The organism is Phenylobacterium sp. T106, from assembly GCF_057219735.1.
The window spans coordinates 55,422-101,054 of record NZ_JBXVWA010000013.1; the positions used below are offsets into that span (position 1 = coordinate 55,422).

Below are 45,633 nucleotides of genomic sequence, written 5' to 3' on the forward strand. Positions count from 1 at the left end.
CATCAAGCCCATGAAGCGGGCCGGCGGGCGCCGGTTCTACCGCCCCTCGGACATCGCCGTGCTGCGCGGCGTGCGTCGGCTGCTGCACGACGAGGGCTACACCATCAAGGGCGTCCAGAAGCTCCAGCGCGAGCAGGGCCTGAAGCGGCTGGCGGCGATCGGCGAGGGCGAGGCGCCGGCGAGGACGGTCGAGGCGGCGGCAGAGACGCCCGGCCGGGGCCCGGCGACGCGGGACACCAGCGGCCTCGTGGAGGCCCTGCGCGACCTGGAGGCGATCAAGGCGCGGCTGGACGGCCTGCTGCGCAAGTAGCCGCGGAACCGGGGTTCCGCCCTCAATATCGGCAACCGCCGCGGCCGCCGCATCCCAGCGTTACTTCATAACACATATGGCCTTGCCAACCGGCCCCAACGGCGGGATGAACGGGGCCGGCGTGGGTTCGGGGCGTACATGAAGAAGCTTGTATTGGCCGCGGTGGCGGTCCTGGCCGGCGTGTTTTCCACGTCGATGGCGCTGGCCGATCCGGTGCAGCAGACCAAGGCGCCCTGGAAGGACGCCTTCCGGCAGCTCGAGGGCGAAGCGTGGCCGACGCCCACGGACTACCGCGCCGCCAGCGGCGCGCCCGGCCATCGCTACTGGCAGCAGAAGGTCGACTACAGGATCCAGGCCCGCCTGGACGAGCCGACGAAGACCGTGTTCGGCAAGGCCACGATCACCTACCGCAACAACTCGCCCGACCGGCTGACCTATCTCTGGCTCCTGCTGGACCAGAACATCTTCCGCCGGGATTCCATCGCCGAGCGCACGGCGACCGTCGGCGGCTCGGACGAGATCAGCCTGGCCACGCTGAAGCGCGTGCAGAAGTTCAAGGAGTGGGAGGGCGGCTTCAAGATCGCCGCGGTGCGCGACGGCTCGGGCCGCGCGCTGCCGCACAAGGTGGTCGATACCCTCATGCGCGTGGACCTGCCCCAGAGCCTGCCGTCCGGCGGCTCGGTCAGCTTCACGATCGAGTGGTCGTACGCCCTGAACGAGACCAAGGTCACCGGCGCCCGCGATGGCTACGAGTGCTTCACCAGGCCCGACGAGGACGGCAACTGCCTGTTCCTGGGCGCCCAGTGGTTCCCGCGCCTGGCGCGCTACACCGACTATGAGGGCTGGCACAACAAGGCCTTCCTGGGCTCGGGCGAGTTCACGCTGGAGTTCGGCGACTACGACGTCTCGCTGACGGTCCCGAACGATCACGTGGTGGCCGCGACCGGCGACCTGACCAACCCGGGCGCGGTCCTCACGCCGGCCCAGGCGGCGCGCCTGCAGCAGTCGCGCACGGCGAGGGAGCCCGTCTACATCGTGACGCCGGCCGAGGCGCTGGCGGCCGAAAAGGGCAAGCCCACCGGGACCAGGACGTGGACCTTCCGGGCCGAGAATGTCCGCGACTTCGCCTGGGCCTCCAGCCGCAAGTTCGTGTGGGACGCCATGGGCGTGCGCCAGGACAGCGCCGAGCAGCCGCTGGTCATGGCCATGAGCTTCTACCCCAAGGAGGCGCGGCCCCTGTGGGACGCCTGGTCGACCAAGGCGATCGCCCACACCATCCAGGTCTACAACGAGTTCGCCTTCCCCTATCCGTACCCCAAGGCCCAGTCGGTGAACGGGATCAACGGGGGGATGGAATACCCCATGATGACCTTCAACGGTCCGCGCCCGATCAAGGACCGCAAGACCGGGGACCTGACCTACACCGAGCGCACCAAGGCCGGCCTGATCGGCGTGATCATCCACGAAGTGGGCCACACCTACTTCCCGATGATCGTGAACTCGGACGAGCGGCAGTGGACCTGGATGGACGAGGGCCTGAACTCGTTCCTGCAGTTCCAGGCCGAGAAGCGCTGGTCGAAGGACTTCCCCAGCCGCCGCGGCGAGCCCAAGGACATCGTCGAGTACATGGTCAGCGAGAACCAGGTCCCGATCATGACCCAGTCGGACTCGCTGCTGCAGTTCGGCGCCAACAGCTACCACAAGCCGGCGACGGCGCTGGTGATCCTGCGCGAGACGATCCTGGGCCGGGAGCTGTTCGACAAGGCGTTCCGCGACTACGCCACGCGCTGGCGGTTCAAGGGCCCGACGCCCTACGACTTCTTCCGCACGATGGAGGAGTCGAGCGGCGTGGACCTCGACTGGTTCTGGCGCGGCTGGTTCTACTCGACCGACCACGTGGACATCGCGCTGGACCGGGTGGTCGCGGGCCAGCTGGAACCGGCCGACGCCGACGCCGCGGCCCGGCTGCGGGCGCAGCGCAGGGCCGAGGAGCCGGCCAGCCTGACCGAGAGCCGCAACACCGGCGGCTACGTCGCCGACCGCGACCCGAAGGTGCGCGACTACTACGACGCCATCGGCCGCGAGGACGCCACGGCGGCCAGCCGGAAGAAGGCCAAGGCCGCCGACGAGGAGCTGACCCCGGCCGAGCGGACCGCGCGCAACACCACCGACACCTTCTACCGCTTTCGCTTCAGGAACGTCGGCGGGGTGGTGATGCCGGTGATCCTGAAGCTGGACTACGCCGACGGCTCCACCGAGACGATCCGGATCCCGGCCGAGATCTGGCGGCGCAACAGCGCCGAGGTGACCTGGCAGCACGTGACGGCCAAGACGCTGAAGAAGGCCGAAATCGACCCGCTGTGGGAGACCGCCGACGCCGACCGCGGCAACAACGTCTACGAAGGCGCGGGCCAGGCGCGGACGCTGAAGGTGAGCGGGCCGGAGAAGGACGAGGGCGACAAGCTGAAGGACAACGACCTGCGGGTCACAACCGACGGCCTGAACCCGGTCCCGGCGACCAAGGCCGAGGAGAAGAAGTGAGGCGGGTCCTGACGGCGATCGGGGCGCTCCTGGCGCTCTCGACGCCGGCGGCGGCCCACCGCGGACACGAGGCGCTGACGGTCGTGGAGATCGACGCGGCCAACGGCGCCGTCACCGTAACGCACCGCGCCGCCGCCCACGATGTCGAGCCGGCGCTGTCGGTGATCGCGCCGAACGCCCAGCAGAGCCTCGACGACCCCGACGCCGTGAAGGCGCTGGAGGCCTATGGGGCGCGGGCCTTCCGGCTGTGGGACGCCGACGGCAAGCCGGTCGTGCTCGTCCACCGCCGGACGAACCTCGCCGGCGACGACGTCGAGCTGGTCTATGCGGGCCAGATGCCGAAGGCGGCCACCCGGGCCGTGACCGTCGACAGCGACCTCCTGGAAGACGCCCACGCCGACGAGGAGAACCTCGTCAACGTCCGCCGCGCCGGCGTGACCAAGTCGGCCGAGTTCTACCTGGGCCAGGGGCCGCAGAAGCTGGTCTTCGAGAAGTAGGCGTCCCGTCCCGGCGCCAGGGGGCGGAAGGATCGGGACCGATAAGGAACATCTCGCCGCCGGCCGCTGGTCGGAGCGACAAGAGCCTAAGGTCCGGGTCGACCTCGCGGCTCGGAAGGATAGGTCGATCGGCGAGATTTCACGCGCGGACGTACGCGCCGCAATGGACGCCAAGCACGCCACATCGCCCTTCAGTGCGAACCGGCTCCTAGCCTCAATCCGCCGCATTCTGCGCTGGGCCGTGGGCGAAGACCTCATCCCGGCCAACCCGCAGTCGACATCGAGCGTCCGCGCAGGAGGTGGAGCGGGATCGGATAGCCTCGCACACTTGCGGGACCTCACGCCGGCGTCTGCCACGCGGCCGCGCCGTTCCCAGTTCGGTTGCTGCTTCACGGCAGGCGCCTTCAGCCGGCCAGAAGACTGCGGTCAAGGACGTATCTCACGAGGAAGCCGCTGCTCGTCCCTTGCGGGTGTGGACTCTCTGGCGAAAGCGCTTCGGGCGCGGCATGGCATGTCAGCATGCGCGATGTCGATGTGGCTGTCATTGGAGGCGGTGTAGCGGGGGCGGGTCTCACTTGGAGGCTATCGAGTGCGGGCCTCAAGGTGCTCCTGCTCGAAACCGAGGCGGCCTTTGGCGCTCACGCCAGCGGACGCTCCGCGGCGGAATGGTCGTTGGTGCACGCGCGCGGCGCCATCCAGGCGCTGACGCGGCTCAGCGAGCCGTTTTACCTTGACCCTCCTGAAGGCTTCAGCCCGGCCCAGTTGCTGCGAGTGCGCGGCGACGTGGTCTACGCCCGCGCTGGCGCAACCGGGGCTCTTTCAGATCTCTACGAGCGCAGCATCGCCGCCGGGGTGGACGTCCGCGAGATCTCCGTCGCGGAGGCTTGCGAGCGGGCGCCGTTTCTGTCGCCGGGTGTCGTCCAGGCGGCCTTCTGGGATCCTCTCAACGGCGAGCTCGATGTCGACGCGCTCCTCTACGGATACCTAAGCGGCGCGAGGTCGGCCGGCGCCGAGACGCTGACGGGCGCCGCGCTGCTCGACGCGCGTCGTGAGGGCGATGTCTGGCGCCTGCTGACGGCTGCCGACGAGGTGCGAGCGCGGGTTGTCGTGAACGCCGCCGGGGCCTGGGCAGACCAGATCGCTGCGCTGTTCGGCGCAGCCCCTCTCGGGCTTGTCCCCAAGAGACGGACGGCGATCCTCATCGACGCCCCGGAGGGAATGGAGGTGCGTGGCGCTGCGTGCATCGACGATGTCGAGAGCGGGTTCTACATCAAGCCCCAGGGGGACCGGCTTATGGTCTGTCCAGGCGACGCGACGCCCTCTGAGCCCTGCGACGCCGCGCCGGAGGAGATCGACGTGGCGACGGCCGCCTGGATGGCCGAGGAGGTGATGAACCGCCCGGTTCGCCGCCTACTGGCCCGGTGGGCCGGCCTGCGGACATTCAGTCCCGATGCGCAGCCGGTCGCGGGGTGGTGCGAGACAACACCCGGGTTCTTCTGGGCCGCGGCCCTGGGCGGGTCGGGCATCCAAACGTCGCCGGCGTTCAGTCGCGCCGCGGCGGACATCCTGCTTCAGGGCGAGACGTCAGACGTTTTCCAGGCTCACGGCGTCTCCGCCGAGACGCTGTCGCCGCGTCGGTTCAAGTCGCAGCCGGCTCGGGCCGGGGCCGGTTGACGCCCTCCTGGAGCACATCCTTTGGCAGGACGCCAAAGTGGCGGCGGAACAGCTTCGCGAAGCCCCCCGGATCGGCGTAGCCCACGGTTTCCGCGGCCTGCGCGACCCCCATCCGCCCTTCCTTCAGCAGGGTGTAAGCCTGCTCCATCCGCTGCATCTGCAGGTACTGCGAGATCGTCAGCCCGAAGATGTGCTTGAAGCCGTACGCCAGCTTGTTGCGATTGAGACCCACGCGCCGCGCGAGGCGCGTCACCGGCGGGGGGTCCGCGTAGGTCTCGGCGAGTATCTCGCGCGCCTCGCGGAGGCGAGCGATATCGCGCTCGTACAGGCGCACGGGGAGGGCCCGCGCCTGGTCGCGGCGCGCCAGGGCGTCAAGGGCGAGGCAGAGCAGCTCGCCGCCCTTGGCTTCGGCGAACGCGCGCCGCAAGGGGCCCTGATATGCACAGTCGAGGAGATCGACGCAGGCCTGCCGCATGGCGGCGGAAAGCGGTAGACGAAGGCTAAAGAACTCGGCGGCTCCGCCGCCCAGATATGCGCGGGGCGTGTCCGGCAGCCAATCCGGAGCTGCGCCGAGCATGCGGCTGACGAACGAGGGCTTGAGCTTCACCGAGACTTGCCGAAAGCGCACTCCGCTCGGAATCCAAACGACCTTCTCCATGCCGGCGGGATGCAGATCGACGCCAAAGAAGCTCGTGTCGGGTTCCACCGGCTCCTCCTGATCGCCGGTCAGCTCCGCCGAGGCGCCTTCGAGCCGAAACTGGAAGGTGAGGAAATCCTCCTCGACGAACTTGAGCGTCCAGTCCAACGCCGCCACGGTGTCGACGAGGACGACGAAGAGGTCGTCCGAGGCCCGGATGAACTCACGATATCCGGTCCCTTCCAGACCATCGAGCTGGTATCGTGCGCCCACGCCGTCGGCGAGCGGCTGGGCCGTGTCGAGGCGGCCCGCCTGCGGGCGATCCGCCTGCCGCACGAATGCCGTGACGTCCGCAGCCGGCACGTCGTCGACGTCCCACGCGAACCGTCCCGTCAACGGCATGAAGCCAACCCCCGATGCGGCGCTGCGGCGCAGGCTGCCACGGGGCCAAGGTATCAGAGCAGCATCATGCGGCAAGGATCAGCCCCCCGGCAGTGATGCGGCAAGGGTCCGGCAGGTCATCGAAGCGGCAAGCCGGGAACTGAATGATCGGCGGAGCGGCAAAGTCGAGCTCCCGGGCCACCAGCGCGCCAAGCGCCGTGATGGCATCGGCTTCACCCAGAATCAGGGCGGCGGGCCCGATGCCGGCCGCGACGAGCTCAAGCAGGACGGAGCTTCCTGAACTGGATCCGATCAGGCTGGCGACGACGACGACTCGCCCCGCCAGGGCGACACCCGCCTGCGGATGGCGCGGGTCGGATATGCTGCCGCTGCGCGGGTCGACGCCACCCCAGAAACTGATGGGTCGGGTCAGACGCACCAGCGGCCCGGCTCCCGCGCCGGCGACAACCACCTCGCCCTTCAGGCCCATGCGGCCTCGTCGCGCAAGACGCGGCCTGCCACGGCGCTCTCGACGCAGTCGCGCAGGGAGCCAAAGACTGCCGCATACCCTGTATTGGCGGGGCCATAGTGGGCGAACTTCCCGGAATTGGTCATCAGCACGCCACCGGTCAGCCCCTTGAGCACCGGTGTGACCACCACGCAGGTGTCGACGATAACTTCGACGCCACGGGCCTCGAGTTCGGCCAGCCGCCCATCGGCGGCGAGCCTATCCGCCACGTGCCGGCCGGTGCAGAGATAGACCGGTCTGCGCAGCTTCCGGCCGTCGAGCAGCTTCTCGAAGGTCTCGACTTCGGCGAGCGAGAAGTGGGGGCTTCCCAGCGCCACCACGTCCAGCTGCCCTCCGGCGATCGTGGACAGCGAATCCCGGGCCTCGCGGATCATGTCGGAGGTCAGGGAGAGGGTGGTCCGGGGCGGCTCGCCCTGCAGCGCGGCGCTGACATCCGGCGCCTCAGGCGTGACGCCGGCCGCGTGGAACAGGGCGACGGCCCCGCTCGAAGCAGCCGCAGCGCCCAGCGCCTTCAGCCGATCCTCACAGACCGGGCCGACAAGACCGTCGATCACGGCCACTTCGGTTCCTGCCTCGCGGCCGAGCCAGGCCCCCAGAACGGGATAGAAGGCATCCAGGCCGCGCAGCCGGCGGCTGAGGCGTCCGGCGTCCACCACGATCCGGGCAGCGCGGTTCTCGGGGACATGCAAGCCGTAGCGCGGCGCCCGACCGGTGATTGCAGCGCAGATGTCGATGAAGTCGCCGTAGCGGTTTGTGCGAGCGCCCAGCACCGAGTTGGCGAACACGACGGCGTTGCTCTCGGCCCAGGCGATGTCCGAGCCCGCGGCTGGCCGGTGGCCCGCCTGGTACGGCGCACATGTCCAGGTGGGCGCGCATCCCAGGGCCTCGTAGGCGCGCATCTGCCGGAGGGCGAGCGCGTGGGCGTTCGGATCAAGCCGCACCCGGTCCGGGCGGCGCAGGTCCAGCGCCCCGACGTTCAGGGTCGCCGGCACGGCTGCCTGGGCGCGACCCGCGACCAACCGCTCGACGAAATCCACGCCCGCCGGGCCATGATACAGACAGCCGTCAATGTGCGCCGAGCTGATCGGGATGAGCCGGTCCGCACCGAGGATCCGTCCCATCTGGGTGAGAATGCGCATGGCCATGGCGACGCCGGGTCCGCAGGCGCCATCCAGCCAACTGCGTTCTTCGGCCGTCAACTGCATGCGCCCAGAGGTAGCACGCGCGTGCGCGGGGTCACGCGGCGGCGGCCTGAAAGTGACGATCCCCCGACCCCCGGGGATGCGGGGCTTGACGGGGTCGGCGCGGGTTGCGGCAGGTTGCGCCTCGGAGGGGCCATGACTGAACCTGAGGACGCCGCGGCGGTCGTCGCGAAGCTCACGGAGCCGGGAGGACCGGGGGGCGTCGCCGGTGTGGCCAGGGGCGGGCGAACGGTGTGGAGCCGCGCCTTCGGGTTGGCGAACGCCCAGTCGGAAGCGCCAATGACGCCCCATACGCGCCTGCACATCTGCTCGATCACCAAGACGTTCACGGGGCTCCTTCTCGGCCTGCTCGAAGCCGACGGCGTGCTGTCTATGGATGAGCCGCTGAGTTCACTGGCGCCGGCTGCCGCGCACTACCCGTCGACGCTGACGCTGCGAACGCTGGTGACCAACACGAGCGGACTGCGCGACTACTTTCCACTGATGGCTCTCGAAGCGAGCGGGGCGCCTACCGCCTTCGGCCGGAGCGACATGGAGCGCCATGCCCTCCTGCAACCTAGCCTCATGTTCGAGCCGGGCGCGCGCTTCAGCTATTCCAACAGCAGCTTCGTCGCGCTCTGCCGCGCGATCGAGGCGCGCACAGGCCGCGCGTACGGCGATCTTCTCCAGGCGCATGTCTTCGGCCCGGCCGGGCTCTCCCAGACGGTCTTTCGCACGCAGACCGTGCCCGAGCCCGCCGGGGCGGCGCTCGGCCACAGCCGGGAGGAGGGGGCATGGCGCCCGGTGCGGCTCGATGTCCACGAGGCCGGTGACGGGGGCGTCTGGAGCACTCTCGAGGATATGCTGACGTATGGCGCGGCTCTGGTGTCCGGGACGCTAGGACCGCCGGGGCTGATCGCGAGGCTCACCACCCCGCCCGTCTTTCCTGACGGACGACAGGGCTGGTATGCGTGTGGCTTCGGAACGGGGGAACTCGGCGTCGAACGGTGGTTCGGACACGCTGGTGGCCTCGCCGGCATGTCCACGAATCTCGCCTGCTTTCCGGACCTGGACGCTGTGGTCTTCGTGGCGCTGAACGGCCCCTCCGGAGACGCCGAGGCGGTGAGCTTCCGGCTGGCGCAGGCATTGCTCGGCGTGAACGCCACGCCGCCTCGTCCCCCCCTGTCGGCCGGCGACCTGTCGGACTGGGCTGGCTGGTGGCAGGACGAAGGGGGCGGGGTGACACTGCAGCTTTGTCCTGAAGGCCAGCATGTCCGGGAATGGCGGCTGGGCGCGGAGACGCTGCTGTCGCAAGGCGGTTCCGATTGCCTTGTCGATTCCGCGTCGGGGTCGGAAATCCGGCGCCTGTCGCCGTCCTCGATCGAACTGCGTCCGCGCGGCAACGCAGCCCTTCGCCTGGCGCGGCTGGAGCCGGTCCATCAACCGCCGCCAGACGGCCTCTACCGGGGCGTGGAGATCAGGGCGGACGTGCGGATCGACAACGGCGCCCTGGCGATCAACGGCGGCCCGCCGGTGTGGCGACTGGAGCCGGCTGCCGAAGGGGTGTGGCGTGTGCACCGCATGGGCCCGAACGGCGCGGCGATCGCCGTCCTCACCCGCACGAAGGACGGCGACGTCCTCCTGTCGATGGCCAAGGCCGAGCGGATACAGTTGCAGAGGCAGAGATGATCGAAACCGGTTCCCTTCCAGCGGCGGCCTATGCGCGCGCGGAGGCGCTGCTCTCCTGGAACGCCGTCAAACTGTTCCGGAACGCGTCGGTGTCCCCGGTCTGGAGCGCGGATGGCCGCAGCTTCCGCTATCGCCGGCGCGACGCCGACGGAGGCGAGTCCTGGGTGCAGGTCGACGTGGAAACCGGGGCGCGCGTTCCGGCGGAGGAGCCCGCCGCGCCGCCACAGACCTGGGCCGATGGCGAACTTCCCTCACCGGATCGTCGCTGGGCGCTGAAGCGTCAGGGCGACAACCTGCAGATCCGCAGCCTGCCCTCCGGCGAAGTGCGCCAGCTGACGGACGATGGTGAAGCCTATAACGGCTGGGGGGGCTCCCCAGGCACGAACCTCGAGCCGGTCACCCAGACTCGCAGCGGACGGGAGGCGCTTCCGGTCGCGGCCTGGTCGCCCGACGGCGCGAGATTCGTGGCGCACCGGATCGACGAGCGGAGCCTGGCGGACTTCCATTTCCTGGAATCCTGCCCCAGCGATGGCTCGGCGCTGCCGAAGCTGCACTCGGTCAAGTTCTCGACGCCGAAGGACGACGCCCTGGCGACTGCGTCCCTGTATCTCTTCGACGCGGAAAGCGGAGCGCGGCGCGCGATCGCCCTGCCGCCACTGCAGATCACGCGAGAATCTCCCATCGAGCGGTCGCAGGTGTGGTGGTCGTCGAGCGGCGCAGCGCTCTTCGTGCTGGATGTCGAGCGGGGCGACAAGGCTTTCCACCTGTACCGGGTAGATCCAAAGAGCGGCGAGGCGCAGCGGCTCTGGACCGAGACCAGCGCGACGTACGTCGAGGCGAACGTCGGCTGGAACGAGCCGATCGGCCAGGTCTTGGCCGACGGCGACCGCGTCCTGCTGATGTCGGAGCGGGACGGATGGATGCACCTCTGGATGCACGACGGGCGTACGGGCGAGGTGCTGGGGCAACTCACTCAAGGCGCCTGGGTCGTGCGCAGCGTCCTGCGGGTGGACGAGACCCTGGGCAGGGTCTTCTTCATGGGCAGCGGTCGCGAGCCGGACCGCGACCCGTACCTGCAGCACCTCTACTCCGTTCGTCTGGACGGTTCGGACCTTCGGCTTCTGTCGCCGGAAGCGGCCGAACATCGGGTCGCGACGCTGTCGCAGCCACCGTTCCTGACGTGGCGGGGCTACCCGTCATTCAATGCGCCGCGTGTCGAAGGGCTTTCCCCGGATAGCCGCTACGTCGTCGACACCTATTCCACTGTGACGACGCCGCCCACGACCGTACTGCGGCGCACGGAGGACGGCGCGGTGATCGCCGCCCTCGAGACTGTCGACACGGTGCAGCTCGAGGCGGCCGGATGGATCTGGCCGGAGCCGTTCTGCGTGAAGGCGGCCGACGGCGAGACCGACATCTACGGCGCGCTCTGGCTCCCGCGAGACTACGCCCCGGACGGATCGACGCCGCTGATCGACAGCATCTACCCCGGTCCGCAGACGATCCGGACGCCGAAGGCCTCGCTTTCCGACGACCTCTGGGGCCTCGGCGCCATGGCCGGGGGCGCGGCGATGGCGGCGCTGGGCTTCGCCGTCTTCACGGTCGACGGTACGGGCGGGCCCTTCCGTTCCAAGGCGTTCCACGACGTCTCCTACGGCCGCATGGAGCGCGCCGGCGGGTTGGAGGACCACGTCGCCGCGATCCGTGAACTGGGGCGCCGCTATCCGGGGCTGGACCTCGATCGGGTCGGCATCTTCGGCTTCTCGGGGGGCGGCACCGCCACGTGCCGGGCGCTCTTCGAGTACCCCGAAACGTTCAAGGTCGGCGTCGCGGCCGCCGGGAGCCACGATCTGCTCGGCTACACCGCGTACTGGGGCGAGAAGTACGGCGGCCGATACGACCCTGAAGCTTACGCGCGGGTCCGCAACGGCGACCTCGCGGCCGGCCTGAAGGGCAGGCTGCTGCTCGTGGCGGGCGAGCTTGATGACAACTGTCACCCGGCGATGACGCTGCAGGTGGTCCGCGCGCTCATCAAGGCCCACAAGGATTTCGACCTCCTCATTCTCCCGGGGCACAATCACATGACGCCAGGAGGATCGGGGTACTTTGTCCGTCGGCTGTGGGACTACTTCGTGCGCCACCTCCTGGGCCGCGAGCCGCCCCCCCACTACAGGCTCGTAGGCCCCCTGGACGACAAGGTGTGACGATGCAGCTGGAGTGGATCCGGGCGTTGCCTGTGGACGGGCTCACGAAGGGCGTGCCTGCGCGGGCGCACTCGCTTCGACAGGACGAGATCGGGCGACAGGGCTGGAATGTCCTGCACGAGGATCTCCCGTTCCCGGTGGCTGTCCTGCGGCGCAGTGCAATCGAGAGCAATCGCGCCTGGATGCGCGCCTTCACGTCCATGGCGGGCGTGTCTCTAGCGCCGCACGGCAAGACCACGATGGCGCCGGAGATTTTCGCGCTGCAGATGGCTGACGGCGCCTTCGGTCTCACGTGCGCCACGGCCAGCCATCTCGAAGTCTACCGCGCCGTCGGCGTGTCCCGAGTGATCATGGCCAACCAGCTCGTGGGGCGCGAGAACGTCCGCATGGCGCTGGCGCACCTCCGGGATCCCGCGTTCGAACTCTACTGCCTGGCGGATTCCGTACCAGGACTGGATGCTCTCGCGGCCGCCGCGACGGAACTCGGTCTCGACCGCCCGGTGCAGGTGCTCGTCGAGATCGGAGCCGTAGGAGCGCGCACCGGCGTGCGCACGAACGCGGAGGCGATAGAGCTGGCCCGCGCCGTCAGCGAGCGTCCGCCGTTGCGGCTGGCCGGTGTCGAGACCTACGAGGGCGTGTTCCCGGACGACGGCGCAACGCCGCAGATCCAGCTCGTCCAGAGCCTGCTCGAGACCACTGCCGAGGCCGTGGAGGCGATCATGGCTGCCGCCCCGCACGACGGCGCGCCGTTTCTCGTAACGGCGGGCGGGTCCGACTACTTCGATCTGGTCGCCGAGCGGTTCGGCCGCCTGGCGGGTCCACGTCCGATAGAGGTGGTGCTGCGCAGCGGGTGCTATATCACCCACGACAGTCTCCACTACGCGCGCTGCGCCGAGCGGCTATTGGAGCGCTCGCCGGCCGCTGCGCGCCTCCCGGGCGCGCTGGCGCCTGCGCTCGAGGTCTGGGGGGTCGTGCAGTCGCGCCCAGAACCGAGCCGCGCCTACGTCAGCCTGGGGAAACGAGACATCTCATACGATTGGGAACTGCCGGTTCCGACAAAGTGGTGCCGGCCTGGCCGGCACGCCGCTCCGGTTCCCCCACCCGCGGGATGGCGCACACTCAAGCTAAACGATCAGCACCTCCACCTTGAGGTGGATGGCGGTGACGGGCCGGCGGTCGGTGACCTCGTGGCCTTCGGGGTCTCCCACCCATGCACCACCTTCGACAAGTGGCGGCTGATCCTGGTCGTCGACGACGACTATCGGGTCGTGGACGCCATCCGCACCTTCTTCTGAGACTCATAGACGAGGATCGCAGCGGCGAGGTCCTCCAGGGCCCAGCCGACAGACTTGAAGAGCGTGATCTCATCGGCGGTCTCCCGGCCCGGCCGCCGCCCGTTGCAGAGTTCAGCAAGGTCGGTGACGGCCCCGGGATCGAGGATCCCGGCCGCGATCGGGCTCGCCAGGTCGCCGGCCTCGCGCAACGCGCTCTCGGGGACGTCGCAGAACACCCGGGCCCGACCGACGGCGTCATCGTCCGCTTCGCGCATCTGGGGCGTGAATCCACCTACGAGGTCGAGATGGGCGCCTGGGGCAAGCCACGCGCCGCGCACGAGGGGGACGTTCGAGAGCGTGGCCACGCTGATCAGGTCGGCCGTGCGCACCGCGGCCTCCAGGTCCGTCGCCGGCTCTGCGGGTACCTTCGCGCGGCGCATGGATTCGACGGCGCGGTCGATGCTGGAATCCGAGCGTCCCCAAACCCGCACCGTCGTGAGGCCGGGGCGCAGCGCCACATGTGCGTCTGCGAGTGCGCTGGCAATACGCCCGGTTCCGACGACGGTGAGCACTTTGGCGTCCTCGCGCGCCAGGTGGCGGGCCGCCAGCGCGGAAGCCGCTGCGGTCCGGCGGGCGGTGAGTTCAGCGCCATCCAGCAACGCGAGCGCCGACCCGTCCCGACCGTCCAGGAGGAGGTACTGCGCCGCTACGGAAGGCCGGCCCAGCGCCGCGGCGCCGGGGAAAACCGTGGCGACCTTGACGCCCAGATAGCGGCCTTCGATCCATGCCGGCATCAGCAGGAGGGTCGCGTCGGGCTGGCCGGGTGTGGACACCGTGTGATGCGCACGCACAGGCGCGTCGACGCCGTTGCGGAACGCCGCCTCGAGGGCGGTGACCAGGGCAGGGTAGGGGGTGGCGCGCGCGATGGCCGCAGGACCAATGGAAAGCATGACGCCTCCGTCGTAGCGCAGGGGGGCAGCGGACGGGTTCGACGATGCAGGCAAAATGACGCTTTGACGACCGCCCGTGACAGGCCGCCGTTCCCCTGGCCACCGCTCCACTTAGGGTGAAAGGGACGGCTGATCGCCGTGATTGGGGGCCGGGGCCGGCGCGGCCGCACGGCGGAACAGGGGGCTAGTCCGATGAGGGACCGAATTTCGACGCTGCTCATGGGCGCGGCGGCGGGCGCGCTGACCGCGACCTCGGCCCTGGCGCAGACCGCAAACGAACCCGCGACGGTGGAGGCGGTGGTCGTCACCGCCAACAAGCGCGAGCAGAACATCCTGGAGGTTCCGGCAAGCGTGGCCGCCCTGGGCTCGGGCAAGATGGACGAGCTCATGGTCAAGGACGTGCAGGACTATGCCGACCTGATCCCAGGTCTCGACATCACCGCCCCGGCTCCGGGTATCACGAAGACCACGATCCGTGGCCTCTCATCCGAGTCGGTCACCAGCAGCGTGGGCGTCTACATCAACGAGACGCCCGTCACGCAGAACGAGCTGGACCCTGACCTGAAGCTGTTCGACGTGCAGCGGATCGAGGTGCTGCGCGGACCGCAAGGGACCCTGTACGGGGAGGGGTCCCTCGGCGGAACCGTCAAGATCGTCACGAACAAGCCCGATACATCGCGGCTGTATGGCGGGTTCGAGTCGTCGCTCTCGGGATTCCGCAACGGCGACGGCCTGAACCACACCGCCGCCGGGTTTGTGAACGCCCCTCTCGGAGACCGCGCGGCCGTTCGGGCGGTGCTCTCGTATCGCCGCAATGCGCCCTGGATCGACAACGCGGGTCCTGGCGACGCCGAGAACGATGAGAAGACGATCAGCGGGCGTGTGGCGGCTCGCTTCGAGGTCAGCGAGGCCCTCACCGCGACCCTGACCTATATCGGGCAGAAGATCGAGCTCGGCAGCCCGCGGAACATCATCGACCCGGCCCGACCCGGCCTGACGCGGTTCACGCGCGTCAACGAGTTCGTGGACGACAAGCTGCACATCGGCAGCCTGACGCTCGAGTGGGATCTCGGGTTCGCGTCCCTGACGTCGGACACCTCCTACTACCGGCGTCGTCAGAACACCGTCGGCAACAACAACGAGACCGGCGGCACGACATTCTTCTACAACGAGATCTCGGGCGCGGCGGCGGGCCTGCGGCCATTTGCCCAGTTCAGCGCCCCCAATTTTCCACGGGTCACGACGCCGGAATCTGTCGTGGACTTCACAGGCCGGGCGAAGCAGTGGACGCAGGAGGTGCGGCTCGTCTCCAAGCCCGGCGAGCGCTTCGACTGGATCGTCGGGGCCTTCTTCAAAGACCGCGAAGACACCAAGGACACGTACTTCGAGGGCGTCATCACCGCCTCGCCAATCGTGAACTTCTCCACCTTGGACATCCGCCGGAGCCGCACTCTTCTCCAGTTCGACTTCCGGCAGGTTGCGGTGTTCGGTGAAGCAACCGTCCATCTGACGCCTCAGCTCGATCTCACGGCCGGTCTCCGTTACGCCTCAGAGAAGATTGGCAACCAGGAGAACCTGTCGGGGCTCTTCAGGTACACTTTCGGCACATTCCCTCCGGCCACGGCGCCCCAGCAGTTCGGGCCTGTGGACGATACCTTCCACTCCACGACCCCGCGGGTTGTGCTGTCGTACCGCCCGACGGACGCGTGGATGCTCTACGCCACGGTGTCGCGCGGGTTCCGCTCGGGTGGCTTCACCGGGGTCACGCCTTTCCGTCCAGACACCGTCTGGAACTACGAGGTCGGACTGAAGGGCGGCACAGAAGACGGCCGTCTCACCCTGGCCGCTGCGGCCTATCAGATCGACTGGGACGACACTCAGGTCTTCGACGACATCCCAGATCCGCCCTTCTTCGCTGTTCGAAACATCGGCAAGGCGCGCGTGCGCGGCCTGGAAGTCGAGGCGACGGCGAAGCCTCTCGATGGGCTGGAACTGAACGCGGGGCTCAACCTCATCGACACCGAGATCACCTCGATCGATCGAAGCGCCACCGATCCCGACATCATCGCCGCGAAGGGCAACGAACTGCAGAAGGTGCCGAAGTTCAGCTTCGCCGTCTCCGGCACTTACGTATGGCCCGTCACGGGCGACTGGAACGGACGAGCGACGGTGGCCGTCGCCCATCAGGGTCGGGCCTACTCTGACTTCCGAAATCTCGCCTCCGAGCGGCTCGACGCGTACATGACCCTGGCGGCCCGGATCGGCGTGGAGAACGAGCGCTTCGGCGTATTCGTCTTCGGCCGCAACCTCACAGACGAGCGTATCGAACTCGACATCTCCGGACCCGGCAGCTCCGTCTTGGGCACCACTGTCGGCCGCCCCCGCGTGGTCGGCGTCGAGTTCAAGGCGAAGTTCGACTGATGACCAGCGCGCCCCCGACGACGACGCCTGGGGCGCGCGTGCCCTTGCGCGAGCTGGTCGCCTTCGTCCTCCCGAAACTGGCCCTGGGGCTGATCACGGCCCCCTTCTTCAACGTCCTGCCGACGTTCTATGCCCAAAACACCACGGCCACGCTGGCCGGGCTGGGCACGGCCCTGATCATCTCGCGCCTGTTCGACGCTTTCACAGACCCTGTCGTGGGGTGGCTGACCGACAAGACGCGTTCACCTTGGGGCGCGCGCAAGCCGTGGGTGGTTGCAGGCGCTGTCCTCATCGCCGCCTCGATCTTCTTCCTGTTCCAGCCGACGCGGGACGCGGGGCTGCCTTTCTTCCTCGCCTGGTCTCTGATCTTCTACCTGGGCTGGACGATGTTCGAGCTCGCGTCCGACGCCTGGCTGACGGAACTCACCGGCGACTACAACGAACGGGCCAAGATCTCCGGTTGGCAGGGCCTGGCTTCGCAGGCGGGCGGCTTCCTTTTCTTCGCAGCCTCGGTGAGCGGCGTATTCGGACAGGGCATGAGCCCCGGGCTGCTGGCTGCGATCGCATGGGTCAGCCTGATCGTGCTGCCGGCGGCCGCGCTCATCGCCGCCAGCTTCGTGCCCGCGGCGCGCACACGCGCGGCGGCCTTCGAGCCGCCCAAGCTCACCGGGCTCCTGCGGGCGTTGTCGCGCAATGGAGCCCTTAAGGTCCTGCTTGTCTCGCAATTGCTTGGGGGGTTCGGCGGCGGCATCTACCTGGGCACCCAGCTCCTGCTGCTCGACGGCTACTTCCAGCAGGGCAAGAACTTCGCGCTGATCTATCTCGCGTACCAGGCGGCTCACTTCGCGGCCATGCCGATCTGGCTGCGCATCATCTACCGGTTCGGCAAGCACCGCTCGTGGGCGCTGAGTTGGGGCCTCTCGGCGGCGATGACTCCGCTCACGCTGCTTGTCCCGCCCGGCGAAGGCGCCTTGCCCTGGCTCATAGGTCTAGCCGTATTGCGGTCGGTGGTCGCCGGCGCGGATATGGTCGCGTTCCGCGCCCTGATGGCCGACGCCGCCGACTATGGCGCGCTGAAGACGCGCGAGAACTCCGCGGGCAGCTACTTCGCCGCGTCCGCCTTGGCCGTGAAGTTCTGCGCCGCGGTGTCGAGCGGTGTCGCCTTCTGGCTTCTGGCCCTCGTGGGCTTCGATCCCAAGCCGGGAGCCGAGAACACCGATGAGGCGCTCAAGGGCCTGATCGTCGTGGCGATCTTCCTGCCCATGACTTTCAACATCGCTGCTGCGAGCTGCATCTGGCGCTTCCCCATCGACCGCCGGCGCGCGGGCATCATCCGGCGTCGGATCGAACGAAGGGCGCTCGCGGCGCCAAAGCCGACGGCGAACTGACGTGACGAAGATCGACCCGATCGAAGCCCTCGACGAGGGGCTCGCGCGGCGTATCCATGACGCTCTGCGGGCGTATGAGGCGCCGGGAGCTGCCGTCGCCATCGCTGTCGGCGGACGGCTCTACGCGTCAGGCTTCGGGGTGCGCCATCTGGGGCGGCCGGAGCCCGTAACCGCAGCCACCGCGTTCAATGTCGGGTCAACTTCGAAGGCGTTCACGGCCACAGCGGTCGCCTGTCTGGCGGCCCGCGGGGTAATGGGCTGGGACGATCCCGTGCGTCGGTGGCTGCCGGACTTCGCGCCCCCGCGGCCCGCCGATGCGGCCGTTCTGACCTTGCGCGACCTTTCCGCCAATCGAGCCGGCTTCCCGCGCAACGGAATTCTCGAGTTCGGGACCGAACTGACTATCGACGCTGACGAGGTGGTGCGGCGGCTTCAGTACGCGGAGCCTGTGGCGCCGCCCGGGTCTCGCTTCACCTATTCCAACATCGCTCATACGGCGCTTGCGCTCTGCGTCGAGCGTGCGGCCGGGGCGCCGTTCGTGACCGTGCTGAAGGCCGAGGTGTTCGAGCCGCTGGGGTTTGAGGATGCTTCGGGAGGCGCAATCGCCGCGCGCGACCTGATCGAGCCCTCGGGGTGGCACTGCCAGGTGCGGGGCCAGACTGTGGCCATCCCGCCGATCTACACGGATGTCCACCGCGGCTCCGCCGGCCTGTGTCTCTCGGCGCGAGACGCTGCGCGCTGGCTTGCCTTCAACCTGGGCGATGGCGCGCCGTTGATGGCGCGCGCGCAACTGGAGGAGCTGTTCCGTCCACATGTGCCGGTGGCGCCGGACCAGCTGGCCGTCTGGATAGCCCCGCCGGACGCCGAGGACCCGGCGTACGGCCTGGGATGGGGGGGCGCGACGCAGGCAGGCGTGCGGGTGATCCGCCACTCCGGCTCGGACTTCGGCATCAATGCCCATGTCGCGTTTGCACCGGAGCGTGGGGTCGGCGTGGCGGTCTATGTGAACAAGGACTGCAAGGCGTCGATCGAGATCAGCTACGTCGCCATGGACCACCTGCTAGGCCTGCCACCGCGGGACTGGCGATCCGTGGTTCAGGATCGCGGTCTTCCCGACACCAACGCTGACTTCCGCCATTCCGGGCTGCGCTACGAGGGGGCCGAGTTGGCGCGACCGCTCTCGGTCTATGCCGGCCATTTCGCCAGTCCTCGCGAGGGGCGGGCGAGCGTGCGCGTCCACGGTAACCAACTCGCCATCGCCTTCGACGACGCCCCTGTGTTCGACGGGGTGCTTGCTCCCCTGGGTGGCGACCGGGTGCTGCTGACGCCGGCGTACCCGGGTCTGGTCAGCGACGCAGTCGGCGGTCGCTTCGAGGCGGAGTTCCACATCGAGGGACAACGCGCCTCAAGCCTCTCGATCCATGGGATCGGCGTGCTGGCGAGGGAGGACTGAAACATGCGGGTCTTCCTTGCCGCCTGCCAGCACGAGACCAACAGCTTCTCGCCCATCTCCACGAGTTGGGAGAGCTTCGCCGCAAGCCTCTGGCTTCGCCCGAGCCAAACACCGGGCTTCCCTGAAGAGCGGCTGCGCGAGGCGGTCGGCTACGGCGCCATGCTGGAAGCCGTCCAGGCCGCCGGTTGGACGGCGCGTCTCGGTCCTGCAGCCTTCGCCCAGCCCAGCGCCCCTGCGTCGGCCGCGGTATGGACCCGACTCCGTGATGCGATTCTCGAGGATCTCGACGCCGCAGGGCCCGTCGACGCGGTGCTGCTCGCCCTACATGGCGCGCAGATGGCGGTCGGCTGCGACGATTGCGAGGGCGAACTCCTTGCCGCGGTGCGGGCGCGGCTGGGGCCCCGGCCGTTCGTCGGCGTGCTGCTGGACCTGCACGGGCACGTCAGTCCGAAGATGCTCTCGGCGGCGGATGCGATCCTCGCCTGCCTCGAGTATCCGCACATCGACTTCGACGCGCGCGCGCGCCAACTGGTGGCGATCGCCCAGCGCGCGCTGACAGGCGGGCCGCGGCCGTTCACGGTCATGGCGCGCGCGCCGATGATCGACATGCACCACACCACGCGCGAGCCGATGAAGAGTCTGGTGGCGGCGGCGCGGGCCGCCGAGGGAGAGACGGTTCGGGCCGTTTCACTGATGCATGGCTTCCCCTGGGCGGATTGCGCCGACGCCGGCGCGGCCGTGCTGGTTGTCGGCGAAGGGTCCCCCGGTCCGGCGCAGGCGCTCGCGGAGGACTTCGCAGCGCGCTTCTTCCACCTGCGCGGCGAGGTCCGTTCGCGCCACCTGGGGCTCGAGGCCGCGCTTGATGCGGCGCTGGAGGTCGGTGGCGGTCCGGTCGTGATCGCCGACGCCGCGGACAATCCCGGCGGAGGGGCGGGCTCCGATTCAACCTATGTGCTGCACGCCCTCCGCAACCGCGGCATCACGGGCGCAGGCGTCGCGATCGTCTGGGACCCGCCCTCGGTCGCCGCCGCCCGGGCCGCCGGGCCGGGGGCCAGTGTCGAGCTCGCGATCGGCGGCAAGGCCGGTCCGCTGTCGGGGGACCCATTTGTCTGCCGCGCGCGGATCACCGCCACCGCCGATGACGTGCGGCAGGGTGGTCCCTTCGAGCGGGCGGGAACCCCCGCAGGGGGGGCGCTGGTCGAGGCCGACGGGCTGACCATCGTGCTGTCCGGGCGGCGGCAGCAGTGCGTCAGCCCGGAGGCCTTCACCGTGTTCGGGTGCGATCCGCGGGCGCTGCGCCTGATCGTGGTCAAGTCCATGCAGCACTTCCACGCCGGCTTCGCGCCCATGGCTCGCTCGGTGATCTACGCCTCCGGCCCCGGCAGCCTGTCCCTGGACGTCGCCAGGCTGCCCTACCGCCGCGCGCCGCGGCCGATCTGGCCGCTGGACCCTGAACTCGCATTCGAAGGACGCGCGTCATGAGGATCTTCGTCGCGGTGATGTCGCACGAGACCAACGTCTTCTCGCCGATCCCCACCGGGCTGGCGAACTTCCGCGAGATGGCCCTTCACCTGCCAGGCGTCTCGACAGAAGCGGAGACAGCGCGTGCGCTGCGACGCGCCGAGACATCCGACGGCTCTGGCGACTTCATCCGGCTGGCGCGCGCCCGGGGACACGAGGTCGTCATGGGGCCGGTGGCTTCGGCGCTCCCCGCGGGCGTCGTGGTCAAGCACGACTACGAGACCATCCGCGACGCCATACTTGAGTCACTCACGTCGGCCGGCGACATCGACGCGGTGCTGCTGTTCCTGCACGGCGCCCAGGTCGCGGACGGCTATGACGACTGCGAGGGCGACCTGATGGCGCGCATGCGAGCCGCGCTCGGGCCGCACGTCCCGATTGGCGCCTTGCTGGACCTCCATGGCTCCCTCACCGCGGAGATGATGTCGGCGGCGACGGCGCTGATCTTCTGCAAGGAGTATCCCCACATCGACTATACCGCCCGGGCGGAGGAACTGTTCGACATCATCGAGGGCGCCGCGGCCGGGCGGCTCCGCCCGGCCATGACCCGGCTCGCGGTGCCCTGCATGGGAGGCCTGCACACAACCCGGCCGCCCGGCAAGGACCTGCTGGACCGCGCCCGTGCGCTGGAACGCGAACCCGGGATCCTGTCGATCTCCGTGGTTCACGGATTTTCTCTCGGGGACGTCCCCGACGCCACCGGCCACGTGCTCGTCGTCACGGACAACGCTCCGGCGGCCGGCGAGACCGCTGCGCGCGAGCTCGGCGAGCGGTTCTGGTCCATCCGCGGCGCGGTGCAGTCGAGCGAACTCCCGATCGCCGACGCCGTCGAAGCGGCGCTTGCGGCGGCCCAGGGGCCGGTGGTGATCGCCGAGCCGGGCGACAACCCCGGTGGCGGCTGGCCGGCCGACAATGTGGACATCCTCCGCGCCCTTCTGGCGCGGGACGCGGATGCGGCGGTGGCTCTGGTCTACGATCCCATCGCCGTGCAGCTGTGCGCCGATGCGGGCGTCGGAGCCGAACTGGCCCTGCGCATCGGCGGCAAGATCGGAGCGATTTCGGGACCGCCCCTCGACGTCGCCGCGGAGGTCATCGGCGTCAAGGCCGACGCTCGCCAGCGGACCATCTTCGGCCCGGAGCCGGCGCTGTTCGGGCCCGCGGTCGCCATCCGGTGCGGCCGCACGGAGGTGGTGCTCAGTTCGGTCCGGACACAGCCATTCAGCCCCGACGTGTTCACGGAACTGGGCATCGACCCGACGCGCAAAGCCGTGCTGCAGCTGAAGTCGTCTCAGCACTTCCACGCCTTCTTCGGCCCGATCGCCACCCAGGTGATCTATTGCAATGGGGTTGGCGGGAGCGTCAGCCGCGTGCGCTCGCGGGGGTACCACAAGATCCGGCGCCCGGTGTGGCCTCTGGACACCTTCACGTTCGAAGCCGCCACCGCGCCTGTGGAGCAGTACGCATGAGACTCTTCCTGGGAGGTCTCGTGCACGAGACCTCCAGCTTCTCCCCGATCCCCACGAGCCTGCGCAAGTTCCAGGCGATGCGCCCCCCGCAGGGCGCGTCGGCCGAGCAACTCGAGGCGATGGCGGGACGCTCGGTCTACGGGCGCTGGGCGACGCGGGCGCGCGAGCAGGGACACACGCCCGTGGGCGGGCCTGTCTTCTCGGCGGGCCCGAGCGGGTTGACCGTCCGGGCTGACTTCGAGGCGATGCGCGACGAGCTTCTGGCCGCACTCGAGGCCTCGCTTCCGGTAAGCGGCGTCCTCCTTTTCCTGCATGGCGCGCAGATGGCGGTCGGCTATGGCGACTGCGAAGGCGACCTGCTCGCCCGGGTGCGGAAGCTCGTCGGGCCGGAGGTTCCTGTCGGTGTCGAGTTGGACCTGCACTGCAATATCTCGCAGGCCATGCTCGACAACGCCACGGTGCTGATGGCGTGCAAGGAGTATCCGCACACCGACTTTGGCGACCGCGCCATCGAGCTGTTTGATCTCGTCGTCTCGACCGCAGCGGGCCGCATTCGGCCGGTCATGTCGTTCGTGCGCGTCCCGATGCTGAATCTGTTCTTCACGACGGAACAGCCGATGCGCGCGCTCGTGGACCTGGCGAGCGCGCTCGAGGGGAAGGGGGCCATTCTGTCGGTCACGCTCTGCCATGGGTTCAGTTCGGCCGACATACCCGAGGCCTCCGCGTCCGTGATCGTGGTGACGGACAACGCCAAGACGGAGGGTGACCGTACGGCCGCGGGGCTCGCCCGCATCTTCTACGGGCTTCGCGAGGTGGGCGGTCCTAAGACCCTCCCGATCGACGAGGCCCTGGACGCTGCGCTCGCGGAGCCCGAGGGACGGCCCGTGGTGATCGCCGATGGAGCGGACAATCCCGGAGGCGGCGCGGCCGGCGACTCGACGTTCATTCTGCGGCGGCTCCTGGAGCGCGGCGTCGAGAACGCCGGGCTTGCGATGATCTGGGACCCCGAGGCGGTGCGTATGGCGCGGGCCGCCGGGCCAGGCGCGCGCCTGCCGCTTCGGATCGGCGGCAAGGTCGGGCCGCTCTCCGGGGACCCGATCGACGCCGAAGCGCTGGTGCTGGCCGTCCAAGACGACCCGCGCCAGATCGGCTTCTCCGGGCAGCAGGACCTCGGCTTCGGGGCCGCAGCCGCCGTCCGAGTGGGCGGGGTTGACGTGGTGCTGAACAGCTATCGCGTCCAGACCCTCAGTCTCGAGTGTTTCACGGAGCTTGGCGTCGATCCGCGCAGCAAGCGCCTGCTCGTGGTGAAGTCCAACCAGCACTTCTACGCCCACTATGCCGCCATCGCGCAACGCGTGATCTACGCCGACGCCCCCGGCACGACGTCGAACAACCTGACCTTGCGCCCATACCGGAATCTCGCGCGGCCGATCTGGCCGTTGGACAATCCGGACTTTCCATGAGCGCCGCCTTCCTGCCGAACCCGCGGGCGGCAGGGCCGCGCGGGATGACTGCAGAGGAGGCGGCCGTTCTCCCCGACGGCCTCTTCCGCAGCGCCCGCGCGGCGATTGCGGGCTGGTCCGACTATGCCCCCACGCCGTTGCGCCGCCTCCCCGCGATGGCGCGCGAGCTCGGGCTGGCGGACGTGGCGTACAAGGACGAAAGTTCGCGCTTCGGCTTGGGCAGCTTCAAGGCGCTGGGCGGGGCCTACGCGGTACGGCGGCTTGCGACGGAGCGGCATGTCTCCGTGGTCTGTGCCGCTACCGACGGCAACCATGGCCGTGCGGTGGCCTGGGGCGCCCAGGGCTGTGGTCTGCGATCCGTGATCTATATCCACGAGACGGTCAGCGCCGGCCGGGAAGCCGCTATCGCCTCGCTTGGAGCCGAGGTCGTGCGCGTCGCCGGCAGCTACGACGACGCCGTTCGGCGGGCCGCGCGGGATGCGGCCGAGCAGGGCTGGAGCGTGGTGTCCGACACAAGCTGGCCGGGGTACGCGGAGATCCCGCGCTGGGTGATGGCTGGATACGGGGTCATGGCGGCCGAGGCGTTCGAGGCCCTGCAGCCCCCACCGACGCACGTTTTTGTTCAGGCCGGTGTCGGAGCGTTGGCCGCCGCCGTGTGCGCCTATGCCTGGCAGACCTTTGGGTCCGAGCGGCCTCGACTCGTCCTGGTGGAGCCGGAGCGCGCTGCGTGTCTGTTCGAGAGCGCGCGGCGCGGATGCTTGACGCCCGCGAGCGGGGATATCGACACCTTGATGGCTGGTTTGGCCTGCGGCGAGGGCTCACCTTTGGCCTGGTCGCTCCTCGAGACCGGCGTCGACGCCTTCATGACAGTTGCGGACGCCGACGCTGTAGCGGCCATGCGTCGGCTGGCCCGCCCGTCCAACGGCGACCCGATCATCGTTGCGGGAGAGTCCGCGGTGGCAGGCCTGTGCGGCCTCGTCGCCGCCTGCCAGGATGCCACCATGCAGAAGGAGCTGGGCCTCGACCGGTCGGCGCGGGTGCTGCTGTTCGGCACCGAAGGGGCCACCGACGCCGAGCTCTATCGCAGGCTGGCAGGGGACGACGCGGCATGAAGCTCTACATCTGCGCGGACATCGAGGGCGTGGCCGGCGTAACGAGCTTCGACCAGCTCTCGCCGGACGGCTTCGAGTATGCGGATGCGCGGACCTGGATGACGGGGGAGGTCAACGCCGCCATCGCCGGCGCCCGAGCGGCCGGCGTGACCGACGTGGTGGTCAGCGACAGCCACGGCAACGGCCAGAACCTGCGACTGGACGATATGGACGCGGACGTGCGCGTGGTGCGGTCCTGGCCGCGGCCCCTGGAGATGATGCAGGGCCTGGAGGCAGGCGGCTTCTGCGGCGCGTTCCTCATCGGCCACCACGCAGGCCATACCTCACTGGACGGTGCGATCGCGCATACGCTCACGGGCGCCGTCTACGAAATCCGGCTGAATGGTCAGGTCGCGAGCGAGACGACGCTCAATGCCGCGCTTGCGGGCGCGATGGACACGCCCATCCTGCTCGCGACGGGCGATGCGGCTTACGCGGAGCACGTGGGGGAACTGCTGCCGGGTGTTCCCACGGTCGTCACCAAGCGCGCCTTCACCGACTACAGCGTTGAAACGCTGACCCCGGAAGCGGCCCGCGCCGCCATACGCGTCGCGGCTGAGGCGGCTGTGCGCTCCCGCGCCGAACGCGACGTGTTCCGGATTCCCGGGCCGGTCGTCGTGGACCTGGTGTTCAAGCAGCGCCTTCCCGCGCAGGTGCTGTCGATGTGGCCGGGCGTGGAGCGGACGGCGGCGACAACTGTCCGCTTCGCCGGCGCCGATATCGCCGAGGCCATGAGGATGATCGTGGTGGCGGTCGGCTACGACCCGAAGGGCCGATGAGCGTTTCCGGCGCCCGACTCGTCAGCCTGGCCGACGTGAATGCTGCCGCGGCTCGCATCGGCGACCATGTGGCTGCAACGCCGATGGTGACAACGCCCAATGGCCTCAGGCTGAAGGCCGAAAGTCTCCAGCCCTGCGGCGCCTTCAAGATCCGGGGCGCCTTCAACGCGCTCCTGGCGCTGCCGCCGCACGTTCTGGCCCGTGGTGTCGTCGCGCCGTCCAGCGGGAACCACGCCCAGGCGGTGGCCTATGCGGCTCGTCGCCTGGGCGCGCCGGCCATCGCCGTCATGCCGCACACCGCGCCACGGGCCAAGCAGGACGGGGTGAGACGCTGGGGCGGCGAGGTGGTGCTGATCGATCCCATCGCCGACGGCGGCACGGCGCCGGTAGCTCGGCGTCTCGCCGCTGAGCGAGAGCTTACGGTGATCCATCCGTTCGATACGCCGGAGATCATCGCCGCCACAGGAACGCTCGGGCTGGAGATGCTCGCGCAGGCGCCGGACGCAGGGACTCTGTACATCCCCGTCTCTGGAGGAGGTCTCATCGCCGGCGTGGCCGTGGCCGCCCGTGCGACGGCTCCCGGCGTGCGGATCGTCGGCGTGGAGCCGGCGTTGGCGGATGACGCCACGCGCAGCTTTCGCGCGCGGCGCCTGCAACGACTCCCGTTCGCGCGCACGGTCGCCACGATGGCCGACGGCCTGCGCGTGGAGTCCCTGGGCCAGCTCCCCTGGCGGCACATTCGCACCCTGGTGGATGACATGGTTACAGTCAGCGAGGCCGAGATCGCCGCCGCGGTGGGATGGACGGCGCGGGAGGCGCGGTTGGTGGCCGAACCAAGCGGCGCGGCGGCGGTCGCCGCGGCCCTCCGCGATCCTCGGCCGGACGCCGCCATCGCCCTGGTCAGCGGCGGCAACGTCGACCCCACACGCTTGAGCGAGCTTCTCGCCGCCTGATCGGCTGGCCCGGCCGGGCCATCTGTCACGAAGAGACGGGCGCGCGCCTCTTCCGCCGGCTGCCGGCTTCCGCCGGCGCGCGATGCGGTCCATCCCGCTTCCACAGCAAGGAGTCACCGCATGGTTGCGTCTTCGCCTGCAGGCCGCATCGACAAGCGCCTCGACGAACTCGGCATCGTTCTTCCGCCGCCGTCGGCGCCCGCCGCCAACTACGCGCCGTTCGTGTTCTCCGGGAGGTTGCTTTTCCTATCCGGCCAGGTGTCGCGGCTTGGCGAGGAGGTGATCCGAGGCGAGGTCGGTGGCGATGTCTCCCTCGAGGCCGGGACCCGGGCGGCGCGGCTGTGCGGGCTCAATCTCATTGCGCAGTTGCGCGACGCCTGCGCCGGCGATCTCGACCGAGTGGTGCAGGTGGTGAAGCTGAACGGCTTCATCCAGGCGGCCCCGGGACTGGAGCCGCTGGCCGCCGTGATGAACGGCTGCTCCGATCTCTTCGTGGATGTCTTCGGAGCCGCAGGGCGGCACGCCCGCACGACAGTGGGGGTGTATCGGCTGCCCAGCGGCTATGCGGTCGAGGCCGATGCCGTCGTCGAGGTCGTTGCATGAACGGCAGCTTGCGGGTGGCGCTGTTGCAGCTTCGCACGCCTGATGAACCGGGTGCGAGCCTGGAGCACCTTCAGCCCTGTCTCGACGCCGCCGCCGGCTCTGGAGCGCAGCTGGTGCTGACTCCGGAGTATTCCAATCTCATGCAGTCCGATCCCCTGACCCTCTCGCGGCAGGTGGTCGATGACATCGATGATCCGCTGGTGGGCTACGTACGGTCGTTCGCGGCCGCGCGTGGCCTGTGGATCCTAATCGGCTCAGCGGTGGTTCGCGGCCCCGCAGGACGACCGGCCAATCGCAGCCTGCTGATCGGCCCCGACGGCGCCGTGCATGCGCACTATGACAAGATCCATCTTTTCGACGCCGATCTGCCAGGACGGGCGCATCGGGAGTCCGAGCGGCTGGCGAGCGGCGGCCAAGCGGTGGTCGCGGCGACGCCCTGGGGCGGCGTGGGCCTCACCATCTGCTACGATCTGCGTTTCCCCGAGCTGCATCGCGACCTGGCCCTCGGGGGCGCGTGCATGATTGCGGTCCCCGCGGCGTTCACGCGGCCGACTGGCGCGGCTCACTGGGAGGTCCTGCTGCGGGCCCGAGCCATTGAGACCGGCACCTTCGTGCTGGCTCCGGCGCAGGGCGGGCGGCACGCCGGCGGGCAGGAGACCTGGGGACGTTCCATGGTTGTCGATCCGTGGGGCCGGGTCATTGCCGCAATGGCGGACGACGAGACAGGCGTCCTGACCGCAGACCTCGATCTGGACGAGGTCGATCGCGCCCGTAGAGCCATCCCGGCGCTCGCGCATCGACGGTCGTACGCGCCGCCGGCGAGGCTGCCGGCGCCGGCCGGAACGCCATGACCTCCGGCGCGGCCCGGCTCATCGACAGCCTGCTGGAGGCAGGCGTCGAGGTGATTTTCGCCAACTGGGGCAGTGATCACGCGGGGTTGCTCGAAGCGATCGCCGCTGCGCGCGCAGAGGGGAGGGCGGTCCCGCGGGTGGTCACCTGTCCGAACGAGATGGTGGCGCTCAGCGCGGCCCACGGCCACGCGGCGATCAGCCGCCGGGCGCAGGCCGTGCTGGTGCATGTGGACTGCGGAACCCAGGCCCTCGCAGGGGCGGTGCACAATGCAGACCGAGGGCGCGCACCCGTCCTCATCATCGCTGGTCTTTCCCCCTACAGCCAGACAGCGGGACTGAAGGGTGGTCGGAACGAGTTCATCCACTGGATCCAGGACTCACACGATCAGCGAGGTCTCCTGCGAGGATACGTCCGGTTCGACGGCGAAGTGCGAGATCCGCTCGTGATGCGTGCGATGATCGCCCGCGCGCTCCGCTTTGCGAACAGCGACCCGTCGGGACCGGTCTACCTGACCGCTGCCCGCGAGGTCCTGGAAGGCGAGATCGACGGCGAGGAGGAAGCGGCTGTATGGACGCGGCTGTCGCCGGCCGGCGCGCCCGACGGCGACGTCCGACGTCTTGCCGAGGCCCTGGACGGCGCCGAGCGCCCGCTCGTCGTCACATCGTACGTCGGGCGCAACCCAGCGGCGGCGGAACGGCTTGAGCGGCTGTGCGCGAGCTTCGGCGTCGGCGTCCTGGATTCCGCGCCCTCGCGCACCAACTGCACGCACCAGTCACACGTCTATCTGGGCGCGCAGTGGAACGAGCCTCGTCAGAACCCGCATCTGCGGGAGGCGGACGTGATCCTCGTGCTCGACAGCGACGTGCCGTGGATCCCTGCCGTGAACCGCCCACGAGCCGGAGCCAGAGTGTTTCACGCGGATGTCGATCCCTTGAAACAACAGATGCCCCTTTGGGGCGTGCCGGTGGAGCAGGCCTGGCGCGTGGACGCTGCGACCTTCCTCGAACAGCTGTCGGACGCCCTGGCGGCGCTGCCCGGCGATCCGCGGCGTCGAGCCCGTCGTCGAGCCCGGCTCGAGGCATCATGCGCTGAGCGCCGAGCTGCGCTCGCGGCCGCTGCTGCGCCGACCGGCGCCGTCACGGTAGACAATGCGATGGTCGAACTCGCGGCGCGTCTGGCGCCGGACGCGATCGTGATGAACGAGGCAATCACCAACTACGGCGCGGTCTTCGATCACCTGGCCGCAGCGCCAGGCACGGTGTTCGCCAGCGGCGGCGGATCCCTGGGGTGGCACGGCGGCGCCGCCCTCGGAGCCAAGCTCGCGGCGCCGACCCGCGAGGTGGTCGCCGTCTGCGGCGACGGTTCGTATCTCTTCTCGGTCCCCTCGGTGGTGCACTGGATGGCGCGGCGATACGCGCTACCGTTCCTCCAGGTGGTCCTGGACAACGGCGGGTGGCGCGCCCCTCGCCACTCGACCCTCGCGGTCCACCCGGACGGGTTCGCCAGCCGCGCGAAGGACCTCGATCTCGGGTTTGCGCCCGCCCCCGATTACGGGGCCATCGCAGCCGCCGCGGGCGGTGCTGCGAGCTGGACCGTGGCCGAGCAACGAGATGTGGGACCGGCGTTCGATGCGGCGCTGGCGACGCTACGCAGCGAGCGGCGATCCGCCGTGGTCGTGCTGCGGCTGGGCGACGGCTGACACTTCGCGCCGGCGGTCAGATGAGGCTTGCGGCCCTCAGACGCCGGGCTGCGGACGCCATCCCGTGGATGAGGGTGTCGACATGGCTTTCGTCGTGCACGGCGCTGAAGAGGCCGCTGCAGCGGGTGTTCACGTCGATGCCTTCGAGGTTCAGCGCCATTCGAAGCCGCTGCAGGAGGGGCTGAGGCGCAGTGAGAAGGGTTTCGATCGGCAAGGCTTCGAGGTCGAGACCCGCGAGCCCCACGCCGCCGTCGCGGCGAACATGCAGATGGAAGATCGAGAACGCGCCGTACCATGCGAACGGGAGCTGCAGGTCGTGGGACAAAGCGTTGAGGCGCTCCCGCGCCAACGCTCCCAGGCGGCTGGCGCGGGCGCATCCGTCGATGCGCTCAAGCTCAGCGAGAACGGCCAGACCGCTCGCCATCGAGACAGGGTTCGCGGTGAAGGTGCCTTGATGGAGGACACGCGGCCGCTCGCCCCGGCGCACCGGATCCGCCTCCAGCGGTGACATGGCGGCCGAGCGCCCGACGACCGCGCCGCCCGGCAGCCCACCGCACAGCACCTTTGCCAGGGTGGTCAGATCCGGCTCCAGGCCGTAGACGGCCTGAGCGCCTCCGAGATCCACGCGAAAACCCGAGAGCACCTCGTCGAGGATGAAGAGCGCCCCGCTGGCGCGCGCCGCGTCCTGGAGTGCACGGAGGAAGTCCGGTGACGTCGGGGTGACCCCGAAGTGCGCACCCACGGGCTCACATATGAACGCTGCGATCTCATGGCCGCGGCTCGCCACCAGGTCTTGAAGTGCGGCATGGTCTCCTGGCCGCAGGAGGTCCGTCGCGGCGGCGACGGCGGGCAGCACGCCGGGTGCGGGTGCGCCGTCGAAGCCGTCGGCATAGCCCGACGCCGCCGCATCGTGCCAACCGTGATAGTGCGAGGCGACCCGCACGACTCGCGTTCGTCCCGTCACGGCGCGCGCCAGTCGCAGCGCCAGCATGGTCGCCTCGGTGCCCGAACCCGTGAAGCGAACCCGCTCCGCACTCGCGACGAGACGCCGTACGCGTTCTGCGAGTTCCACCTCCAGGGGATGGTTGGCGGCGTACTGAACCCCCCTCGCGACGGCGGTCTGGACGGCTTCCACCATCACGGGGTGGGCATGCCCGAGCATGTTGGCGCCGTGCCCGCCGAACAGATCCAGATAGGCGTTGCCGTCCACGTCCCACTTGTGGACGCCCTGGGCGCGCGAGACGTAGATGCCGTACGGCGGGAAGATGCGGGTGTCGGTGACGACCCCGCCGGCGATGGCGGCGCGCGCCCGACCGGCCAGCGCTGCCGAACCCGGCGTGGCGGCCAGATAGGCCGACAGGATCTCCTCACCGTACGCCACGCCGTCCTCCCGCCCCTCAGGCTGAGCCGCAGGCTATCGGCGCGCTGAGCCGAGCTGTGCGTTCGTATCGCCCGAACTTGCGGACGTTTCGCACCGCGTGGCGTCAACGGCCCCCGGGTCCCGACCGGGCTGCTACACCCGCTCCGGGAGGGCTGCCGATGAGCCTGCATGCCGACTTCAAGCAGCGCCTGCGGGCGCGCGCGCCACTCGTGGGCTGCTTCCTGCAGCTGCCGCATCCGCATGCCGTCGAACTGGCGGCGGCCGGGGGCCTGGACTGTGTCTGTCTGGACGCCGAGCATGGGCCCTGGACCCGTCGTGAGCTCGACCTGGGTTGTCTCGCTGCCCGGGCCGCCGGCATTGCGGCCCTCGTGCGAACCGCCTCCGGCGCACCGGCGGAGATCCTCGCCGCGCTCGATGCGGGAGCTGCCGGCGTCGTGATACCCCACGTCCGGTCCCCGGAGCAGGCGCGGGCGGCAGCCATGGCCGCCCACTACGGCCCCGGCGGGCGCGGTTACGTGGGCGGGGGACGTGCGGCGGGCTACCGGGCGTCCAGCATCGCCGACCGGCTCGCGGACGCCAGGGCCGAGACGAGCGTGATCGTGCAGATCGAAGATACCGAGAGCCTCCCCCATGTGGACGCCATCGCCGCGACCGACGACGTCGACGCAGTCTTTGTGGGCCGCACAGACCTGACCGTCTCGCTCGGCGGTCATGACGTTCACGCCGCCGCGGTCATCGACGCCGTCGGCGACATTGTCCGGCGCAGCCTGGCGAACGGGTGCGCAGCTGGGATGTACACGCCGGACCTCGGCGAATTGCCGACATGGAGCGCCGCGGGTGCGAGCTTCTTCCTGCTCGGGTCCGACCACGGCTTCCTGCGCGCTGGAGCCGCGCACCTGGCGCAGGCGGCCCGAACCGCCCTTGGCTCGGCCTGAACCAATCTGCTCGCCACCTCGCGTCAGGAGCCGCTCATGCCTGTCCACCGTGAAGTCCATCTCGTGCGCCGACCGAACGGGGCGCCCTGCCGCGACGACTTTGCCCTCGTCGAGGCCGCCTTGCCTGAGCCCGGGGACGGAGAGGTGCTGGCGGAAGGCCTCATCCTCTCGGTCGACCCGTACATGCGTGGCCGCCTGAACGGGGAGCAGGCGCTCGGCGAAGCGCTCTTCGGCGGGGGTATCGGGCGGGTGTTGGAGTCGCGGCACCCCGATTTCGCGCCGGGAGATCTCGTGCGTCATTTCGCCGGGTTCCGTGACGTGTTCGCCGTCCCGGCCGAGCGCCTGATGCATCTCAACGCCGACCCGGCGAAACCTCTCGAAGTCTATCTGCATGCGCTGGGCATAACCGGGATGACGGCGTACGGCGGGCTGCTCGACATCGGGCGTCCGGTCGCAGGCGAAACAGTGTTCGTTTCGAGCGCAGCGGGAGCCGTCGGCTCCCTCGCGGCGCAGATCGCGCGGCTGAAGGGCTGCCGCGTCATCGGCGCCACTGGGCGCGACGACAAAGCTGCGTGGCTCAAGGAGATCGGCCTCGACGCGGTCATCAACTACCGCGAGGGCCCGCTCGGCCCGGCCCTGGCCGCCGCAGCGCCCGATGGCGTCGACATCTACTTCGACAACGTGGGGGGATCCCACCTCGAGGCGGTGCTCGGACATATGCGGCCAGGCGGCCGAATTCCGGTCTGCGGCATGATCTCCACCCATGGTCCGGGTGCGGACCTGGGCGTCAAAGGGCTGTCTCAGATCATCTACAAGCGCGTGCGCATCGAGGGCTTCGTAGGCTACTTTCCGCACCTGCAATCTGCGTTCGAGGCGGACATGAGCGCCTGGCTTGCGGACGGCGCCGTGGTTGCGCGGCAGACGGTGTACGATGGCCTCGAGCGTGCGGCGGACGCGTTCCTGGACATGTTGGCCGGCGTCAACATCGGCAAGATGCTGGTGCGGCTCCAGCCGACGTGAGCCGTCAGTCCACGGGGAGGGCGCGCGGCTGGTCCTGCGTCAACACCGCGCCGATGGAAGCGCCGACGACCGCCAGGATGGCGACGCCCTGCAAGAGGCTTAGTCGCTCGGCCAGGAGAACGTAGCCCGCCAGGGCGCCGAGCACGGGCTCCAGGCTGAGCGCGACGCCGAACGTGCGTGGAGGTACGTGGCGCAGCGCGTACATCTCCATGGAGTACGGCAGGGCGCTCGAAGCGGCCGCCACCAGCAGTCCCAGAGCCAGCACGCCGGGATGCAGCAAGCCGGCCCCGGCGTGCGCGACGCCGACAGGCGTTACGATCAGCGCGGCCACGGTCATCCCGAGCGCGACCGCGGCGCCTGAATGTACATGGGCAAGGCGTCGCCCCAACACGATGTACAGCGCCCAGAAGGCGCCTGCAGCCGCGGCGAGCGCCAGCCCACCGGGATCAAGCGTCGAGGGTGCGCTGCCCCCCAGCGGGAGCACTCCGGCGAGACCCGCCGCGGCCAGAGCGACCCACGCGACGTGGGCCGGCCGTCGCGCAAGAAGCAGTGCGAGCGTCAGGGGACCCAGGAACTCGATGGCCAGGGCAAGCCCGAGCGGGACCGTTCTGAGGGAGAGGTAGAAGCAGAGGTTCATGGCGCCCGTCACGCCGCCGTAGAGGAGGACCCTGACCAGATCGCTGCGGGCGAGGCGAAAGCGCCAGGGTCTCCAGACCAGGGCGAGCAGGAGGGCCGAGAGGCCAACTCGAAGCGCGCTCGCGCCTTCGGCGCCGACGAGCGGGAAGAGGCGCTTTCCCAAGGCGGCGCCGACCACCATCGAGACCATGCCAAGGAACAGCGCGGCGTACGGGCGCGCGGCCATCCATTGGTCTCTCGTTGAAGGGCCGGCGTCTGGCGAAGACATGCGCCTGGGTAGCTCGGAACGCCGGCCAACCAGGCAGCCCGCAGCGCCCGAAGGCTGGGCGGATCGTCACTCCGCCGCAAGCGGCGCGTCAGGGAAGGGACGGGCCGAGATAGTTCTCTGCGAAGTCCGCCTGAGCCGACGTCGATCCGGCAAGGTGCGCCCATTCTTCGGCCTGGAGCCGCTCCTGGAAGGCGTCGGCGCCGGGCGCGCGGTGGGTGAGGCGGGTGAGCCAGGTCGAGAATCGCTGGGCTCGCCAAGCCCGTCGCAGAGCGTTCGCGGAATAGCGGTCGAGCACGCTGGTGGATCCGTCTTGGCAGAACTCCACAGCGGCCTCCGCCAGGTGGACGGCATCCGTGGCGGCCAAGTTCAGGCCCTTGGCGCCGGTGGGGGGCACGATGTGGGCCGCGTCGCCGGCCAGCAGCAGCCGGCCCCAGCGCATCGGCTCCATCATGAAGCTGCGCAACGGCGTCACGGACATCTCAAGCGGGGGACCCCTGGTCACGCCAGCCGCGGCCTGTGGTCCGAGCCGTCGGCAGATTTCGTCCCAGAAGTCGGTTTCCGACCAGTCCTGGACCCTCGTGTCGGCGGGGCACTGCAGGTAGTAGCGGCTGCGCGTCGGGGAGCGCATGCTCGCCAGAGCGAAGCCCCGCGTGTGCCGGGCGTAGACGAGCGCCTCGGCGCAGGGCGGTACATCCGCGAGCACGCCCAGCCAGGCGAACGGGTACGCGGCCTCGTAAATCCGCCGCGCCCTTGCCGGGATGGCCGTGCGGCTCACCCCGTGGAAGCCGTCGCAACCCGCCACCAGGCGGCACTCGGCTCGGTGCGACCTGCCGTCCTTTCGCCAGCTCACCGCGGGCGCATCGGCGTCCAGGTCGTGCAGCGCCACATCCTGCGCGTCGAACTCGATCGAGACGCCGCGCGAGTCCGCGGCGTCGAAGAGATCCCTCATCACCGCCTGCTGGCCGTAGACTGTCATCGCCCGGCCGCCCGTCGGGCCAGAGAGGTCGATCTCAAACGTCTCGCTGTCGCCGCCGAAGATGGTGGTGCGATGGACGAGCCCATCGCGTCGGAGGCGGGCGTCGACACCCAGCCGCGACATCAGTTCGACGGTAGCGGGTTCGAGCAGCCCCGCCCGTACCCGGCCTTCAACGTAGCTTCGATCACGCCGCTCCAAGACGATGCACGCCACGCCGGCCTTCGCCAGCAGTAGCGCCAGAAACAGCCCCGCCGGGCCCGCGCCAACGATGGCAACCTCTGTTCGCACCTTCGCCCACGTCCCTCAGGCCGAGCAGACTGGCGCCCGCGGGGTTCGCTGGCGATGGCTGCAGCGCACTGGGCCTAGGACAAACAGCACCCGATTCTGGACTTGGACTCACGGTTGCGGTGGTTGTGCGTCGCCGAAGCCGGCTCTGCCGTCGAAGCAGGTTTTCAAGCGCCGGCGGTCGGACGACCCGTTGCCGCTTTCACTGGCTTGAGGAGGCTGCAAGAGGCTCACGCTTCCTCATGTGACACGAGCGTTGTGCACGCCAGGGGAGTCGGAACGAACCGACCGGACGGTCGTATTACGCGAGGGACCTTGTCATGCGCGGTCCGAGCCCATCCGGATAGGCCTGCCTCCATCAGCAACGCGCCCTCGATGCCAGTTCAGGGCCCTCGTCCCCTACCTCCGAGCCAGCTTGTGGAGGCCGGCGGCGAGGCGCGACATGCCGCGGTCCACCGCCTCGGGGTCCCCGCCGAAGCCGATCCGGAGATGGCCGGGCGCGCCGAAGTACTCGCCGGGGGCGACCAGCACGTCGAAGTCGTCGAGCAGGCGGCGCGCGAGGGCGCGGGTGTCGGACACGCCAGGAACCTCGGGAAAGTACATGCAGCCGTGCGGCGGCAGGTCGCCGGCCAGCAGGCCTTCGGCGACGAGGGGCGCCGCGTGGCCGGCGACCACGGGCCGGGTGGCCTGCAGGATCCCCCGCCAGTGCGCCTCGAACGGCGCGGGCCGCTCCAGGACGTGGGCCGCCACGGCGTGGGACAGCTTGGAGACCCCCATGTCCCCGTCCGGAGCCGCGCACCGGATGCGCGCGAGGAGCCCGGCGTCCGCCGCCATCCAGCCGAACTTGAGGGCGAAGAGGCCGAACACCTTGGTCAGGCTCGAGACGGTGACGATGTTGGCGGCGAGGCTGGCGGCCGGCGGCGGCGCGTTCGCGAAGTCGGCGTAGACCTCGTCGACGATCAGGACGCCGCCGACCGTCTCCACGAGCCGGGCGGCCGCGGCGATGGCCTCGGGGGGCATCCAGGCGCCCGATGGATTGTGCAGGTTGGTGAGGATCACCAACCGCGTGCGGGGCGTCAAGCGGGCGGCGAGATCGTCGAGGTCCAGCGCATAGTCCGGCCCGCCGCGGCGGATGAAGCCCACGGACGCGCCGGCCTCGGCCGCCAGGCGCGCGAGGAGATCGAAGCCGGGGGTCTCGACCAGGACGTCATCGTCCTTGGCGACGAGCGCCCGCAAGGCCAGGGCGAGGGCGCCGGTCGCACCCGTGGTAGGCAGGACCTGGTCGGGGCCCAGCCCGTAGCGGCGCGCGACCGCGTCGATGGCGAAGCGGTTGCCGTCCGCGAAGACGCTGACGTAGCGCGACGTGACGCCTGAGCCGAAGGCTTCGCGCACGGTGCGGACGAGGAGCTCGGTCGGCTCGGCGATGGTGCTCTCGAAGAGCAGGGACACTTCGGGCCGCGTCGCCTTGACCCGCATCGTTCCCCGGACCCAGTCCGCGTAGCGGGCCGCATCGAACAGGGCGTCGCCGCCTTCCGCCTGCTCCCTGGCGGCGCCTGTCGAACGGCCTGACGTCACGAAAAACCCCCGCCCACCGCACGACACGCCCGCGGCCGCCTGTCAGCTTACCCGCGGCGGGTGGAGTTTCTTTGCGATTTGCCCCCGAAGCGGCCAGCCGACGGCGGGCGCTATTCGTGGGCCTGTTCGTCCGCGCATAAGTCATGCTCGGCGGTCGATCGCGGCAGGCGCCTGCCGTCGCGGTCGCCGCGGCGACGGCGCACAACGAAAGGAAAATCCGGGCGGTCGCCGCTAGGCTTCGCCGGGAGCTTCGGGGAAGGCGGATGGAGAGACATGGGATGCGTGCGGGCGCGCTGAGCCTGCTGGCGATCATGGCGGCCATGGCGGCGGGCGGCGCCCAGGCCGCGGACGCTCCGGCGCCGCGGGTGGCGGTGACCCGGCACGAGGGCGTCTTCAACGGCCAGGCGCTGCGCTACACGGCCACGGTGGCCGAGACGGTGCTCGCCGACGCGCAGGGCCGGCCGGCCGCCATGGCCACCACGATCGCCTACGTCCGCGACGGCGTGAAGGACCGCGCCCGGCGGCCGGTGATGTTCCTGTTCAACGGCGGGCCGGGGGCCTCGTCGTCGCCCCTGCACATGAGCGCGCTGGGACCCTACAGGCGTACGCCCGCGCCGCCTGGAGATCGCAGCGGAGGCGGCTGGGTCGCCAATGCGCACAGCCCGCTGGACGCCGTGGACCTGGTGTTCGTCGACCCGGTCGGCACGGGGTTCTCGCGGCCGCTGCCCGGCGTGGACGGCAAGCCGTTCTATTCGACCTCGGGCGACGCCCAGGCGGTGAAGACCGTGATCCAGGCCTGGCTGAAGGCGCACGGGCGCGAGGGTTCGCCGCGGTTCCTCGCGGGCGAGAGCTATGGAACGACCCGGGCGGCCGCCATCGTCGGGATGTCGAAGGACCTGCCGTTCGACGGCGTGCTGCTGATCGCGCTGGCCGGCGAGGTTCCGGGTCGCGAGATGCCGTACGTCGTGGCGTTGCCGACCATGGCGGCGGGGGCCTGGCATCACCAGAAGATCGACCGGGCCGGGCGGACGGTGGACCAGGTGTTCGCCGAGGCCGTGCAGTTCGCCAGGACGGAGTACGTGACCGCCCTCATCCAGGGCGGAAGCCTGCCGGCGGCGGAGAAGCGCCGGATCGCGGAGAGGATATCGGCGCTGGTGGGGCTGCCGGCCGCGCTGATCGAGGAAAAGAACCTGCGGCTGTCCAAGAACGACTGGATGTTCAACATCCTGAAGGACCGTGCGCTGCGGACCGGCCTGCTGGACGTGACGGTGACCGCGCCGCTGGAGCCCGGGCAGGACGGGGCGATCGACGACCCGGCGCTGGGGGTCGTGCCGAAGCGGGCGGCGGGCGCGCCGGCCGGCCCGCCGCCCAGCCCGGAGGCCATCGGCCCGGTGCCGTCGCCCGTGGTGGGGCGCTACCTGACCGAGGTGCTGAAGTATCCGGCGACGGAGCCGTACTACGGCGTGAACTTCTCGGTGAACGCCGCCTGGACCCACGAGCGGCGCAGCAATCCCTACGAGGCGCTGGGGGCGGCGATGCAGGCCAATCCGGGGCTGCGGCTGTTCTGGGCGGCCGGCTACTACGATCTGACGACGCCGGCCTACGCCGGGCGCTACGTGCTGGACCAGGCCGGGGTCCCGGCGGGTCAGCTGACGGCGGCCTACTTCGCCGGGCCGCACGGGGTGTACGACGGGGACGCCAACCTCGCGCGCTTCAACGCGGCGGTGCGGGACTTCGTGACGAAGCGCTGAGGGGTTGGCTGGCGCGGCCGCGCCAGAAAGAAGGAACCACGAACCACACGAACATGCTGGTGCGGGCCGGGTGCGATGGAACGCCCGGACGTGGTTCGTGGTCAAACGGCGCCTGCGGCGCGCGGGAGCCAGAGGGGGAGGATTGCTGAGACCCGGGGGTGCGTCGCGGCACGCGGCCCACGGCCTTGCGGACACCCTGCCTTTCCCACGAAGTGGGAGAGGGGGCCATCGGCCGAGCGCAGCGGAGAGCCGATGGGGGAGAGGGCAGGCCTCAGGCTCGGCGGATCGATCGTGCGCACCAAACGCAGTGGATGAGGCTCGCCCTCTCCACCACCCGCTCTACGGCCTGCGGCCTCGGCGTGCGGTCCCCCTCTCCCACTGCGTGGGAAAGGAAGGGGGCGGGGGCCTCTGGCCTACCGCGTCGCGTCGCGGATGAGGGTCCGGACATCGTCGGCAAAGGCGCCGGCGGTGTCGCCGAGGTAGAGCATGTGGCCGGAGGCGTAGCGGCGCAGCATGACGCGGTCCCTGGGCAGTCCGGCCTGCTCGATGGCGTACTCGGCCGGAGCCGAGTGGGTGGAGAGGTCGTAGTAGCCCGACGCCACGAGCACGCGGAGCTTCTCGGTCCGGCGCATGGCGACGGCGAGGTCGGTGGCGAAGGACTGGCCGGGCGGCACGCCGCGGCGCTCCCAGTTCCAGGCGGGCAGCAGGTCGCGCCAGACGATGGCGCCGTAGGGCCGGTCCATGACGACGCCGAGGTCGTCGGCGACCATCTGGTGGAAGGCGGCCACGAAGCCTGGGACGTAGCGCCCCATCGCCGGGTCGTCGGCGACCGGATCGGCGCCGGAACCGGCGAGGGGCAGGGTGTAGCGGCTGTCGTACACGCCCACTTGCAGGCCCCTGTCGGCGAGCAGGCGGCGGGCGAACTCGGCGTCCGGCACGACCAGGGACTTGTCGTAGGCGGACGCGGGCAGGCCGGTGTAGGCGGCGAGGCGGGCGCCGATCGCGGCGCGGTCGGCCGCGCCGAGCTGCCCCGCCTTGTCCTTCTGAAGCGCCTGGACGTAGTCGCCCCGGGCGAAGGCCACGACCTCCTGGTGGAAGTCCTCCAGGCTGCGACCCCTGCGGTCGATCTTCCCGTGATGCCACGCGGTGTCTGCCAAGGCGGGCAGGGCGAGGGCCTGGCGCATCTCGGCCGCGCCGGCTTCGCCCGAGGCGTTGCGGGCGCCGAGGGTCGTGCCCAGCAGGACGACGCCGTTCAGGGTGATCCCGCGCATGTACCCCACGTAGAGCGGCCCACCCATGAGTGCCCGGGGCAGGACGGCGGCGCGGACCGAACCGTAGCTCTCGCCCATCACGAACTTGGGCGCGTTCCAGCGCCGGTGCTCGGTCAGCCAGAGCTCGATGAACTGGGCCACGGCGTCGGCGTCCTCGTCCACGCCCCAGAAATCGGCGTTGGTCCCCTTGCCGATCACCCGCGACCAGCCGGTCCCGACGGGGTCGATGAAGACCAGGTCCGCCACGTCGAGGAGGCTGTGCGGGTTGTCGGCGAGGCCGAAGGGCGGGGTATTTGAGGGGTTCACCTCCTGGTCCAGCACCACGCGGCGAGGGCCGACGACGCCCATGTGCAGCCACAGCGACGACGAGCCGGGGCCGCCGTTGAAGACGAACATCACCGGGCGGCGGGGATCCGGCGGGCCGGCCTTGAGGTAGCTGAACGAGAAGATGGAGCCGATCGGCTCGGCGGCGCGGTTGTAGAGCCAGGTCTCGCCGGCGATCGCCGTGTAGGCGATGCGCTGCCCCTTCACGGTGATGGCGCGCTTGGAGACGAAGCGCTTCGGCGCGGGCAGGGGCTCGACCGGCCCCGGCGCCGTGGGCCGCGACATCGGGATCGAGAACGGCCCGGCGTTGGCGGGCGGCGCCGGCGGCGGGGCCTGGGCGAGGGCCGGGGCGGCGCACAGGAGAGCCGAGACGGCCAGCGCCGCGACGTCCCTGACCCCTTCGGGGAGGGGAGTCATGCGGGCGGGGCCTTGGGCAGGACGGCCAGCAGCCGGTCGACGTCGTTCATGTCGTTGAACACGGAGAGCGAGACGCGGAAGCGGTTGGCGCTGACGGTCATGCGGATGTCGTTCTTCTGGAGCCGCTCGGCGAGCTTGGCGCGGGCGTCCTTCAGGGCGAAGGCGACGAGCGGCGTGCGGCTGTCCAGCGGGGTCATCGGCTGGTAGCCCCGACGGCGGAGCTCGGCCTGGATCGCGTCGGCCATGGGCTGGCGGTACGCCTGGATGTTGGCGACGCCGAGCTGGCGGATCCAGGCCAGGCTGTGCTCGAGCTGGACCACGCCGGTCCAGGAGGTGGTGCCCATGGCGAACTTGCCGCTGGCGCCCTCGGCGTAGCTGTAGTCGGAGACACGTTCGCCCGGCGGATCGAAGGGGAAGACGTGGGTGACGAACCGGCCGCCCACCTGGTGATAGCCCCACCACGGCCGCGCGATCTTCTCCTGGATCTCCCGGCGCACGTAGAGGAACGCCAGGCCGAAGTCGCCCATCAGCCACTTGTAGGACGAGCAGGCGGCGAAATCGACGCCGGCGGCGCGCAGGTCCAGCGGCGTGGAGCCGGCGCCGTGCACGATGTCGGCGTAGACGTAGGCGCCGTGGGCGTGGGCGAGGTCGCAGACCGCCTTCAGGTCGTGCTCGAAGCCGTTGGTGGTGGAGACGTGGCTGACCGAGACCAGCTTCGTCCCGTCGTTCACCGCCGCGGCCATGGCGGCCATGTCGATGCGGCCCTCGGGCGTCATCGGCAGGGTGACCACGTCGACGCCGGCCTTGGCCAGTTCGCCGTAGGTGTAGAAGGACCCGAAGAAATGCAGCGCGTCGGTGACGATGCGCCCGCCGGCCTGCGGGAAGCCCAGGGCCGCCAGCACCAGGTTCTCGCCCATGGTGGTCGACTGGATCTGCACCAGCTCGTCGGGCGCGGCGCCCACGAGCGCGCCGAAGCCGGCGAGCACCGCGGTCTCCTTGGCCCCCATGCTGTAGCCGGTCCAGGGGCCGTCGCGCGTCTTGAAGCGGAGGTACTCCTCGAGCGCGGCCCTGGCGCCCAGCGGCATGGGATGGGTCGAGCCGCTGTCGAGGTAGACGTACGGCATCTTCGCGAACGCCGAGCGCGCCGGCAGGGCGGCGGGCGGGGCGGCCGCGGCCAGGCCGGGGGTCGCCGCTGCGGCCGCGACGAGCGCTCTGCGGGTGAACTTCATCGGAGCCCCTGACTTGCCCGGATGCTAGCGCCGGCGGTGCGAATTTTCCTTTCGAACTTGGCCGGGGCCCCTTGGGGCGTTGGATGATTTATCCAAGCGGTCAACGGAACTGCCGCGCGGTCAGCGGCACGGCCATCGTGCTCTTCTGGGCCGACAGCGTGACGATGGAGCGCACGTCGATCACCCCCGGCAGCTTCAGCAGCACCGAGAAGATGAAGTCCTGGTACCAGGTCACGTCGGGGGCCAGGATCTTCATCATGGCGTCCATCTCGCCGAACACGGTCCAGCACTCGAGGATCTCGGGGATGCTGTTGATCGCCTTGTAGAAGTTGGCGCGTTCGGCCTCGGTCAGGGTGGTCATCTTCACCTGGGCGAAGATCTGCATCTTGAAGCCCAGCTTCTCGTGGTCGACCACCGCGACCACGGACTTGATGTAGCCTTCCTCGCGCAGCCGCTGGATGCGCCGCCAGCACGGCGACTGCGACAGGCCCACGCGCTCGGCCAGCTCGCCCGTCGAGAGCGAGGCGTCCTTCTGCATCAGGTCCAGGATCTTGATGTCGATGGCGTCGAGCGCCGCGGGAATAGCTGTGTCTTTGAACCGGGCCATTCGCGCATAGCGGATGCGCCGTCGCCGCGAGTCAAGGCGCGGACCGTTCGCCGCGGCGTGCGACCCGGGCGCATTGGTCATTCGCGGCCGGCGAGGCGGCTGCATTATCAATCTGCGTCGCCGCGGTGACGGTCCGAAGAACGAAAAGAAAAACCGGGGCTCTGAAACTAGGGTCTGGCCTTGCAGGACCTTGGCCGAAGACATGCGGGAAGCGCAGCTTCTGCGCCGGGGTCCGCCGAAACCGGGGGATCACGATGAGCGGCTTTTCCATTCGCAGGCGCATGCTGGGCTCGACCGTGCTGGCCGGCCTGGCGCTGATGGGGGCCGCGCCGGCCTTCGGCCAGGCCGCCCCAGACGGCGCCGAGGTGGGCGAGGTGGTCGTCACCGGCTCGCGCATCCGTCGGGCCGAGACCGAGACGCCGGCGCCGGTCGCCGTCGTCGACGCCCAGACCCTGACCGACCGCGGCTTCGTCCAGCCCGGCCAGGCGCTGAACCAGATCACCTCCAACATCCCATCGTTCCCGCAGGCGGCCGGCAACGGCTCGGCGGCCGGCAGCGGGCAGCAGTATCCGAACCTGTTCGGCCTGGGCCCCGGCCGCACGCTGACCCTGGTCAACGGCCGCCGGATGGTCACCTCGTCGTCGGGGCAGTTCAACATCAACGCGCCCGGCCAGGGCGACCGGGTGGTGGACACCAACATCATCCCCGCGGGCCTGCTCGAGCGCATCGACGTCGTGCAGGCGGGCGGCGCGGCGGTCTACGGCTCGGACGCCATCGCCGGCGTGATCAACTATGTGCTGAGGGACGACTTCGAGGGCGTCGAGCTGGACGCCCAGTACGGGGAATCCAGCCGCGGCGACTATCCGGTGACCAGCCTGCGCGGCACGTTCGGGAAGAACCTGTTGAGCGGGCGCGCCAATGTGGCGCTGGACCTGGAGTACTCCAAGACGCGGCCGCTCTACGACTACGACCGGCCGCGCTCGAACCTGGGCCGGGTGACGGTGGCCAACACCGCCAACACGTCCGGCTCGGACGGCATCCCGGCGGTGCGCGAGAACCTGAACTCGCGCTTCACCAGCTTCAACTACAACGGCCTGCTGTTCTCGCCGGCCGCGGCGCCGCTCACCAACTTCATCCTGGCCATCGGCGGCGTCCCGCAGCAGTTCAACGCCACGGGCACGGCGCTGGTCCCCTACAGCATCGGCACGCCGGGCGGCATTCCGTTCTCGTCGGGCGGCGACGGGCTGCCCTACCAGGAACTGGCCTCGCTGTACGTCGGCGTGACGCGGTTCAACGCCAACTTCCTGGGCCACTACGACATCACCGACAACATCCGCCTGTCGGCGGAAGTGGGCTGGGCGCACGTGCGCAGCCGCGACCCCTACCAGAACCTGCAGTCGAACACGGTGCTCAACAACGCCGCCAGCGGCGCAGGGGCGATCCCGATCGCGCGGAGCAACCCGTTCCTGGATCCGGTGCGCGCGCAGGTGGCCCCGGGCGGCCCGCCGCTGTTCCTGTCCAAGGCGTGGAGCGACATCCTCTATTCGCGCGAGGGCAATCTCGAGACGGACACGGCCCGCGTGGTGCTGGCCCTGGACGGCGACTTCAGCCTGGGCGAGCGCAACTTCTACTGGAGCCTCTCGGCCAGCCACGCCGAGACCGACGGCGCCCAGCGCGGCTACGCGGTCTGGCAGACGCGCTTCAACAACGCGCTGCAGGCCGTGCGTACCGCCACCGGCCAGATCGTCTGCAGCATCAACGCCGACGCCAACCCGAACAACAACGACCCGAACTGCACGCCCATCAACCCGTTCGGCCAGGGCAATGTGACCCAGGAGGCGCGCAACTACGTCAACCTGCTGGTCGGCCAGGACTACCTCAACACCCAGGACGACTACCTGGCGACCCTGGGCGGCGACGTGCTCGAGCTGCCGGCGGGCAAGGTGAAGTTCAGCGTGGCCTACGAGCACCGCCGCGAGAAGGCGAAGTTCGTGCCGCTGACGGCCAACCAGCTGGGGCTGACCGGCTCGCAGGTGCCGCAGGCGGCGACCGGCGGACGCTTCCACACCGACGAGCTGTCGGGCGAGCTGCTGATCCCCGTGCTGGGCGGCGACTTCACCCTGCCGTTCGCCAAGATGGTCGAGCTGGACGGCTCGTACCGCTACGTGGACAACTCGCTGGCGGGCAAGGAAGACGTCTGGGGCGTCGGCGGCCGATGGGAGATCGTGACCGGCTTCACGGCCCGGATCTCGCGCAGCCGCAACTTCCGGGCGCCGACGCTGGACCAGCAGTTCGCCCCGGTGCGGACGGCGCTGGGCAACGTGGGCCAGGACCCGTGCGACTTCCGCTACATCGCCAACGGGCCGGCGCCGGCGACGCGCCGGGCCAACTGCGTGGCGCTGTTCGCGGCCAACCCGGGCTACGGGCCCCTCGCGACCTTCCAGAACTCGTCGTCGAACTTCTCGACGGCGCTGGTGACGTCGGGCGGCAATCCGAACCTCGACAACGAGATCTCCAACACCCTGACCTACGGGGTGGTGCTACAGCCCGAGTTCATCCCGGGCCTCACCATCGTGGCGGACCGCATCGAGGTGGACCTGAAGGACGGCCTTTCGCCGTTCACGCCGGTCAACTTCCTGGAGACCTGCTTCGACGCCTCGCCGCAGCCCGCGGACGTGTGCGCGACCTTCACGCGTGACGCGGCCGGCAACGTGGTCACCGCGCGGCAGACGACGTTCAACGCGGGCAAGGTCACGTACCGGGGCGAGACCTACAACATCAACTACGTCTTCCCGGTGGGCCGCTTCTTCGGCGACGCCGACTACGGCGACATGGAGCTGAACCTGTCGCTGACCCACACGTCCAAGCTGGTGACCTCGGTCACGGGCTTCGACCGTTCGCGGACCGACAACACGGTGGCCCAGCCCGACTGGGTGGGGACCTTCGACGCCCGCTACCGCCGCGGCCCGCTGCGCCTGACCTACCAGATGATCTACCTGGACAAGGTGGCCCTGGCCCAGAACGCCTCGATCGAGTCGACGCCGACGCCGGTCATCGACGAGAACATCCGGCACAACGTCTCGGCGGCCTACACCTTCCTGGACCGCTACACGGTGCGCGCCGGCGTCACGAACCTGACGGACGAGGACCCGTCGTTCCCCACCCGCAGCTACGGCGACATCCTGGGCCGGCAGTTCTTCGTGGGCCTGAACGCCAAGTTCTAGGTTCCGGACTCAATCAGGTCCACCAGGTGACGACGGCGGCGAGGTAGACGGTCGCGGCGAAGACGGCTGCGAGTTTGTCGTAGCGGGTAGCGATGCGCCGCCAGTCCTTCAGGCGGCA

At 69.9% G+C, this 45,633-nt stretch carries 34 protein-coding genes and 1 pseudogene (1 of these 35 cut by a window edge); 23 read left to right on the forward strand and 12 right to left on the reverse strand.

Annotation, left to right across the window (positions count from 1 at the left end):
- The 4 genes from AC2D8W_RS20945 to AC2D8W_RS20960 all read left to right on the forward strand — a co-directional run.
- Window positions 1-310, forward strand: partial view of a MerR family transcriptional regulator gene (locus tag AC2D8W_RS20945; RefSeq protein ID WP_484673157.1) — the 3' portion only. 101 nt of this gene lie to the left of the window's left edge; 310 of the gene's 411 nt are visible here — the last part of the coding sequence; its start codon lies off the left edge, out of view; it ends in the stop codon at window positions 308-310.
- A gap of 138 nt (window positions 311-448) precedes the next feature.
- Window positions 449-2,851, forward strand: a complete 2,403-nt coding sequence (locus tag AC2D8W_RS20950) for a M1 family metallopeptidase (RefSeq protein WP_484673158.1) — start codon at window positions 449-451, stop codon at window positions 2,849-2,851.
- Window positions 2,848-3,348 (forward strand): DUF6702 family protein, encoded by a 501-nt coding sequence (locus tag AC2D8W_RS20955; RefSeq protein WP_484673159.1) that lies wholly within the window; start codon window positions 2,848-2,850, stop codon window positions 3,346-3,348. The genes AC2D8W_RS20950 and AC2D8W_RS20955 overlap by 4 nt, the downstream gene beginning before the upstream one ends.
- A gap of 519 nt (window positions 3,349-3,867) precedes the next feature.
- Window positions 3,868-5,022, forward strand: a complete 1,155-nt coding sequence (locus AC2D8W_RS20960) for an NAD(P)/FAD-dependent oxidoreductase (protein ID WP_484673160.1) — start codon at window positions 3,868-3,870, stop codon at window positions 5,020-5,022.
- On the opposite strand, the gene AC2D8W_RS20965 is transcribed toward AC2D8W_RS20960, so the two are convergent.
- From AC2D8W_RS20965 to AC2D8W_RS20975, 3 genes are all read right to left on the reverse strand, one after another.
- A complete protein-coding gene (locus AC2D8W_RS20965) occupies window positions 4,988-6,061 on the reverse strand; it encodes a helix-turn-helix transcriptional regulator (RefSeq protein WP_484673161.1) in 1,074 nt (357 codons plus the stop codon). The genes AC2D8W_RS20960 and AC2D8W_RS20965 overlap by 35 nt on opposite strands.
- A gap of 64 nt (window positions 6,062-6,125) precedes the next feature.
- Window positions 6,126-6,530 (reverse strand): aconitase X swivel domain-containing protein, encoded by a 405-nt coding sequence (locus AC2D8W_RS20970; protein WP_484673162.1) that lies wholly within the window; start codon window positions 6,528-6,530, stop codon window positions 6,126-6,128.
- Complete coding sequence (locus tag AC2D8W_RS20975) at window positions 6,521-7,774, reverse strand: aconitase X (protein ID WP_484673163.1); 1,254 nt, start codon at window positions 7,772-7,774, stop codon at window positions 6,521-6,523. Before AC2D8W_RS20975 ends, AC2D8W_RS20970 begins: the two co-directional genes overlap by 10 nt.
- Window positions 7,775-7,906: 132 nt before the next feature.
- Here AC2D8W_RS20975 and AC2D8W_RS20980 point away from each other — a divergent pair, with 132 nt between their 5' ends.
- From AC2D8W_RS20980 to AC2D8W_RS20990, 3 genes are read left to right on the forward strand one after another with little or no spacing between them, the layout of a single operon-like run.
- Window positions 7,907-9,439, forward strand: coding sequence for a serine hydrolase domain-containing protein (locus AC2D8W_RS20980; protein ID WP_484673164.1), 1,533 nt, complete (start codon window positions 7,907-7,909; stop codon window positions 9,437-9,439).
- Window positions 9,436-11,643, forward strand: a complete 2,208-nt coding sequence (locus AC2D8W_RS20985) for a S9 family peptidase (RefSeq protein ID WP_484673165.1) — start codon at window positions 9,436-9,438, stop codon at window positions 11,641-11,643. The genes AC2D8W_RS20980 and AC2D8W_RS20985 overlap by 4 nt, the downstream gene beginning before the upstream one ends.
- 2 nt (window positions 11,644-11,645) lie before the next feature.
- Entirely contained in the window at window positions 11,646-12,938 is a 1,293-nt protein-coding gene (locus AC2D8W_RS20990; protein ID WP_484673166.1) for an alanine racemase, read from the forward strand.
- On the opposite strand, the gene lhpI is transcribed toward AC2D8W_RS20990, so the two are convergent.
- The gene (gene lhpI, locus AC2D8W_RS20995) at window positions 12,902-13,867 is read right to left on the reverse strand and encodes a bifunctional Delta(1)-pyrroline-2-carboxylate/Delta(1)-piperideine-2-carboxylate reductase (protein ID WP_484673167.1); all 966 of its coding nucleotides are present in this window, start codon (window positions 13,865-13,867) and stop codon (window positions 12,902-12,904) included. The two genes, AC2D8W_RS20990 and lhpI, sit on opposite strands and share 37 nt — an antisense overlap.
- Window positions 13,868-14,086: 219 nt before the next feature.
- On the opposite strand from lhpI, the gene AC2D8W_RS21000 reads away from it, so the two are divergent.
- The 12 genes from AC2D8W_RS21000 (at window position 14,087) to AC2D8W_RS21055 (ending at window position 29,616) form a co-directional block, all read left to right on the forward strand.
- Window positions 14,087-16,288, forward strand: coding sequence for a TonB-dependent receptor (locus AC2D8W_RS21000; protein WP_484673168.1), 2,202 nt, complete (start codon window positions 14,087-14,089; stop codon window positions 16,286-16,288).
- On the forward strand, window positions 16,288-17,676 hold the full coding sequence (locus tag AC2D8W_RS21005) for an MFS transporter (RefSeq protein WP_484673169.1): 1,389 nt from the start codon (window positions 16,288-16,290) through the stop codon (window positions 17,674-17,676). Before AC2D8W_RS21000 ends, AC2D8W_RS21005 begins: the two co-directional genes overlap by 1 nt.
- A gap of 1 nt (window position 17,677) precedes the next feature.
- Window positions 17,678-19,129 (forward strand): serine hydrolase domain-containing protein, encoded by a 1,452-nt coding sequence (locus tag AC2D8W_RS21010; RefSeq protein ID WP_484673170.1) that lies wholly within the window; start codon window positions 17,678-17,680, stop codon window positions 19,127-19,129.
- 3 nt (window positions 19,130-19,132) lie between these two features.
- A complete protein-coding gene (locus tag AC2D8W_RS21015; protein WP_484673171.1) occupies window positions 19,133-20,611 on the forward strand; it encodes a M81 family metallopeptidase in 1,479 nt (492 codons plus the stop codon).
- Window positions 20,608-22,116, forward strand: a complete 1,509-nt coding sequence (locus tag AC2D8W_RS21020) for a M81 family metallopeptidase (RefSeq protein WP_484673172.1) — start codon at window positions 20,608-20,610, stop codon at window positions 22,114-22,116. The genes AC2D8W_RS21015 and AC2D8W_RS21020 overlap by 4 nt, the downstream gene beginning before the upstream one ends.
- Window positions 22,113-23,579: a M81 family metallopeptidase gene (locus AC2D8W_RS21025; protein ID WP_484673173.1), complete on the forward strand. Its 1,467-nt coding sequence runs from the start codon at window positions 22,113-22,115 to the stop codon at window positions 23,577-23,579. The genes AC2D8W_RS21020 and AC2D8W_RS21025 overlap by 4 nt, the downstream gene beginning before the upstream one ends.
- Window positions 23,576-24,691, forward strand: a complete 1,116-nt coding sequence (locus AC2D8W_RS21030; protein ID WP_484673174.1) for a diaminopropionate ammonia-lyase — start codon at window positions 23,576-23,578, stop codon at window positions 24,689-24,691. Before AC2D8W_RS21025 ends, AC2D8W_RS21030 begins: the two co-directional genes overlap by 4 nt.
- Window positions 24,688-25,509, forward strand: coding sequence for a M55 family metallopeptidase (locus AC2D8W_RS21035; RefSeq protein WP_484673175.1), 822 nt, complete (start codon window positions 24,688-24,690; stop codon window positions 25,507-25,509). Before AC2D8W_RS21030 ends, AC2D8W_RS21035 begins: the two co-directional genes overlap by 4 nt.
- Window positions 25,506-26,462, forward strand: a complete 957-nt coding sequence (locus AC2D8W_RS21040; protein ID WP_484673176.1) for a threonine ammonia-lyase — start codon at window positions 25,506-25,508, stop codon at window positions 26,460-26,462. The genes AC2D8W_RS21035 and AC2D8W_RS21040 overlap by 4 nt, the downstream gene beginning before the upstream one ends.
- A gap of 120 nt (window positions 26,463-26,582) precedes the next feature.
- Window positions 26,583-27,065, forward strand: a complete 483-nt coding sequence (locus AC2D8W_RS21045) for a RidA family protein (RefSeq protein WP_484673177.1) — start codon at window positions 26,583-26,585, stop codon at window positions 27,063-27,065.
- On the forward strand, window positions 27,062-27,916 hold the full coding sequence (locus tag AC2D8W_RS21050) for a carbon-nitrogen hydrolase family protein (protein WP_484673178.1): 855 nt from the start codon (window positions 27,062-27,064) through the stop codon (window positions 27,914-27,916). Before AC2D8W_RS21045 ends, AC2D8W_RS21050 begins: the two co-directional genes overlap by 4 nt.
- Window positions 27,913-29,616: a thiamine pyrophosphate-requiring protein gene (locus tag AC2D8W_RS21055; protein WP_484673179.1), complete on the forward strand. Its 1,704-nt coding sequence runs from the start codon at window positions 27,913-27,915 to the stop codon at window positions 29,614-29,616. The genes AC2D8W_RS21050 and AC2D8W_RS21055 overlap by 4 nt, the downstream gene beginning before the upstream one ends.
- 16 nt (window positions 29,617-29,632) lie before the next feature.
- On the opposite strand, the gene AC2D8W_RS21060 is transcribed toward AC2D8W_RS21055, so the two are convergent.
- A complete protein-coding gene (locus AC2D8W_RS21060) occupies window positions 29,633-30,997 on the reverse strand; it encodes an aspartate aminotransferase family protein (protein ID WP_484673180.1) in 1,365 nt (454 codons plus the stop codon).
- Between the two features lie 158 nt (window positions 30,998-31,155).
- Between AC2D8W_RS21060 and AC2D8W_RS21065 the strand changes: the two genes are divergently transcribed.
- Window positions 31,156-31,932, forward strand: a complete 777-nt coding sequence (locus AC2D8W_RS21065) for an HpcH/HpaI aldolase family protein (RefSeq protein WP_484673181.1) — start codon at window positions 31,156-31,158, stop codon at window positions 31,930-31,932.
- Between the two features lie 36 nt (window positions 31,933-31,968).
- Entirely contained in the window at window positions 31,969-32,952 is a 984-nt protein-coding gene (locus tag AC2D8W_RS21070; protein ID WP_484673182.1) for an NADP-dependent oxidoreductase, read from the forward strand.
- Between the two features lie 4 nt (window positions 32,953-32,956).
- On the opposite strand, the gene AC2D8W_RS21075 is transcribed toward AC2D8W_RS21070, so the two are convergent.
- From AC2D8W_RS21075 to AC2D8W_RS21085, 3 genes are all read right to left on the reverse strand, one after another.
- On the reverse strand, window positions 32,957-33,814 hold the full coding sequence (locus AC2D8W_RS21075) for an EamA family transporter (RefSeq protein ID WP_484673183.1): 858 nt from the start codon (window positions 33,812-33,814) through the stop codon (window positions 32,957-32,959).
- A gap of 130 nt (window positions 33,815-33,944) precedes the next feature.
- Window positions 33,945-35,120, reverse strand: a complete 1,176-nt coding sequence (locus AC2D8W_RS21080; protein ID WP_484673184.1) for a 4-hydroxybenzoate 3-monooxygenase — start codon at window positions 35,118-35,120, stop codon at window positions 33,945-33,947.
- Between the two features lie 396 nt (window positions 35,121-35,516).
- Window positions 35,517-36,692, reverse strand: coding sequence for a pyridoxal phosphate-dependent aminotransferase (locus AC2D8W_RS21085; protein WP_484673185.1), 1,176 nt, complete (start codon window positions 36,690-36,692; stop codon window positions 35,517-35,519).
- A gap of 278 nt (window positions 36,693-36,970) precedes the next feature.
- Here AC2D8W_RS21085 and AC2D8W_RS21090 point away from each other — a divergent pair, with 278 nt between their 5' ends.
- Window positions 36,971-38,443: a S10 family serine carboxypeptidase-like protein gene (locus tag AC2D8W_RS21090; RefSeq protein WP_484673186.1), complete on the forward strand. Its 1,473-nt coding sequence runs from the start codon at window positions 36,971-36,973 to the stop codon at window positions 38,441-38,443.
- Window positions 38,444-38,856: 413 nt separating this feature from the next.
- On the opposite strand, the gene AC2D8W_RS21095 is transcribed toward AC2D8W_RS21090, so the two are convergent.
- From AC2D8W_RS21095 to AC2D8W_RS21105, 3 genes are all read right to left on the reverse strand, one after another.
- On the reverse strand, window positions 38,857-40,455 hold the full coding sequence (locus AC2D8W_RS21095) for a S10 family peptidase (RefSeq protein WP_484673187.1): 1,599 nt from the start codon (window positions 40,453-40,455) through the stop codon (window positions 38,857-38,859).
- Window positions 40,452-41,684, reverse strand: coding sequence for an aminotransferase class V-fold PLP-dependent enzyme (locus tag AC2D8W_RS21100; RefSeq protein WP_484673188.1), 1,233 nt, complete (start codon window positions 41,682-41,684; stop codon window positions 40,452-40,454). The genes AC2D8W_RS21095 and AC2D8W_RS21100 overlap by 4 nt, the downstream gene beginning before the upstream one ends.
- 100 nt (window positions 41,685-41,784) lie before the next feature.
- Window positions 41,785-42,291 carry an Lrp/AsnC family transcriptional regulator gene (locus AC2D8W_RS21105; RefSeq protein WP_293480266.1) on the reverse strand — a complete coding sequence of 169 codons (507 nt, stop codon included), beginning with the start codon at window positions 42,289-42,291 and terminating at the stop codon, window positions 41,785-41,787.
- A 254-nt stretch (window positions 42,292-42,545) separates the two neighbouring features.
- Between AC2D8W_RS21105 and AC2D8W_RS21110 the strand changes: the two genes are divergently transcribed.
- Complete coding sequence (locus AC2D8W_RS21110; protein ID WP_484673189.1) at window positions 42,546-45,515, forward strand: TonB-dependent receptor domain-containing protein; 2,970 nt, start codon at window positions 42,546-42,548, stop codon at window positions 45,513-45,515.
- A gap of 13 nt (window positions 45,516-45,528) precedes the next feature.
- On the opposite strand, the pseudogene AC2D8W_RS21115 reads toward AC2D8W_RS21110, so the two are convergent.
- A pseudogene (locus AC2D8W_RS21115) lies at window positions 45,529-45,633 on the reverse strand (IS5/IS1182 family transposase); the annotation flags it as partial.

What these genes read in the sequence shown, in the direction of transcription:
- AC2D8W_RS21055 (WP_484673179.1), top strand. Translation starts at nt 27,913, where the DNA reads ATGACCTCCGGCGCGGCCCGGCTCATCGACAGCCTGCTGGAGGCAGGC.
- AC2D8W_RS21070 (WP_484673182.1), top strand. Translation starts at nt 31,969, where the DNA reads ATGCCTGTCCACCGTGAAGTCCATCTCGTGCGCCGACCGAACGGGGCG.
- AC2D8W_RS21100 (WP_484673188.1), bottom strand. Translation starts at nt 41,684, where the DNA reads ATGAAGTTCACCCGCAGAGCGCTCGTCGCGGCCGCAGCGGCGACCCCC.
- AC2D8W_RS21075 (WP_484673183.1), bottom strand. Translation starts at nt 33,814, where the DNA reads ATGGCCGCGCGCCCGTACGCCGCGCTGTTCCTTGGCATGGTCTCGATG.
- AC2D8W_RS20985 (WP_484673165.1), top strand. Translation starts at nt 9,436, where the DNA reads ATGATCGAAACCGGTTCCCTTCCAGCGGCGGCCTATGCGCGCGCGGAG.
- AC2D8W_RS21045 (WP_484673177.1), top strand. Translation starts at nt 26,583, where the DNA reads ATGGTTGCGTCTTCGCCTGCAGGCCGCATCGACAAGCGCCTCGACGAA.
- AC2D8W_RS21110 (WP_484673189.1), top strand. Translation starts at nt 42,546, where the DNA reads ATGAGCGGCTTTTCCATTCGCAGGCGCATGCTGGGCTCGACCGTGCTG.
- AC2D8W_RS21000 (WP_484673168.1), top strand. Translation starts at nt 14,087, where the DNA reads ATGGGCGCGGCGGCGGGCGCGCTGACCGCGACCTCGGCCCTGGCGCAG.
- AC2D8W_RS21035 (WP_484673175.1), top strand. Translation starts at nt 24,688, where the DNA reads ATGAAGCTCTACATCTGCGCGGACATCGAGGGCGTGGCCGGCGTAACG.
- AC2D8W_RS21095 (WP_484673187.1), bottom strand. Translation starts at nt 40,455, where the DNA reads ATGACTCCCCTCCCCGAAGGGGTCAGGGACGTCGCGGCGCTGGCCGTC.
- AC2D8W_RS21040 (WP_484673176.1), top strand. Translation starts at nt 25,506, where the DNA reads ATGAGCGTTTCCGGCGCCCGACTCGTCAGCCTGGCCGACGTGAATGCT.
- AC2D8W_RS21105 (WP_293480266.1), bottom strand. Translation starts at nt 42,291, where the DNA reads ATGGCCCGGTTCAAAGACACAGCTATTCCCGCGGCGCTCGACGCCATC.
- AC2D8W_RS20970 (WP_484673162.1), bottom strand. Translation starts at nt 6,530, where the DNA reads ATGGGCCTGAAGGGCGAGGTGGTTGTCGCCGGCGCGGGAGCCGGGCCG.
- AC2D8W_RS20965 (WP_484673161.1), bottom strand. Translation starts at nt 6,061, where the DNA reads ATGCCGTTGACGGGACGGTTCGCGTGGGACGTCGACGACGTGCCGGCT.
- AC2D8W_RS20950 (WP_484673158.1), top strand. Translation starts at nt 449, where the DNA reads ATGAAGAAGCTTGTATTGGCCGCGGTGGCGGTCCTGGCCGGCGTGTTT.
- AC2D8W_RS20975 (WP_484673163.1), bottom strand. Translation starts at nt 7,774, where the DNA reads ATGCAGTTGACGGCCGAAGAACGCAGTTGGCTGGATGGCGCCTGCGGA.
- AC2D8W_RS21050 (WP_484673178.1), top strand. Translation starts at nt 27,062, where the DNA reads ATGAACGGCAGCTTGCGGGTGGCGCTGTTGCAGCTTCGCACGCCTGAT.
- AC2D8W_RS21005 (WP_484673169.1), top strand. Translation starts at nt 16,288, where the DNA reads ATGACCAGCGCGCCCCCGACGACGACGCCTGGGGCGCGCGTGCCCTTG.
- AC2D8W_RS21030 (WP_484673174.1), top strand. Translation starts at nt 23,576, where the DNA reads ATGAGCGCCGCCTTCCTGCCGAACCCGCGGGCGGCAGGGCCGCGCGGG.
- AC2D8W_RS21065 (WP_484673181.1), top strand. Translation starts at nt 31,156, where the DNA reads ATGAGCCTGCATGCCGACTTCAAGCAGCGCCTGCGGGCGCGCGCGCCA.
- AC2D8W_RS21090 (WP_484673186.1), top strand. Translation starts at nt 36,971, where the DNA reads ATGCGTGCGGGCGCGCTGAGCCTGCTGGCGATCATGGCGGCCATGGCG.
- AC2D8W_RS21015 (WP_484673171.1), top strand. Translation starts at nt 19,133, where the DNA reads ATGCGGGTCTTCCTTGCCGCCTGCCAGCACGAGACCAACAGCTTCTCG.
- AC2D8W_RS20990 (WP_484673166.1), top strand. Translation starts at nt 11,646, where the DNA reads ATGCAGCTGGAGTGGATCCGGGCGTTGCCTGTGGACGGGCTCACGAAG.
- AC2D8W_RS21020 (WP_484673172.1), top strand. Translation starts at nt 20,608, where the DNA reads ATGAGGATCTTCGTCGCGGTGATGTCGCACGAGACCAACGTCTTCTCG.
- AC2D8W_RS20960 (WP_484673160.1), top strand. Translation starts at nt 3,868, where the DNA reads ATGCGCGATGTCGATGTGGCTGTCATTGGAGGCGGTGTAGCGGGGGCG.
- AC2D8W_RS20980 (WP_484673164.1), top strand. Translation starts at nt 7,907, where the DNA reads ATGACTGAACCTGAGGACGCCGCGGCGGTCGTCGCGAAGCTCACGGAG.
- lhpI (WP_484673167.1), bottom strand. Translation starts at nt 13,867, where the DNA reads ATGCTTTCCATTGGTCCTGCGGCCATCGCGCGCGCCACCCCCTACCCT.
- AC2D8W_RS21025 (WP_484673173.1), top strand. Translation starts at nt 22,113, where the DNA reads ATGAGACTCTTCCTGGGAGGTCTCGTGCACGAGACCTCCAGCTTCTCC.